The 57,671-nt window shown below is 68.4% G+C and carries 37 protein-coding genes (1 of these 37 running past the window's edge); 22 read left to right on the top strand and 15 right to left on the bottom strand.

What is annotated here, in order from left to right; translation table 11 throughout:
• Nucleotides 1-2,930, top strand: partial view of a DNA repair ATPase gene (locus tag ACTOWK_RS20385; protein ID WP_441331918.1) — the 3' portion only. It extends 2,443 nt beyond the left edge of the window; 2,930 of the gene's 5,373 nt are visible here — the last part of the coding sequence; the start codon falls outside the window, past its left edge; it ends in the stop codon at nucleotides 2,928-2,930.
• Between the two features lie 15 nt (nucleotides 2,931-2,945).
• Entirely contained in the window at nucleotides 2,946-3,650 is a 705-nt protein-coding gene (locus ACTOWK_RS20380) for a phospholipase D-like domain-containing protein (protein WP_441331917.1), read from the top strand.
• Between the two features lie 30 nt (nucleotides 3,651-3,680).
• Here the strand turns inward: ACTOWK_RS20380 and ACTOWK_RS20375 are convergent, their stop codons facing one another.
• From ACTOWK_RS20375 to ACTOWK_RS20335, 9 genes are all read right to left on the bottom strand, one after another.
• Complete coding sequence (locus ACTOWK_RS20375) at nucleotides 3,681-4,892, bottom strand: CaiB/BaiF CoA transferase family protein (protein WP_441331916.1); 1,212 nt, start codon at nucleotides 4,890-4,892, stop codon at nucleotides 3,681-3,683.
• 144 nt (nucleotides 4,893-5,036) lie between these two features.
• The gene (locus tag ACTOWK_RS20370; RefSeq protein WP_441331915.1) at nucleotides 5,037-6,932 is read right to left on the bottom strand and encodes a glycoside hydrolase family 127 protein; all 1,896 of its coding nucleotides are present in this window, start codon (nucleotides 6,930-6,932) and stop codon (nucleotides 5,037-5,039) included.
• Nucleotides 6,929-9,118, bottom strand: coding sequence for a formylglycine-generating enzyme family protein (locus ACTOWK_RS20365; RefSeq protein ID WP_441331914.1), 2,190 nt, complete (start codon nucleotides 9,116-9,118; stop codon nucleotides 6,929-6,931). Before ACTOWK_RS20365 ends, ACTOWK_RS20370 begins: the two co-directional genes overlap by 4 nt.
• A complete protein-coding gene (locus ACTOWK_RS20360; RefSeq protein ID WP_441331913.1) occupies nucleotides 9,115-10,086 on the bottom strand; it encodes a ribokinase in 972 nt (323 codons plus the stop codon). The genes ACTOWK_RS20365 and ACTOWK_RS20360 overlap by 4 nt, the downstream gene beginning before the upstream one ends.
• Complete coding sequence (locus ACTOWK_RS20355; protein WP_441331912.1) at nucleotides 10,083-11,480, bottom strand: serine hydrolase domain-containing protein; 1,398 nt, start codon at nucleotides 11,478-11,480, stop codon at nucleotides 10,083-10,085. The genes ACTOWK_RS20360 and ACTOWK_RS20355 overlap by 4 nt, the downstream gene beginning before the upstream one ends.
• A gap of 131 nt (nucleotides 11,481-11,611) precedes the next feature.
• Nucleotides 11,612-13,891 (bottom strand): TonB-dependent receptor, encoded by a 2,280-nt coding sequence (locus ACTOWK_RS20350; protein ID WP_441331911.1) that lies wholly within the window; start codon nucleotides 13,889-13,891, stop codon nucleotides 11,612-11,614.
• 309 nt (nucleotides 13,892-14,200) lie between these two features.
• Nucleotides 14,201-15,079, bottom strand: a complete 879-nt coding sequence (locus ACTOWK_RS20345; RefSeq protein ID WP_223621537.1) for a LysR family transcriptional regulator — start codon at nucleotides 15,077-15,079, stop codon at nucleotides 14,201-14,203.
• Nucleotides 15,080-15,164: 85 nt separating this feature from the next.
• On the bottom strand, nucleotides 15,165-17,696 hold the full coding sequence (locus ACTOWK_RS20340; RefSeq protein ID WP_441331910.1) for a sodium:solute symporter: 2,532 nt from the start codon (nucleotides 17,694-17,696) through the stop codon (nucleotides 15,165-15,167).
• The gene (locus ACTOWK_RS20335) at nucleotides 17,693-18,547 is read right to left on the bottom strand and encodes an HpcH/HpaI aldolase/citrate lyase family protein (protein ID WP_441331909.1); all 855 of its coding nucleotides are present in this window, start codon (nucleotides 18,545-18,547) and stop codon (nucleotides 17,693-17,695) included. The genes ACTOWK_RS20340 and ACTOWK_RS20335 overlap by 4 nt, the downstream gene beginning before the upstream one ends.
• Nucleotides 18,548-18,899: 352 nt before the next feature.
• Between ACTOWK_RS20335 and ACTOWK_RS20330 the strand changes: the two genes are divergently transcribed.
• The 5 genes from ACTOWK_RS20330 (at nucleotide 18,900) to ubiB (ending at nucleotide 25,267) form a co-directional block, all read left to right on the top strand.
• Complete coding sequence (locus tag ACTOWK_RS20330) at nucleotides 18,900-19,832, top strand: alpha/beta fold hydrolase (RefSeq protein ID WP_441331908.1); 933 nt, start codon at nucleotides 18,900-18,902, stop codon at nucleotides 19,830-19,832.
• A gap of 4 nt (nucleotides 19,833-19,836) precedes the next feature.
• Nucleotides 19,837-21,555 (top strand): olefin beta-lactone synthetase, encoded by a 1,719-nt coding sequence (gene oleC, locus ACTOWK_RS20325; protein ID WP_441331907.1) that lies wholly within the window; start codon nucleotides 19,837-19,839, stop codon nucleotides 21,553-21,555.
• 316 nt (nucleotides 21,556-21,871) lie between these two features.
• Entirely contained in the window at nucleotides 21,872-22,891 is a 1,020-nt protein-coding gene (gene oleD, locus ACTOWK_RS20320) for a 2-alkyl-3-oxoalkanoate reductase (RefSeq protein ID WP_441331906.1), read from the top strand.
• Nucleotides 22,892-22,925: 34 nt separating this feature from the next.
• Complete coding sequence (locus tag ACTOWK_RS20315) at nucleotides 22,926-23,585, top strand: ubiquinone biosynthesis accessory factor UbiJ (RefSeq protein ID WP_441331905.1); 660 nt, start codon at nucleotides 22,926-22,928, stop codon at nucleotides 23,583-23,585.
• Nucleotides 23,582-25,267 (top strand): ubiquinone biosynthesis regulatory protein kinase UbiB, encoded by a 1,686-nt coding sequence (ubiB, locus tag ACTOWK_RS20310; RefSeq protein WP_441331904.1) that lies wholly within the window; start codon nucleotides 23,582-23,584, stop codon nucleotides 25,265-25,267. Before ACTOWK_RS20315 ends, ubiB begins: the two co-directional genes overlap by 4 nt.
• 969 nt (nucleotides 25,268-26,236) lie before the next feature.
• Here the strand turns inward: ubiB and ACTOWK_RS20305 are convergent.
• Nucleotides 26,237-29,032: a M16 family metallopeptidase gene (locus tag ACTOWK_RS20305; RefSeq protein ID WP_441331903.1), complete on the bottom strand. Its 2,796-nt coding sequence runs from the start codon at nucleotides 29,030-29,032 to the stop codon at nucleotides 26,237-26,239.
• 147 nt (nucleotides 29,033-29,179) lie between these two features.
• On the opposite strand from ACTOWK_RS20305, the gene ACTOWK_RS20300 reads away from it, so the two are divergent.
• Nucleotides 29,180-29,941 carry a pseudouridine synthase gene (locus tag ACTOWK_RS20300; protein WP_441331902.1) on the top strand — a complete coding sequence of 254 codons (762 nt, stop codon included), beginning with the start codon at nucleotides 29,180-29,182 and terminating at the stop codon, nucleotides 29,939-29,941.
• Nucleotides 29,942-30,049: 108 nt separating this feature from the next.
• Here the strand turns inward: ACTOWK_RS20300 and ACTOWK_RS20295 are convergent, their stop codons facing one another.
• Nucleotides 30,050-30,610 carry a DUF2059 domain-containing protein gene (locus tag ACTOWK_RS20295; protein WP_441331901.1) on the bottom strand — a complete coding sequence of 187 codons (561 nt, stop codon included), beginning with the start codon at nucleotides 30,608-30,610 and terminating at the stop codon, nucleotides 30,050-30,052.
• Between the two features lie 104 nt (nucleotides 30,611-30,714).
• Nucleotides 30,715-31,290, bottom strand: a complete 576-nt coding sequence (locus ACTOWK_RS20290; protein ID WP_441331900.1) for a hypothetical protein — start codon at nucleotides 31,288-31,290, stop codon at nucleotides 30,715-30,717.
• A gap of 252 nt (nucleotides 31,291-31,542) precedes the next feature.
• On the opposite strand from ACTOWK_RS20290, the gene arfB reads away from it, so the two are divergent.
• The gene (arfB, locus tag ACTOWK_RS20285) at nucleotides 31,543-31,956 is read left to right on the top strand and encodes an alternative ribosome rescue aminoacyl-tRNA hydrolase ArfB (protein WP_057919402.1); all 414 of its coding nucleotides are present in this window, start codon (nucleotides 31,543-31,545) and stop codon (nucleotides 31,954-31,956) included.
• A 10-nt stretch (nucleotides 31,957-31,966) separates the two neighbouring features.
• Nucleotides 31,967-32,578: a 1-acyl-sn-glycerol-3-phosphate acyltransferase gene (locus ACTOWK_RS20280; protein WP_441331899.1), complete on the top strand. Its 612-nt coding sequence runs from the start codon at nucleotides 31,967-31,969 to the stop codon at nucleotides 32,576-32,578.
• 58 nt (nucleotides 32,579-32,636) lie between these two features.
• On the opposite strand, the gene ACTOWK_RS20275 is transcribed toward ACTOWK_RS20280, so the two are convergent.
• The gene (locus tag ACTOWK_RS20275; protein ID WP_441331898.1) at nucleotides 32,637-33,341 is read right to left on the bottom strand and encodes a GntR family transcriptional regulator; all 705 of its coding nucleotides are present in this window, start codon (nucleotides 33,339-33,341) and stop codon (nucleotides 32,637-32,639) included.
• Nucleotides 33,342-34,032: 691 nt separating this feature from the next.
• Between ACTOWK_RS20275 and ACTOWK_RS20270 the strand changes: the two genes are divergently transcribed.
• Complete coding sequence (locus ACTOWK_RS20270; protein WP_441331897.1) at nucleotides 34,033-36,975, top strand: collagenase; 2,943 nt, start codon at nucleotides 34,033-34,035, stop codon at nucleotides 36,973-36,975.
• Between the two features lie 96 nt (nucleotides 36,976-37,071).
• Here ACTOWK_RS20270 and ACTOWK_RS20265 read toward each other — a convergent pair whose 3' ends face one another.
• Nucleotides 37,072-38,040 carry a LysR family transcriptional regulator gene (locus ACTOWK_RS20265; RefSeq protein WP_031371358.1) on the bottom strand — a complete coding sequence of 323 codons (969 nt, stop codon included), beginning with the start codon at nucleotides 38,038-38,040 and terminating at the stop codon, nucleotides 37,072-37,074.
• Between the two features lie 149 nt (nucleotides 38,041-38,189).
• On the opposite strand from ACTOWK_RS20265, the gene aceB reads away from it, so the two are divergent.
• From aceB to ACTOWK_RS20245, 4 genes are all read left to right on the top strand, one after another.
• On the top strand, nucleotides 38,190-39,824 hold the full coding sequence (aceB, locus tag ACTOWK_RS20260; protein ID WP_441331896.1) for a malate synthase A: 1,635 nt from the start codon (nucleotides 38,190-38,192) through the stop codon (nucleotides 39,822-39,824).
• A gap of 143 nt (nucleotides 39,825-39,967) precedes the next feature.
• The gene (aceA, locus tag ACTOWK_RS20255; RefSeq protein ID WP_441331895.1) at nucleotides 39,968-41,269 is read left to right on the top strand and encodes an isocitrate lyase; all 1,302 of its coding nucleotides are present in this window, start codon (nucleotides 39,968-39,970) and stop codon (nucleotides 41,267-41,269) included.
• 687 nt (nucleotides 41,270-41,956) lie between these two features.
• Complete coding sequence (locus ACTOWK_RS20250) at nucleotides 41,957-42,994, top strand: GGDEF domain-containing protein (RefSeq protein ID WP_441331923.1); 1,038 nt, start codon at nucleotides 41,957-41,959, stop codon at nucleotides 42,992-42,994.
• Between the two features lie 23 nt (nucleotides 42,995-43,017).
• Nucleotides 43,018-45,555: a putative peptide modification system cyclase gene (locus ACTOWK_RS20245; protein WP_441331894.1), complete on the top strand. Its 2,538-nt coding sequence runs from the start codon at nucleotides 43,018-43,020 to the stop codon at nucleotides 45,553-45,555.
• Between the two features lie 131 nt (nucleotides 45,556-45,686).
• On the opposite strand, the gene ACTOWK_RS20240 is transcribed toward ACTOWK_RS20245, so the two are convergent.
• Nucleotides 45,687-46,043 (bottom strand): NHLP-related RiPP peptide, encoded by a 357-nt coding sequence (locus ACTOWK_RS20240; RefSeq protein WP_441331893.1) that lies wholly within the window; start codon nucleotides 46,041-46,043, stop codon nucleotides 45,687-45,689.
• 299 nt (nucleotides 46,044-46,342) lie between these two features.
• On the opposite strand from ACTOWK_RS20240, the gene ACTOWK_RS20235 reads away from it, so the two are divergent.
• The 7 genes from ACTOWK_RS20235 to ACTOWK_RS20205 all read left to right on the top strand — a co-directional run bounded on the left by ACTOWK_RS20235 (nucleotide 46,343) and on the right by ACTOWK_RS20205 (nucleotide 56,818).
• On the top strand, nucleotides 46,343-47,539 hold the full coding sequence (locus ACTOWK_RS20235; RefSeq protein ID WP_441331892.1) for a putative peptide maturation dehydrogenase: 1,197 nt from the start codon (nucleotides 46,343-46,345) through the stop codon (nucleotides 47,537-47,539).
• A gap of 96 nt (nucleotides 47,540-47,635) precedes the next feature.
• Nucleotides 47,636-48,709 (top strand): NAD(P)H-dependent flavin oxidoreductase, encoded by a 1,074-nt coding sequence (locus ACTOWK_RS20230; RefSeq protein ID WP_441331891.1) that lies wholly within the window; start codon nucleotides 47,636-47,638, stop codon nucleotides 48,707-48,709.
• A 351-nt stretch (nucleotides 48,710-49,060) separates the two neighbouring features.
• Nucleotides 49,061-51,451, top strand: coding sequence for a PAS domain-containing protein (locus ACTOWK_RS20225; protein ID WP_441331890.1), 2,391 nt, complete (start codon nucleotides 49,061-49,063; stop codon nucleotides 51,449-51,451).
• A gap of 625 nt (nucleotides 51,452-52,076) precedes the next feature.
• A complete protein-coding gene (locus tag ACTOWK_RS20220; RefSeq protein WP_441331889.1) occupies nucleotides 52,077-52,727 on the top strand; it encodes a hypothetical protein in 651 nt (216 codons plus the stop codon).
• A gap of 572 nt (nucleotides 52,728-53,299) precedes the next feature.
• Nucleotides 53,300-53,710 carry a VOC family protein gene (locus ACTOWK_RS20215; protein WP_441331888.1) on the top strand — a complete coding sequence of 137 codons (411 nt, stop codon included), beginning with the start codon at nucleotides 53,300-53,302 and terminating at the stop codon, nucleotides 53,708-53,710.
• 248 nt (nucleotides 53,711-53,958) lie between these two features.
• A complete protein-coding gene (locus ACTOWK_RS20210; RefSeq protein ID WP_441331887.1) occupies nucleotides 53,959-54,186 on the top strand; it encodes a hypothetical protein in 228 nt (75 codons plus the stop codon).
• A gap of 229 nt (nucleotides 54,187-54,415) precedes the next feature.
• Entirely contained in the window at nucleotides 54,416-56,818 is a 2,403-nt protein-coding gene (locus ACTOWK_RS20205) for an ATP-binding cassette domain-containing protein (protein WP_441331886.1), read from the top strand.
• The last annotated feature ends 853 nt before the right edge of the window (nucleotides 56,819-57,671 follow it).

The following is a 57,671-nucleotide window of genomic DNA, read 5'->3' as shown; positions in this document are numbered from 1 at the left end:
GCGACGAACTCAACGCCTTCTTCGCCAGCGACCCGCTGATCCTCAAGCTGCGCGAACTGGCCGAGCGCCTGCGCACGCTCAAGGACAGCGTCAAGGCCGACGACATCGAGGCGCGGCTCAAGGGCGCGCGCGACCAGGCGGTGCGCGCGCTGCGCGACCGCAGCGAGTTGTTCGAAGACGGCGGCAACGTCATCAAATTGGGGCCGCGCCACCGCTTCAGCGTCAACACCCAGGAACTCGACCTGACCCTGTTGCCGCGCGGCGACGTGCTCAACCTGCACCTGACCGGCACCGACTTCTTCGAGCCGCTGCGCAACCCCGAACTCGATGCCGCGCGCGATTACTGGGGCGTGTCGATGGATTCGGAATCGCCGCAGCTGTATCGCGGCGAGTACCTGGCCGGCCTGGTGATCGAGGCGGCCAGCGCGAATCGCGACGGCCTCAGCCTGGATCTGCTGCGCCAGCAACTGGCGCAGCCGGAGCTGCTGGCGCGCAGCGTGCGCGACTTCGCCGCGCCGCGCTATCGCGAAGGCTATGAGAAAGGCATCCACGACCACGACGCCAGCCTGATCCTGCAGGCGCTGCTGCCGCTGCGCGACAGCGCCGGCAGCCTCGGCTTCGAGCCGGCCGCGCGCGCCTGGGCGGCGTTGTTCTGGTCGCAGGTCGCCGAGCACGCCGACGCCCGCCAATGGCCGGAACGCGCGCGCACTGCGCGCGACATCCAGCAGTTGTTCGCCAGCGCCGCGGGCCTGGAATCGTTGCGGACCGAGATCGCCGCGGCGATGACCGCCTTCGCCCAGCAGCACACCCTGGCGATCGATCCGGCGCTGACCCCGCGCGCAGCCGAATACCTGGTGCTGGAGTTGTCCGCCGAGCACCCGCAGTTCGTGTTCAGCAAGTACGCGCAACAACTGTTGCAGGCGCTGCGCGAGAAACTCACTGCGGCGCGGATGTGGGACGGCTTCATCCAGGCCCTCGACGGCCTCGGCGACCGCGTCGCCGCGCGTTGGGCCTTGGCGATGAACTGGGTCGAGGCGCTGACGCGTTCGCCCGAACTCGCCCCGATTACGGCCTATGCCGCCGAAGCGGCGACCTTGTTGCTGCTCGACGAGCGCTTCCCGAAGAAGGTCACCGAGGTCGACCTGAGCGCGCCGGTGCAGGGCTTGCTCGGCGAGCATCCGCGCCTCGTCGAAGGCCGCATCACTTTGGCGATCGACGACTGGTCGGCGCGCCTGCGCCACCACCGCGAGACCTTCGTCCCCGGCTTCCAGCGCTATCAGGCCTTGCGCCAGGAGATCGTCGGCCGCGAGCGCCATGCCCTGCGCCTGGACGAGTTCAAGCCGCGTCCGCTGACCTCGTTCGTGCGCAACAAGCTCATCAACGACGTGTACCTGTCGGTGATCGGCGACAACCTCGCCAAGCAGATGGGTACGGTCGGCGAAAGCAAGCGCAGCGACCTGATGGGCCTGCTGATGATGATCTCGCCGCCGGGCTACGGCAAAACCACCTTGATGGAGTACGTGGCGCACCGGCTCGGCCTGATCTTCATGAAGATCAACGGCCCGGCCTTGGGCCACGAAGTGCGCTCGCTCGACCCGGAGCAGGCGCCCGACGCAACCTCGCGCCAGGAACTCGACAAGCTCAACCTGGCTCTGGAGATGGGCAACAACGTGATGCTGTATGTCGACGACATCCAGCACACCCATCCCGAGTTCCTGCAGAAATTCATTTCCCTGTGCGACGGCACCCGTCGCATCGAAGGTGTGTGGAAGGGCCGCACCCGCACTTACGACATGCGCGGCAAGAAGTTCTGCGTGGTCATGGCCGGCAACCCCTACACCGAGTCCGGCGAGGTCTTCAAGATCCCGGACATGCTCGCCAACCGCGCCGACATCTACAACCTCGGCGACGTGCTCGGCGGCATGGAAGCCTCGTTCGTGCTCAGCTACATCGAGAACAGCCTGACCTCGAACCCGGTGCTGGCGCCGCTGGCGACGCGCGAAATGGCCGACCTGTATCGTTTCGTCGACAAGGCCCAGGGCAAGGCATTCTCCGCCGATGAACTCAGTCATGCCTACAGCGGCGCGGAGATCAACGAGATCGTCGCGACCCTGGAACGGCTGGTGAAAGTGCGCGACGTGGTCTACCGGGTCAACCAGCAGTACATCGCCAGCGCCGCCCAGGCCGAGAGCTACCGCACCGAGCCGCCGTTCAAGCTGCAGGGCAGCTATCGCAACATGAACAAGCTCGCCGAGAAAATCTCGCCGGTGATGAACGAGGCCGAGCTGCAGCAGCTGATCGGCGATCACTACCTCGGTGAGGCGCAACTGCTGACCAGCGGCGCCGAAGAGAACCTGCTCAAGCTCGGCGAGATGCGCGGCACCCTCGACGAGGCGCAGACCGCGCGTTGGGCTCAGATCAAGCGCGATTTCCAGCGCAACAAGGCGATGGGCGCGGGCGATGCAGATGTCGGCACTCGGGTCGTGGCGCAGCTCAACGACCTGGTCGAGAGCGTGCGCGCGCTCGACCAGTCGGCCAGCCAGGCCGCCGGCCGTGCCGAGCCGGCGCCGTCGGCGCCGTGGCAGGAAATCCTGGCTGCCCTGGAAAAGGTGGCGCAGGCGCAACCGCCGGCGACTCCGACCGCGCCGGCGCCGGACCTGGGCAAGCTGCTCAACGGCCTCGGCTCGTCGCTGCACACCTCGCTGGTGCCGTCGCTGCAGTCCGCGTTCGACCCGTTGGTCAACCACCTGCAGGACAGCAGCGAACGCCAGACCCGCCTCAACGAGGCTCTGGTCGAAATCTTCAAGCGGCTCGGCCAGCGCGACGTCGACGACGCGCCGACGCGCGCGGAAATGACCGAGCAGCAGCGTGAGCTGCAGCGTGCGCTCAATGAATTCGCCGACCGCCTCAACGGTCGCATCCAACGCTAAGGAATGGACAGGGACATGGATTTCGGCCGGCTCGACCAGACCTTGCGCGACAGCATCGCCGACCGCGCGCTCGACAACGACGAGAAATTCGAGTTGCGCGAACTCGGCGCCGGTCTCGGCAGCGAGCGGGTGCGCTATCTGCGCAACCGCGCCTTCGACATGACCCGCGAGCTGATGCTCGGCGAGCCGGTGCATGCCCTCGACGGGCTGCGCTGGCTGGAGCAGGTGATCAAGACCCTCGACGTGGTCGCCGCGCCCGCGGTGGTGTCGAGCGCCTACTTCGCGCCCGGCGATGCCTGCCTGCGCAAACTGCGCGAGCTGTGCCGCGGCGCCAAGCGCAGCGTCGACATCTGCGTGTACACGATCTCCGACGACCGCCTCAGCGAAGAGATCCTCGCCTGCCACCGGCGCGGCATCGCCGTGCGCCTGATCAGCGACAACGACAAGAAGTTCGACGAAGGCAGCGACGTGCTGCGCCTGCGCGAGGCCGGGGTGCCGGTGCGGATCGACGACAGCCCCTTCCACATGCACCACAAATTCTCGCTGTTCGACGGCCGGGTGCTGGCCAACGGCAGCTTCAACTGGACCCGTAGCGCGACCACCAGCAACGAAGAGAACCTGGTGGTGACCGACGACGCCAACCTGGTGCGCTGCTTCGCCGGCCAGTTCGAGGAGCTGTGGCGGAAGTTCGCGCTGGATGCCCAGGCTGCGCCGTACTAGCGCGGGCGCCTGGGCCAAGGCGCACGGCGCTCAGCGTTCGACCGCGCCGCGCCGTTCCCAAGTCACCGTGCCGCGGTCGGCGAGTTCGTCCTTGATCGCCTGAGTGTCCTGGTCGAGCATCGGCGCGGCGAACGGCGCCGGGCCCGGGGTGCGGCCGAACTTGATCGATTGGGCGACGCCGCGGTAGTGGCCGACCTGCGGGTGTTGGATCGGGCCGACGATGCCCTCGGCGAGCACCTGCGGATGCTCGAACATGTCCTCGATGCGCCGCGCCGCGGCGCAGGGCACCTCGTCGCCGAACAGCGCTTCCCATGCCATCGCATCGCGGGCCGCCAGCGCCTGGTGCAGGCGCGGCACGATTTCGGCGACGGCCTGCGCGCGCTTGCGCACGCTGTCGTAGCGCGGGTCGTCGGCGAGTTCGACCAGCCCGGTCTTCTCGCACAGGGATTTCCAGAAGCGCGAGGTATTGGCCGAAATGTAGATGTGGCCGTCGCGGGTCGGGTGGATGCCGGTGACGCCGCCCGAGCGCATGTCGCGGCCGATGTCGAGGCCTTCGCCGTCGGCCCAGATCATCCGCGCCGATTGCATGGTCAGGGCGCTGCGCAACAACGAGACGCCGACGAACTGGCCCAGGCCGCTGCGCTCGCGTTCGTACAGGGCCGAGGCTACGCCGGCGGCGAGCAGGGCGGCGGCGTAGTAGTCGACCACCGAGCCGTAGATGATTTCCGGCGGCCCGCCGCGGCGCCCCTGCAGCGCGCACATGCCGGTCATGGTCTGCAGCACCTGGTCGTAGCCGGCCTTGTCCTTCATCGGACCGGTCTCGCCGTAGCCGCTGACTGCGCAATAGATCAGGCGCGGATTGATCAGCTGCAGGCGCTCGAAATCGATGCCCAGGCGCGGCGGCACGCTCGGGCGGAAGTTGTGCACCAGCACGTCGGCCTCGCGCACCAGACGCAACAGCACGGCGTGGTCGGCGGGACGTTTGAGGTCGAGCACGATGCCGCGCTTGCTGCGGTTGACCCCAAGGAAGGCACGGCTTTCGCTGGCCAGGGTCGAAGGGTACTGGCGCAGGTTGTCGCCATCGGGCGGCTCGATCTTGATCACGTCGGCGCCCTGGTCGGCGAGCAGCGTGCAGCCGTAAGGGCCGGCGATATAGGCGCTGAGATCGAGTACGCGGATGCCGGCGAGCGGCCCGGCCGGAGCCGTGCGGTCGGTCGTCGGGGCGGGGGAAATAGAGTCCATGCGGTGCGCGTCCGAAAGCCTGGAGCCTGATGCCGAGTCGTGATGGCGAGTCACTGTGCGCCAGTCGCGGTCGCGGAAACAGCCTCGCCGCATATGTTCTGGCAGCACAAATTCTTGCTTGGCGGGCGTGGACTGTGCGTGCAGTCACGCTGCGGGCGCGAGCGACATCCAGGTCAGGCGCCAGGCGCCGTCGTTGCGCCCGCCGGCGCAGTAATAAGGGCGGAACACCAGCGGCGCGCGATAGCCCGGGTCCAGTTCGATGCGCGGCACCGGCTCGATCGCGTCCGGCCCCGACCATCGCAGCCAGGCGCTGGGCGGCGTCGACGGCAGGCGCAGGGTTTCTTCGGTCTTGAAGCCGTCGATCAAGCCGCTGGCATACACCAGCGGCCCGCAGGTCACGGCCAGGTACTCGTAATGCAGCACTTCCCGCGCCACTGCGCTGCCGTCGGGCGCGCGCGACTCCTGCACGTTGCGATGGACCGCGGTGTGGGCCTGCGGCGTCATCGGGAACTGCGCATGGACCTCGTCGCCGGCGCTCCACACCCGGTCGATGACGAGGTAACCGCCGACCGCAGGTTCGGTGTCGAGGGCGGCGCCGTTGACCGCGACCCGCGCTTGCGTGGCCCATGAAGGAATGCGCAGCTTGAGTCGAAAGCGGGCAGCGCGCTCGGGATCGATGCGCAGGCGGATCGCGGCGTCGAAGGGGTAGGTGGTGTTCTGTTCGATCGTCACCGGTCCGCACGGCGGCAGTTCGATCCGCGCCGAACCCGGTCCGTACAGGTTGACCGCGATCGCGTCGTCGCCGACCCGCGCATAGGCGACGCCGGGAAGTTCTTCGAGCGCCATCGCGCCGCTGGACTTGCAGCAGCGCCAGTAAGTGGTGTGCACGCGACGGCCGTTGGCGAACACGTAGTAGCACCAGTTCTCGCCGTCGGGCGCTTGCGCGCCGAGCAGGTCGTTATAAGCCGAGCGTTCGATCTCCTCGGCGTAGCGCGCTTCGCCGGTGATCGCGAGCAGCTCGCGGTTCAACTGCATCCAGGCCAGGGTCGAGCACGTTTCGACGTAGGCCTGCGGGCTGAACACCCCGGCCGGGTTGAAGACTTCGCGTGAACGGTGACCGACGCCGCCGCAGGGGCCGCCGCCGAGGCTGAGATGGTGGGCATGGATGCTGCGCCAGACGTTCTCGACCGCGCGACGGTGGTCGCTGTTGCCGGTGGCGCGGTGCAGCTTGGCCAGGCCGACCAGGTTCCAGGCCAGCTGATAGGCCTTGCCGGTCGCGATCTGCGCCGCATCGGTGCCGTCCAGCGCGTGCGAGAGCAGGCGCAGCTCGGGGTGGCGCTCGGCCTGGGCCAGCACAGTCTGCGCGAGTTGCAGATACGCCGGCTCGCCGGTGGCGAAATACAGCTCGACCGCCGGGTCCATCAACACCGTCGCCGACAGGCCGTGGTGATTGCCGAGTTCGGTGATGTCGATGCCGCCGTCGGTGAGACTGTGCAGGCACAGGTCGCCGATGCGCCTGGCCGCATCGAGATAGCGCGGCGCAGGGAAGTGACGATGCACTTCGAGCAGACCGAGGATCAGATAGGCGTGGGTCCAGATGTCCCAGGTGCGCATGCTCGGCGCGCCGTCCCAGCTGAGCGGCTTGGGCGGCTGCTTGCGCATGAAGCGGCGCTCGGGCGCGTAGGTGCCGAGGTAGCCGTCGTCCTCCTGGGTCGAGACCAGGAAGTCGGCAACCCGCAGCAGGCGCGTGCGCAGTTCGGCATCGCCGCTGCGTGCGGCGGCCTTGGCCGCGGCGATCAGCCATTTGCCGGCATGTTCGCCGTACCAGTCGCCTTCGCGGTTGTGCCGGCGTTGCTGCGGGGCGAAGATCGCGATCGCCGGGCTGGTCTCGTCGACGATGAAATGCGAGAGCCGGCCGTGGCGATTGGCGTCGAGCGCCTCGCCGAGCAGGCCGCCGAGGCCGACTGTCGCTTCCTCAAACGGTCCACCGAGGCGGACCTTGTCGTGCGCAGGCCCGTCATGACGCGTGCCCGTACTCATGCGGCATCGGCCACGCAGCGGAAGCCGATGCAACCCGAACGGTCCTTGCTCGGCGCCATCAGCAGGTATTTGCCGTGCTGGTCGAGCCGGTAGGCCTGCGGGAAGTACCAGTGCGAGGTCTGCGGTCGGTAGGCGCTGCCGCCGCGCAGGATCGCCGCGCGGGTGTGCTCGTCGAGGTATTCGTCGCTCCATTGCCAGACGTTGCCGACCAGGTCGAGCACGCCGAACGGACTGGCGCCGGTCGGATGCGCGTCGACATCGTCGGGCGCGCGCAGGCGGCGGCTGCGGTTGGGCACGGGCACCGCATCGTCGCGCCAGTCCTCGCCCCAGGGATAACGGCGGCCGTCGTGGCCTTGCGCGGCGTACTGCCATTCCCACTCGCGCGGCAGGCGTTTGCCGGCCCATTGCGCATAGGCGCGCGCGTCTTCGAGCGCGACCCAGGTTACCGGCTTGCGTTCCCAGCCCGGGCGCGGCGCGCCGTCGACCCAGTCGCGCAGATAATTGTGGCGGTCGCGCGGGGCGTAGCCGCTATCGATGACGAAACGCTGGTACTCGGCGTTGGTCACCGGGGTACGATCGATGAAGAAGCGCGGCAGGCGCATGCGCTTGCGATGGTTGCGGCGCGCGCCGTCTTCCCAGGGGTATTGGACGTCGACGCCTTCCCAGGTCTGGCCTTCGATCTCGATGCCGCCGACGACGAAATCGAACTCGCCGGCCGGGATCTCGACCATGCCCGGCGGCGCCGATGCGACCGCCGCGCCGGCTTCGATCGGTACCAGCCGTTGCGGCAGCGCGCGCCACTGGTTCGAGTAGCGATGCAGCGGCGTCGCCGACAATTCGTTCATGCGGGCGAGGAAGACGTCGAGTCCGTCGATCTCGGCGCCCGGCGCCAGCGCGAGCACGGCGCCGAAGCCGCGGCCTTCGAGTACGAAGTCGAACACCGCGCGGCCGCCGTCGAGCCGCGGTTGCAGGGCGATGCCGTTCCAGACGTCGAAGTAGCGCGCGCCGTCGAGATGATCGACCGCGATCTGTTCGCCGGCGACCTCATACTCGTTGCGATTGACCAGGGTCCACAGCGTGCTGCCGGCCTGCGGGAAGCGGCTGGCGAACACGCCGGCCTGCAGGGTGCGCGCGTACGGGCGCCAGTCGGCGCTGACCAGGTGGGCGGGAAACTGCCTTGCGATCGTGGCGATGCGGCGCAGGGTCTCGGCATCGCGTTCGCCGAGTTGGTTCCACAGGCCCCAGACGTTTTCCCAGGCGTTGTAGCCGATGCCGTTGAAGAAGATGTATTGCAGGTCGTGGTTGCGCTCGCGGCCCCAACGGTTTTCGTAGTTGATCATGTGGCGCGGTTCCAGCCACTTGAACTTGGCTACCGGCGGAATCGTTTCGTTGGGCGCCTTCTTGCCCCAGCTCTGCACGTTCCAGATCAGCGCTTCCTCGGCGCTGATGGTCGACTCCGGCTGCAGCACCACCGGGTGGCCGAGCGTGTCGCAGGCGTCGAAGAACGCGCGCGGCACGCCGTTGTAGGTGTCGCCGTTGACGCCGTCGGCGCCGACCGCTTGCACCAACTGCGCCACCGCTTCCCAGTCCTTGCGGCCGCTGTCGCGGGTGCCCTGGTCCCAGGGCATGGTCGGCAGGAACACGCGCACGCCGCGGCGACGGAAATCGGCGATCGCGCCGCGCAGGCCATCGAGCCCGCCGGGCAGGTCGGCGGCGAGGTCGAACTGGTTGCGGTCGTCGACGCCGATGTTCGGGTACACGTGCCAGATCAGCACGCTGTCGATGCCGCCATAGCGGCGTTCGAGGTCGTCGAGATAACGGTCGACCGTGTAGCGGCCGGCGACCGGATCGTAGAAGTAGCGGTCCTCGGCCATCATCTGGGCATGGACGAAATTGCGCTGCGCCCATTGCAGTTCGGGGCGGCGGTAATGAGCGTCGTCGTAGCCGATGCGGATCAGGTGTTCGCGACGCCAATCGCGCAGCTCGGCGACCCAGTCGTCGAGGGTGGCGTCGACGTCGACCTTCCAATGGCCGATCTCGGCGAACGGCCAGCCCGGCGCCTTGCCCGGCAGCGGCAGATAACGTTGAGTGGTGACGTGCGAGAACTTGTACTCGGTGCGCACGCGCGGACGTTCGTCCTCGCTGGCGGCGTCGGAGTGCTCGGGGGAGTGGGGCGCTGTGGTCATGGGGACGTCGCTAAGCCTGGAGCGGGAGACGTGACGGGTGCCGGCATCGGGTCCGCGGCTTCGGCGAGCCAGCGCTCGACCTCGTCGCAGGCCGGCACGCTGCTCTGCGCGCCGGGGCGGGTGCAGGCCAGGGCCGAGGCGGCGCAGGCGCGGCGCAGCGCGGCGGCGAAGCTCAGGCCACGCGCGAGCGCCGCGACCAGTGTGCCGCAGAACGTGTCGCCGGCGGCGGTGGTATCGACCGCGGCGATCGCGAACGCAGGCTGCTGCAGGTGCGCGCCGCCGATGCGGGCGCGGCAGCCGCGTGCGCCGAGGGTCACCACCACGTCGCAGGCCGGCAGGCGCGCCAGCGCCGCATCGAGATCGTCGCCGGTCGCCGACGCGGACACGCCGCTGAGCACCGCCAGTTCGCCTTGGTTGACGATCAGCAGGTCGATTGCCGCGAGCAAGCCGGCCGGCAACGGCCGCGCCGGCGCCGCGTTCAGCACCACGCGCACACCGGCGGCGCGCGCACGCCGCGCCCAGGCTTCGACTGCGTCGAGCGGCGATTCGAGTTGCAGCAGCAGATGGCTGACGCCGTCCAGATCGGGCAGGTCTTCGTCGCGCAAGGCCTGGTTGGCACCGGGCGCGACGGTGATCGCATTCTCGCCATCGTCGGACACGCAGACGAAGGCGGTGCCGGTGGCGCGGTCGGCGACGCGCACGATCCGGGTGTCGACGCCGGCCTCGCGCAGCGAGCGCTCGATCGGCGCGGCGTGCGCGTCCGCGCCGAGCGCCAACAGCATGCGGGTCGGCGCGCCGCCGGCGCGCGCACAGGCGACGGCCTGGTTGGCGCCCTTGCCGCCCGGGAACAGGGCCAGTTCGCGTCCGAGCACGGTTTCGCCGGGCGCCGGCACATGGCTGGCTCGAACCACGAAATCGAGGTTGGCCGAGCCGGCCACGAGGACACAAGAGGACGGTGCGGTGCTCATCGCGTCGTCTCCGGTTCGGCGGATGCAGGGATCTCCAAGGCAGCAGGGATTTCCAAGGCGGCAGGGATTTTCAAGGCCAGATACACCTGGCGATAGAAATCGCTGCCGATCCGCGGCAGATCCCGGTGTGCCTCGCCGTGCGGCAGATGCTGCAACAAGGCGATGGCGATCAATCGCTGTTGCGGGTCGATGGCGTACGTAGTCGAAGCCGCGCCCGACCAGCCGAACTGCCCGCGCGAGCCGGGGCGTTCGCGTTTGGCCGGATCGATCACGACATAGCCGCCGAAACCGAAACCTTCGCCGTCGCTGTACTGGTTGACCGGCGGATCGAGCATGCCGAGTTGGTTGCGCAGGACCGCCGCGACGGTGTCGGCGCGCAGCAGGCGTGCGGGCGTGGGTTCGGTGGTGCAGTCGCTTGTCCGGAGCGGATCGGACGCAGCGCGCTCGCGAGCATTCGGCGTCGCCGGCACAGCGGCATCGGCGCAGCCGGCGGCGGGCACGGTGGCGATGCGCCCGCCATCGAGCAGCATCTGCGCGAAACGGGCGTAATCGCCGGCGGTCGAGTACAGCCCGCCGGCGCCGCTGGCGTAAGCGTTCAAGCGCACGCCGGGTTCGCGCGCGCTCGGGCCGTCGGCGATTCGCAGCCGACCGTCCTCGCCCATCGCGGTGAGGTCGACCACGCGCTCGCGCTGCGACGGTGGCACGTCGAAGCCGCTGTCGCGCATCGCCAGGGGCACGAAGATGCGTTCGTGCAGGAAGGCATCGAAGCGCTGTCCGGAGACGACCTCGACCACCCGCGCCAGCACCTCCAGTGCGGCGCCGTCGTAACCGAAGCGGGTGCCCGGATCGGCGGCGAGCGGTGCGCGGCTCAGGCGTTCGACGAAATCTTGCAGATCGGCGGCCGCATGCGGGTCGTGGCGCCGCACGATCGCCGTCGCCAGTTCGTCGCCCTCAAGCCCGGCCGCAAACCCGCCGGTGTGGGTGAGCAATTCACGGATGCTGATCTCGCCTGCGGCATCGCGCAGTCGCGGCGCATCGACGTTGCCGCCGACGACGACCTGGGGCCGCGCCAGCTCGGGCAGATGGCGCGACACCGGGTCGTCGAGCCCGATCCGGCCCTGTTCGACCAGCAACATCACCGCGACCGAGGTGACGGTCTTGCTCATCGAATAGATGCGGAAGATCGAATCGCGGCGCATCGGCACGCGGCGGGCCAGGTCGCGATGGCCATAGGCCCGCCAATCGACGATACGTCCGTCGCGCGCGACCAGGCTGACCGCGCCGAGATAGCCGTCGCGGCCGGTGACCGAATGCATGAAGCGGTGCAGTTGCGACAGATCTCCTGAAGGCAGGCCCGCGCGGGCGGCCGCAGCTTCGGTCTTCGGGGTGGCCATGCGCTCGCTCGCGCACGCCGGGCCGATGCACAGGCCGAGCGCAGCGACAAAAAACCACCGCCGCCGGTGCGACGCCGGGAGCGTCGCGCCGGCGGCGGTTCGAGGGTAACCCGGCGATGAGCGCGAACGGTTCAGAACTTGAAGGTGTGAGTGAGCGAGAAGGTGCGGCCGCGGCCGGCCCAGTAGTTCTGGAAGCCGCCGGGCGGCTGCGACCAGCTCAGGATGTATTGCTTGTCGAACAGGTTCTCGATGCCGAGCGAGAACTTGCCGTAGCGTTCGGTCTCGAAGTTCATGCCCAGGTCGAACAAGGTGTAGCCGCGGGTGTTTTCGCGGAAGTTGAAGCGCGCGCCGTCGAAGCCGCGTACGTCGCTGGCGGACAGATCGCGCGAGAACAGGGTGGTGGCGCCGAGGCTGACGTCGCCGTGCGGGTGGTATTTCCAGGTCAGGGTCCAGGCGAACTTGTCGGGGTTGATGTCGAGCACGCCCATCGGCTTGTTCATGCGGCCTGCGCCGTAGCGGCCGGCGGCGTCGGCGGCCCAGAACGAGGTCTTGCCGCGGGTGTGCGAATACACCGCGCTGAAGCGCCAGGCCTCGTTGAAGCGCCAGTCGCCGGACAGCTCGTAGCCCTTGATCCGCACCGGCGCGCGCAGCAGCACGAAATCGTTGGTGGCCGGATCGATCGCCAGCGACTGGCCGTAGTCGGACTTGGAGTCGTAATGCGAAGCGCTCAGCGCGCCGCGTTCGCCGCGCCAGTTGAAACCGAACTCGGTGTTCTCGACCACGATCGCATTGAGGTCGAGCAGGTCGGCGACGCCGATGCGCGGGTCGTTCGGGCAGCCGTCGGGCTGGGTGTCGCCGGGATCGTTGGAGCACTGGATGTTGCGCAGCGGAATGCCGACGTTGGCCAGGGTGAAGCCCTCGCCGTAGGAGCCGAACACCGACCAGCCGTCGCTGATGCGCCAGACCGCGCCGAAGTTGCTCAGGGTTTCCTGGTACTCGAGAGTGCCGCCGTCGACGTGGCGGCGGTCGCGGTACCAGGTGGTGGTGTAGCCGTCGACGTGCAGCTCGCCGTCCTCGCGGCGGAGGCCGCCGCTCAGGGTGACCGGGCCGATGTCCCAGGACAGCTGCGCCCACGGCGCGCGGCTCTTGTACTCCATCGGCGGCACCCACAGCCGGTCGGTCAGCGCCAGCCGTTGCTCGGCGGTGTCCTCGACCAGGTCGAGACCGACCCGCAGCTCCAGGCCGCTGACCGCGAACAGCGAAGGCCGCGCCCAGGAGGTGCGCAGGCCCTTCTTGTCGGTGGCGATTTCGGACTGGTCGTAGATCGAACCGGACGGTCCGATCAACGGGTCCTGTTTGTCGATGGTGTTCTCCGGCAGATAGCGCATCTGCTGGTCGGCCTTGTAGGCGTTGACGGTGAGGGTGCCGCCGAACAGGTCCGAATGGATGTAGGTGAGTTGGTACTGCTTGAAGTCGTTGATCGCGGCCTTCGAGCCGAAGATGTTGCCGCGCTCGGAGGTGTTGGTGCGGGTGGCGCCGCACAGCGCCGCCTCGTCGGGGCGGCAGCCCAGCACCTGCACGTAGTTGGCCTTGCCTTCGACGTTGAAGTGGCTGACCGAACCCTCGATCCGCTGCACGCCGTCCTCGCCGAAGGCGTAACCGGCCTTGAGGAACAGGTTGCGCGACTCGGTATCCGCCAGCGAGCCGCTGGTGTTCATGCCGATGCGGCGGCCGTTGCCGTCGTAGGTGATGCCGCGGTCGAGGAAGGAGGCGCTGGCGAGGAGGTCGAAATTGTCCGCCTTGCGGGCGAAGTTGAAGCCGAGCTTCCAGCCCTCGCTGTCGTCCTCGAACTGGGTGGTGTAGCGCGAGACGACGGTGAACTCGTTGCCTTCCTTGGTCGGGGCGGCCGAGAGGTAGTTGATGATGCCGCCGGCCGCGCCGATGCCTTCGGAGGCGGAAGGGCCGTTGATGACTTCGATGCGGCCGACGATGCCCATGTCGGTGAAGGTGCCGTTGCGGGTGCCCTCGCGCAGCGGCGAGCCCTGCGGCACGCCGTCGAACAAGCGCAGGGCGACGCGGCCGCGCAGGTTTTCGCCGGTGTTGCTCATCGCCTGCGAGGACTCGGCATAGCCCGGCACCGTGCGCGCCAGCACCGCGGTCGCGTCCTCGGTCAGCACCAGGTTGCGCTGCACTTCTTCCTTCGACACCAGGGTGATGGCGCCGGGAATGCGGTCGACCGCCTTCGGGCTGCGGGTGCCGGTCACCACGACGTTGTCGAGATCGACCGCGGTGCGGTCCGACGCGGCGTCGCTTTCGTCGCCGTCCGCCGGAGCCTCCTGCGCGCTGGCGGGGCCGGCGATGGCGGAAAGCAGCAGGATGCTGCTGATCGCGGCGGTGAGTGGCTTGAGCATGTCGTGTCCCGTCCAGGCTGCGGTTGGCGGCGCGCGCCGAAACGGCGCGCGCATGAACCCCGGCGTCGAGCGACGGCGGCGTGGCCGCGTCCTTGTGGCGACGTCCCCGACATCGCATGTCGCCGGAGTGAGTGCGAGCCTATGCGTTCGATTGCGCGCATAGAACCGCCGCGGACTATGTTCAGAGACTAGGATTTGTTGCTTGAGAATCAGGAGTTTCTTGCGGCACTGCAGCATGCGCGGCGAGGCGAGGCCGCATCGATGGCATGCATGCGCGCTTGTGCTGCTCCCGCCTGGAGCATGACGCGATCAGGCCTTGGCCTGCATCGCCTTGCGGCTTTCCTGCAGCAGCACCGTGACCAAGCGCACGCGCACGCTCGAACGCGACCAGACGATGCCGATGCAGCGCTTGGCGGAGGCATCGGGTAGGGCGATGCGCGCGATGTTCAGGCCTTCCGGCCAGGGCCTGGCCCAGTCCGGCACCAGCGATACGCCGAGGCCGCGGTCGACCATCACCGCGATCGCGTTGAGCGCATTGAGCTCGAAGCGTTCGCGCGGCACGATGTTGGCCGCGCGCAGGTACTCGTCGGCCTGGCGGCCGCCCCATTGGTGGCGGTCGTAGCGGATCAGCGGTTCGTTGGCGAGCAGGTCGTGCGGATCGCGCTCGGCCATCGATGCCGGCGCCAGCACGATCAGCGGCTCTTCGCGCAGCAACTGCCATTCGCAGGTCTTCGGCAAGGGGAACGGCGCCTGCAGCACGATCGCCGCATCCAGGTCGCCCTGTTCGACCGCGTGGTAGAGGTCGGCCGAGTAACCGGGCTTGATGAAGACATTGATCTGCGGAAAGGTTTCGACCATGCGCGCGAGCACGTCGGGCAGCATGCCGGCGAGTGCGGTCGGGCAGGCGCCCAGACGCAGCTCGCCGGAGATCTCGCTTTCGTTGGCCACGCTGCGCAGGTCGGCGACGCTGCGCAACAGCTCGCGGCTGCGCGGCAGGATCCGCGCGCCTTCTTCGGTCACGCTGACGGTGCGGCCGACGCGGGCGATCAGCGGTGCGCCGATCTCGCGCTCCAGGGTGCGGATCTGCTGCGCCACCGCGGCCGGGGTGATGCCGAGCACGCGCGCCGCCGCGGCCATGGAACCCTGATCGACGATGGTCACGAAGGTGTTGAGAAATTGGGTTTCCATGACCTCTCGCTGACGTCGTGATGGTCGGGCGAATCGCGCCAAGCCGAGGCAGGCTACACGAGGGCCGAGGAGCCCGCGTATGCCATCAGGGGGAGGCCGGCGCGGCGGCGATCGCGGCAGCCTTGTCGCGGTAGATCGTCAGCCCGTCGAGGGAGCGCGTCGGCGGCGGAAACAGCAGGCTGGCGAGGTAGCCGATGACGATGCACAGCAGGATCGAGATCGCCAGGTAGAAGTAGGGATGGACCAGGCGGAACGACCAGATCGCCAGGGTCAGCACGATGCTCGCGCCGATGCCGATCGCCACGCCGGGCGAATTGGCGCGGCGAGTGAACATGCCCAGGGTGTAGGCGCCGGCGAAACCGCCGCCGAGCAGGCCGGCGAGCTCGATCGACACGTCGAACAGCGAGTGGATGTCGAAGCGCGACAGCAACAGCGCCGCGCCGATGCCGACCAAGCCGACCGCGACGGTGGTGAGTTCGGCGACGAACACGCTCCGCTTGGCGGTGCCGCGCTTGGCCAGCTTCTCGTAGAAATCCACCGAGATCAGGGTCGCGACGCTGTTCATGATCCCCGACAGGGTCGCCATGGCCGCGGCGAAGATGCCGGCGATGATCAGCCCGGTCACGCCGACCGGCAGTTCGGCGGCGATGAACAAGGGGAAGGTGGCGTCGATCGGCAGCAGCGGGTTCATCCGCTCCGGGTGCGCCTTGTAATAGACGAACAGCGCGGTGCCGATCATGTAGAACACGAAACCGCCGGGGATCATGATCGCGGCGAAGGCCCAGATCGAGCGCCCGGCCTCGCGGTCGGACTTGGTCGACAGGGTGCGCTGCATCAGCACCTGGTCCTTCGGGAAGGTCAGCACCACGTCGAACAACACCAGGAACACGAAGCCCCACACCGTGGCCTTGGTCATGTCGAAACTGAAGTCGAACAGATGCATCTTGTCTTCGGCGCGGGCGATGGCGAGGAACTCGCCGAAACCGCCGTGCAATTGCCAGACGATGAAGCCGATGGCGAACACCGCGCCGCCCATCTTGACGATGACCTGGACGAAATCGGTCCAGATCACCGCCTTCATGCCGCCCATCGCGGTGTAGACGATGGTGAAGCCGCCCATCAGCAGCACGCTCCAGAACACGCTGATGCCGGTGATGGTGGCGATGGCGAGCGCCGGCAGGAACAGGATCACGCTCATGCGGCTGCCGATCTGGGTCAGGATGCACAGCGCGCTGGCGAGCATGCGGATCGCCGGATGGAAGCGCGTCTCCAGGTAGGAGAACACCGACATCAGGTCGAGCCGGCGCAGCAGCGGCACGATCCAGATTGCGACGAAGATCAGCCCGAGCACCGCGATCAGGTTATTGGTGAGGTACTGCCAGTTGCTCTCGAAGGCCTTGGCCGGAATGGCGATGAAGCTGATCGAGCTGGTGTTGGCGGCGTACAGGCTGACGCCGGCGGCCCAGAACGGAATGCTGCGGCCGCCGACGAAGAAGTTGGCGGTCGAGTTGCGCTTCTCGCGCAGATAGAAATACAGGCCGATGCCGATCATGCCGGCCAGGTAGACCACGATCACCAACCAGTCGAGCCAGTGCAGCAGCAGCTTGTTGGCCTGGACCTGCGCGGTCGTGAACAGGGTGCGGCGGCCGTCGGCGGAAGGTTGCGTCCACAGCAGGCCGTCGGGCCAGGCGGCGGTAAGCTGCGCGCCGGCCCGCTGTGGGTTGGCTTGCGGTGCGCCGGGCAGTTGCGCGCCCGGCAACGGCGCCCAGGCCTGGGTGATGGTCTGGTAGGTCATCGGCGTGGCGTTCGCCGCGCCCGCGGCGACCACCGGAAACAGCACGTGCGCCTGGCCGAGCGCGCGCCCGGAACCGGCGAGCACTTGCCCCGGCACCGCGCCGGCCTGGCGCCAACCGTGTTCGGCCGACCAGCGCAGCAGACGGTCGGCGCCGCCCTGCGGGTCGGCGACGACGACGAACAGCGAACGCGTCTGCACGGCCAGCGCGCGCGGCGCCGCGGCGCCGGGCCAGATCGCGAGCGCGCTCCAGGCCACGCTCGCATCGGCGAGGCCGTGCTGGAACAAACGCATCGCACCGCCGGCATCGCGTCCGGTCACGAACAAGCTGTCGGCCGACAAGGCGCCGCGCGCCTCCGACAAGGCGGCCGGCAACGGCGGCAACGGCTGCAAACGCAGGCCGTGCGGGTCGACGCGCAACTGCGCGACCGCGGTGGTGTCGGCGGCTGCGGCCGATATGGCGTAAGCGCGGGTACCGTCGCCGATCAGCGCGGCGATCGTGGCCGTGTCGCTGGCGGGGTCGCTCGCGGGCAAGGCGGCCCAGGCGGCGTCGCCGGGCGCGAGACTCCAGGCACCGTCGCGAGCGATGGCGACGGTGCGGCCGTCGAGCGTGGCGACGCCGATTAGCGGCGAGGGCGTGTCGAGCGCGGGCAGGCTGGCGCTGCGCAAGGGCGTCAGCGGTTCCGCGTGCAGCGGCGCGGCCACGATCGTCAGTACCGCGCAGACGGCGAGCAGACGCCGCGCGATGCGTCCGGCGAGCGTGGCGAAGCCGCGTGGCGGGGGCGTGGAGACAGCAGTCGGGCGGTCGATATGCGGCGGGCTCATGTGCGCTCCGCGGCCGCGACCAGGGCCTGGGCGCGCTTGAGGAAGGGCAGGTCGATCATGCGGCCATCGACGACGAATACGCCACGGTCGTCGGCCGGCATCGCCTCGGCCGCGGCCACCACCCGCCGCGCCGCCGCGAGTTCGCTGGGGCTGATCGCGAAGGCGGCATGGGCCAGGGCGATCTGGCGCGGGTGCACGCAGGTCTTGCCGAGGTAACCGAGCCGGTGAGCGGCCTGCGCTTCGGCGCTGAAGCCGGCGGCGTCGTGCAGATCGGCGTAGGCGCCGTCGAGCGCGAACACCCCGGCCTGGGCCGCGGCCATGCGCACGGCGAACATCGCCGCATGCACGTTGGCGCGGTCGCGGCGGTCGATGCCTTCGGCTTCGAACAAATCGCCCAGGCCGAGTTGCAGGCCGGCCACGCGCGGATGCGCGGCGGCGATCTCGGCGGCATGGGCGAGCGCGCGCGGGGTCTCGATATTGACCAGGACTCGTATCGGTTGGGCGGCGGCATCGCCGGCTTGAGCGCGTTCGATCGCCGCGACCGCGGCGCGCACTGCCTGCGCCGATTCGATCTTGGGCAGGTTGATCAGGGCCACCCCGGTGCGCGCCACCGCAGCGACGTCGGCGGCGAAGTGCGTGGAGGCCGGGTCGTTGACGCGCACGATGACGAGCTTGGGCGAGGCCGCCACCGCCGCCGAGGCGACGAAGGCGGCGACCGCGGCGCGCGCAGCGCCCTTGTCGTTCTCGGCGACCGCGTCTTCGAGATCGAACGACAGCGCATCGGCCGGCCCGGCCAGCGCCTTGTCGAACAATTCCGGCCGCGACCCGGGCACGAACAGCTTGCTACGCATGGATCACCGCGGCGGAGTGCGAGTCGTCATGGGGCCTGAGTGTGCGACAAGCGGACCGCGGCAATCGCACAGGGCCGGCATGTTCAAACGATAGCTTTTGTTTCGATCGGCCGGACGAGCGGGCCCGACCAGCGGACCCGACCAGAAGGCAAGAACAGCGGGCAAACGGAGCGGACGAGACGAGGGCGCGCGTCGCTGCCCGCGATGGCCGGCCCTATCGCCGGATCGGCATCGATCGGCGGCGAATGGCCGGCAAATCGGCAGGAACGTTCCCCATCCGGCCGATGCAGCCGATAATGGCGCCCTGTCCGCCCAGGTCCGCGCCCGTTCGCGTGCCGCCAACGAGCCGCCGATGACGTCCAGCCGCAGTTTCCCCGACTACCCGTTCCAGCCGCAGCGTTTCGAGGTCCGTCCCGGGATCGAGATGAGCTATCTCGACGAAGGCCCGCGCGATGGCGAGGTCGTGGTGATGCTGCACGGCAATCCGTCGTGGAGCTATTACTGGCGCAAGCTGGTGCTGGCGCTACGCGATCCGAGTTCGGGCAAGGCTTATCGCTGCATCGTCCCCGATCACGTCGGCATGGGCCTGTCGGACAAGCCCTCGGACGATCCCGCAGTGCAGCCGCATTACGCCTACACCCTGCAGTCGCGCGTCGACGACGTCGAGCGCCTGCTGCTGCATCTCGGCGTGACCGGGCCGATGACCCTGGCCGTACACGATTGGGGCGGCGGCATCGGTTTCGGCTGGGGGCTCAAGCATTCCGAGCAGATCAAACGCCTGGTCATCACCAACACCGGCGCCTTCCCGCTGCCGGCGGCCAAGCCCCTGCCCAAGCGCCTGCGCCTGGGCCGCGACTCGGCGATCGGCATCGGCCTGATCCGCGGTTTGAATGCCTTCGCCGGCGGCGCCGCGCGCATGGGCGTGGTCAAGCCGATGCCGGCCGACGTACGCCGCGCCTACCTGGCGCCGTACGACTCCTGGGCCAACCGCATCGCCACCTCGCGTTTCGTCCAGGACATTCCGCTCGCCGAAGGCGACCTGGCCTGGCCGCTGGTGCAGGCGATGGGGCGCAAGCTGCCTGAGTACGCCGACCGCCCGGCCTTCATCGGCTGGGGCCTGCGCGATTTCGTCTTCGACCATCACTTCCTCAAGGGCTTCACCGATGCGCTGCCGCAGGCGCAGGTGCAGGCTTTCGACGATGCCGGCCACTACGTGCTGGAAGACCAGGCCGAGGTGCTGGTGCCCGAGATCCGCGCTTTCCTCGACCGACACCCTTTGAGTTGAGCCGATGACGACCCCGACGTCAGCACCCGTCATCGCAGCAGGCGCCAGCGAAGCCGGCGCCGCCGCTGCGGCGAGCCGCAACGACACCTGCAACATCGCCGCCGCGTTGCCGGCCTGCGCGGCGCAATCGCCGCAGCGGGTGGCGATGCGTTGCCCGGGCACGCGCCGCGGCGACGGCCTGGCGAGCTACGACGTCGAGCTGACCTACGGCGAACTCGACCGTCGCAGCGATGCGATCGCCGCCGGCCTGGCCCAGCGCGGCATCGTGCGCGGCACCCGCACCGCGGTGATGGTGCGGCCATCGCCGGAGTTCTTCCTGTTGATGTTCGCCCTGTTCAAGGCCGGCGCGGTGCCGGTGCTGATCGACCCGGGCATCGACAAGCGCGCCTTGCGGCAGTGCCTGGACGAAGCCGAGCCGCAGGCCTTCATCGGCATTCCGCTGGCGCATGTCGCCCGGGTCGTGCTCGGCTGGGCGAAGTCGGCGAGCATCCGCATCACCACCGGCAAGCGCGCTTTCCTCGCCGACGACACCCTGGCGCGGGTCGAACGCGACGGCGCCGGTGCGCCCTCGCAGCTCGCCGACACCCGCCCCGACGAAGTCGCCGCGATCGTGTTCACCAGCGGCTCGACCGGCGTACCCAAGGGCGTCGTGTTCCGTCATCGTCATTTCGTCGCCCAGATCGAAATGATGGGCGAGGCCTTCGGCATCGCCCCCGGCGGCGTCGACCTGCCGACCTTTCCGCCGTTCGCCTTGTTCGACCCGGCGCTGGGCCTGACTTCGGTGATCCCCGACATGGACCCGACCCGGCCGGCGCAGGCCGATCCGGTCAAGCTGATCGACGCGATCCACCGTTTCGGCGTCGACCAGCTGTTCGGCTCGCCGGCGCTGATGGCGGTGTTGGCCAAACACGGTCAGGCCCTGCCGGGTGTGAAGCGGGTGACCTCGGCCGGCGCGCCGGTGCCGCCGGAAACGGTGGCGGCATTGCGCGAACTGCTGCCGCGCGACGCCCAGTTCTGGACCCCGTACGGCGCCACCGAATGCCTGCCGGTGGCGGTGATCGAAGGCCGCGAACTGCAGTCCACGCGCGCGGCGACCGAACAGGGCGCCGGTACCTGCGTGGGCCGCGCGGTAGAGCGCAACGAGGTGCGGATCATCCGCATCGACGATGCCGCGATCGAACACTGGTCCGACGACCTGGTGCTGCCGGACGGCGTGGTCGGCGAGATCGCCGTCGCCGGCCCGACCGCGACCGACAGCTATTTCCGTCGCGATGCGGCGACGCATCTGGCCAAGATCCGCGAAGTGCGCGGCGACCTCGACCGCATCGTCCACCGCATGGGCGACCTGGGGTATCTCGACGGCGAAGGCCGGCTGTGGTTCTGCGGTCGCAAGACCCATCGCGTCGAAACCGCGAATGGCCCGCTGTACACCGAGCAGGTCGAGCCGGTGTTCAACACCCACCCGAAGGTGCGTCGCACCGCCCTGGTCGGCACCGGCGCCGCCGGTGCGCAGACGCCGCTGCTGTGGGTGGAGTTGCACGAACCGCGCACGGCGCGCGCCGAGTGCGAGCGCATCGCCGAAGAACTGCGTGCGATCGGCGCGCAGCATGCGCACACCGCCGGCATCGAGCGCATTCGTTTCCATCCGGGTTTTCCGGTCGACATCCGCCACAACGCCAAGATCGGGCGCGAGAAGCTGGCGGCGCAGGCGCGCAAGGGTTGAAGCGGCTGCGTCGGATCGACGCAGGCTTGGCGTGGCAGGCAGAGCCGATCTTCCTGCCTTGCGGGAACAGCAAATCCCCCCAGCCCCCCCTTTTCCAAAGGGGGGAGAGGGGTAGGTGTCTTTGTCGCTACCCAACGGCATCGAAGCGGCCCGTGCTGTTGCCCCCTTTGACAAAGGGGGCAAACGGCCGCGCAGCGGACGTGGGGGATTTGCTCTTCCTCGCCGGCATACGGTGAAGCCCCTTGCCTACGGCCTATGATGCGCAAGGTTTCCGCAGCCGCGCGCTGCATTCACGACTTTCACGGGCGTAACGACGATGAAGATTCTGGTCACCGGCGGCGGCGGTTTTCTCGGGCAGGCGCTGTGCCGCGGCCTGGTCGCGCGCGGGCATGAAGTGGTCAGCTTCAATCGCGGCCTGTATCCGGCGCTGGAACCCCTGGGCGTGATCCAGCTGCGCGGCGATCTCGCCGATCGCCAGGCGGTGATCGACGCCGCCCAAGGCTGCGAGGCGGTCTTCCACAACGCCGCCAAGGCCGGCGCCTGGGGCAGTTATCACAGCTATCACCAGGCCAACGTGGTCGGCACCGAGAACGTGCTCGCGGCGTGCCGCGCGCACCGCATCGGCAAACTCGTCTACACCTCGACGCCCAGCGTGACCCACCGCGCCACCCATCCGGTCGAAGGCGGCACCGCCGAGACCGTGCCCTACGGCGAGGGTTTCAAGGCCGCCTATGCGACCACCAAGACCATCGCCGAGAAAGCCGTGCTCGCCGCCAACGGGCCGGAGCTGGCCACGGTCGCGCTGCGCCCGCGGCTGATCTGGGGCGTCGGCGACAACCAGTTGCTGCCGCGCCTGGTCGAACGCGCCAACAGCGGCCGCCTGCGTTTCGTCGGCGACGGCCACAACCGCATCGACACGACCTATATCGACAACGCCGCGCAGGCGCATTTCGACGCCTTCGAGCATCTCGCCCCGGGCGCGCCCTGCGCCGGCCGCGCCTATTTCATCAGCAACGGCGAGCCGCGCACGGTGCGCGAGACGGTCAACGGCCTGCTCGCCGCGGTCGGCGCGCCGACCGCCGACAAGACCCTGCCGTTCCGCGCCGCCTATGCGATCGGCGCGGTCTGCGAGGCGTTATGGACGGTGTTGCCGCTCAAGGGCGAGCCGCCGATGACGCGTTTCCTCGCCGAGCAACTGTCGACCACGCACTGGTACGACATGGCGCCGGCCCGGCGCGACTTCGGTTACGTGCCCCAGGTCGGCTTCGACGAAGGCCTGGCGCGGGTGCGCGCCCAGCACGCCCGGGGCGGCGGCGCGGCCTCGACATCCTCCTAACAGCCGGCCGGCGTGCGCCGGCTAGAATGGCGGCATGACCGATACCGCCTCGCCCCTGGACGCACTCAAGCCGATGGCCGGCCGCGCGCTCGAAGCCGCGTTGAACCGCGCGCTCGCGCTCGATCCCGACACCCGCGAAGCCCTGCGCCCGCTCGACGGCCGCAGCGTCGCCCTGCACTTGGCGTCGCCGCCGCTGGCTTTGCGCATCGTGGTGGCCGGCGAACGCCTCGAAGTCGGGCCGGTACGCGACAGCGACGAGCCCGACCTGTCGGTGCGCAGCACCCTCGGCGCGATCCTGTCGCAGTTGCCGAACCTGCTCGGCGGTGGGCGCAACGATCATGCCGCCCCGGTCGGCAAGTTGCGCATCGAAGGCGACGCCGATCTGGCGCGGCGCCTGCAGCGCCTGGCCGAACGCTTCGATCCGGACTGGCAGCAACCTTTCACCGCGGTGTTCGGCGAGGTGATCGGGGTGCAGGTCGCCAACACTCTCGCCGGCGCCTTGCGCCATGCCCGCGACGCCGTCGGCGCGCTGGCCGGCAATGCCGCCGAATACGTCACCGAGGAGTCGCGCGACGTGGTGCCGCGCGATGAGCTCAACGCCTTCCACGACGACGTCGACACTTTGCGCGACGACGTCGAGCGCGCCGCCGCACGCGTGGCGCGCCTGCGCGACCGCGCGAGACGCAGCGCATGAGGTCGGCGGTGCGTGCCTGGCGTATCGGCCGCGTGCTGCTGCGCTATCGCCTCGACGACCTGCTCGACGGCACCCCGGTCGAACGCTGGCTCAAGCTCGCGCGCCCGTTCGTGCCGCGCGCCTCCGACGAGATCGCGGCGATGTCGCGCGGCGCGCGCCTGCGCCTGGTGCTGCAGGAACTCGGGCCGATCTTCGTCAAGTTCGGGCAGATCCTCTCGACCCGCCGCGACCTGGTGCCGCCGGACATCGCGATCGAGCTGGCCCTGCTGCAGGACCGGGTCGCGCCGTTCGACGGCGAGACCGCGCGCAAGATCGTCGAGGACGCGCTGGAGCGCCGCATCGGCGAGGCCTTCGAATCCTTCGACATCGAACCGCTGGCCTCGGCCTCGATCGCCCAGGTGCATGCGGCGCGGTTGCCGGCGCAGGACGGCAAGCCGCCGCGCGAAGTCGTGGTCAAGGTGTTGCGTCCCGACATCGAGGGCAAGATCGCCGGCGACATCGCCCTGCTCAAGGCGCTCGCCGCCCTCGTCGACCGCGCCCATCCCAGCGCCGACAAGATCCGCCCGCGCGCCATCGTCGCCGAGATCGAGAGCACCCTCGCCGCCGAGCTGGACCTGCAGCGCGAAGGCGCCAACGCCAGCGTGCTGCGCCGGTTCTGGGCCGACAGCGACGACATGTACGTGCCGGAAGTGATCTGGCCGCACACCGGCGAACGCGCGCTGACCCTGGAACGCGTGTACGGCATTCCGTCCGACGATATCGCCGCGCTCGACGCCGCCGGCATCGACCGGCGCGCGCTCGCCTCCAAGGGCGTGCGGGTGTTCTACACCCAGGTGTTCCGCGACAATTTCTTCCACGCCGATGCCCACGCCGGCAACATCTGGGTCGACAGCGACCCGGCGCGGCGCAGCAACCCGCGTTTCATCGCCCTGGACTTCGGCATCATGGGCCAGCTTTCGGACGAGGATCAGTACTACCTCGCCGAAAACTTCATGGCGATCTTCAACCGCGACTACCGCCGTATCGCCGAGCTGCACGTGCAGGCCGGCTGGATTCCGCCGCACATCCGCATCGACGAACTCGAAGCGGCGACGCGCGCGGTCTGCGAGCCGTACTTCACCCGCCCGCTCAGCGAGATCTCGCTGGCCGAGGTGTTGGTGAAATTGTTCCGCACCGCGCAGCGTTACGAGTTGACCCTGCAGCCGCAGTTGATCCTGCTGCAGAAGACCTTGCTCAACATCGAAGGCGTCGGGCGCTTGCTCGACCCCAAGCTCGACATCTGGGCGGTGGCGCGGCCGGTGCTACAGCGCATCCTGCTGGACCGCTACAGCCCGCAGCGGCTCGCGAGCGAGTTCCGCAAGCGCCTACCCGAGCTGGTGACGCGCGCGCCGGAAATGCCGCGCCTGCTGCACAGCTGGCTCAACCAGCAGGTGTCGGGCCAGCACGAATTGAAGATGCGTTCGCAGGACATCACCGAGCTCAATCGCACCATCAAGGACGCGGTGCGGCGCACGGTCGCGGCGATCCTCGGCACCGGCCTGCTGGTGGTCGCGGCGGTGCTGTACGGCATGGAATCGGGCGGCCCGAGGCTCTGGTCGATCCCGGCTTCGTCGTGGATCGCCGGTCTCGGCGGTCTGTGGGCGCTGCTGGCGGCGTGGCCGCGGAGCAAGAGCTCGGGTTGATCGGCGGTACCTTGCTCGGTTGGTGCACGAGCCCGAAGCTCTTCGCGGTGGCGCCGGCGCGTCTGGTCACGCGGTCGCGGCTTGCGCCGTTCCTACCCAAGAGCAGCGACGATCATTGTCGTAAGGTTTTTTGCTGGTGCCATGTCGAGGTTTCTGATCAGCTTTTCTGCTTTCTGCTTTCTGCTTTCTGCTTTCTGCTTTCTGCTTTCTGCTTTCTGCTTTCTGCTTTCTGCTTTGCAGGTTAAAAGCTGACCCGTAGGGCGGCCCGCAAGGATGCGGGCCGTGCGCAAGCAGGCCATGGATGGCCTGTCTGGAGCATCCCTGCGTCGGCATCGCTCGTGCGGGCTTGTGCCCTTGCAAGGAGAGCCCTTTTCTTTGGTTAGCTTTCTTTTGGGCTTAGCAAAAGAAAGTAACCCGGCCGCGTCAGCGGACGGAAGCTTTGCTCTTGCCTGAAGGCTGCGCCGAAGGCCGACGGGACGTGGTCGCGACTTACGTTGCTCCTACAGGAGCGCCAGCTTTGCACTTGCTTGTGGCTTCTTGAGAAGCAAGATCAGATCAAACGCCAAAAGCTTCCGCCACTAAAGCGGCGGGTTACTTTCTTTTGTCTAAAGCAACAAAAGAAAGGTAACCAAAGAAAAATGCTTCTCTTTGAGTCAAGGGCCCGCACGAGCGGTGCCTCCGCAGGGATCTACATACGGGACATCCCTGTCCCGATGAAAAACGGCCCGCATCCATGTGGGCCGCCCTCCGGGGCTGCGATTGCCTTCGCGAGCGCGGGGCGGCGCAGCCCCTGCAGCGGCAAGCACTGGCGGCTCCGCCGCGGCTCTGCCGCTTGCCGATCTAGCCCCGCTCGCGGTTCAAGGCGGCGTTACCGAGTACAGCAGCACCGGCCTTGCCCCCTTTGTAGAGGGGGCCGCGCCTGCGCAGCAGGCGCGGGGGATTTGCTCTTGCTGTTGCCGCAGCTCGGCTCTATTTGCCCGCCGGCGCCTTCTTCGCGGCGGAAAAATCACCCGCGGTGTAGACGCTCAACCGTTCCGGTTTGAGGTGCTTGCGGATCGCGGCATTGACCGCATCGACGGTCAGCGCTTTGAACTTCGCGTCGAGGTCGGCCGAGAACTGCATGCTGCGGCCATAGAACAGGTTGCTGGCGAGGCCGGCGGCGATCGCCGGGTCGGAGGCGCGGGCCTGCTCGCGCTGGGTCAGCAGGCCGGACACCGCATCGCGCAGTTCGTCGGCGCCGACGCCGTCCTTGATCAGGCGTGCGAGTTCTTCGCGCATCGCGCGTTCGACCTTGTCCAGGTTCTGCGGCGCGGCGATCGCTTCGATCGACCAGTTGCCGGCGTCGTCGCGGCCGCTGCGGCTGCTGTCGGCGTCGAGGTCGCTGCCGACGCCGTAACTCAAACCGTCCTGCTGGCGGATGCGGTCGCCCAGGCGCGATTTGATGGTGCCGCCGCCGAGGATGTAGTTGGCCGCGACCAGCGCCGGGAAGTCGGGGTCGGTGTCCTTCAGCGACAGGTTGGCGCGCGCCAGCAACACGCCGTTGGGCTTGTCCGGGGTATCGAAGCGGCGCTGCTCGGCGGCGACCGCGGTGTAGCGGGTGTCGATCGACGCGAACGCGTGCTGGGGGCGCCAATCGGCGAACAGGCTGCGCAGTTGCTGCTTCAGCGCGGCCGGGTCGAAATCGCCGACCACGCTGATCTGGCCTTCGGCGCTGCCGTACAGGTCGCGGTGATAGGCGCGCACGTCGTCGACCTTGAGCGCCTTGATCGCCGCCAGCGACTCGTCCAGGTTCATCGCATGCAGCGGATGCCCGGCCGGCCAGGGGTCGAAATGCAGGGCCATGGCGATGCCGGCGATGCTGCCGGGCTCCTGGCGCGAGGCTTCCAGGCCGGTGATCGCCTGCAGGCGGTATTGCTCGAATTCCTGCTCCGGATAACTCGGTGTGCGCAGCACTTTCGCGGCCAGCGCGAGCGCTTCGCCGAGTTGTTCGCGCCGCGTGGTCAGGTCGATGCGCGCCGACTGCAGGCTGCCGCTGATGCGCGCGCTGGTCTTGAGCGCTTCGAAACGCTCGTCGATCTGCTGGCGGGTCAGGCCTTCGCTGCCGCGCATCAGCAGGGCGCCGGCGATGCTGCCGGCGACTTCGCGCTTGTCGAGCGCGGCGAGGTCGGCGAAGTTGAACGAGGCCGAGACGGTGACGGTGGCGCCGCGGGTCTTCTTCGGCAGCAGGGCGAGCTTGAGGCCGCTGCCGACGCCGGTGTCGATGGTGACGGTCTCGGTGCGCGCCTGGATGTTGGCCGGGGTCGGGTCGAAATGTTCGCCGGCCTCGATCGCGGTCTTGCCGGTATAGCCCTGCAACACCGTGGCGGCGCTCGGCGCGGTGGGGATCTCGACCCGCTGCGGCGCGTCGGTCGGGACGAAGCGGCCGAAGGTGCGGTTGCTCGAAGTCAGATAGCGGCGGGCGACGCGGTTGACGTCGTCGGCACTGACGTTCTCGAGCGCGTCGCGGTAGTGGAAGTACAGCCGCCAGTCGCCGGCGACTACCGCGTCCGACAGGCCCATCGCGACGCCGGAAACATTGGTGTAGGCCAGCTCGAAGCCGTTGCGCAGGCGCTGCCTGGCGGCTTCGACTTCGGCGGCGGTGACCGGCTGGCGTTCAATCTGTTCGAGCTGGGCGATCAACACCTTCTCGGCCTTGGCCGCATCGCCGTCCTTCGGCACCGCGGCGAGCGCGCTCATCAGGCCGGGGTCCTGGCGTTGCTCGCTGCTGCCGCCGACGCTCGCGGCGAGGCCGCTTTCGACCAGTGCCTTGTGCAGGCGGCCGCCGGGCACGTGGCCAAGCACCTCGTCGAGCACGCCGAGCGCGGCGGCGTCGGCATGAGTGCCGGCGGGGACGTGGTAGGCGGCCATCAGCAGGCGGATGTCGCCGACCCGGCGCACGGTGACGTCGCGCTCGCCGTCCTGGGCCGGGTCGAGGGTGTAGAACTTGCGCATCGGCTCGGATGGCTTGGCCAGCGGGCCGAAATGGCGCGCGACCGCATTCAAGGTGGCGGCGGGGTCGAGCCGCCCGGCCAACACCAGGGTGGCGTTGTCGGGCCGATACCAGGCGCGGTAATAAGCCTGCAGGCGCTCGATCGGCACGTTCTCGACGTCGCTGCGCGCGCCGATCGTGCTGTTGCCGTAGTGGTGCCACAGGTAGGCGGTCGAGCGCACGCGCTGCATCAGCGCCGCGACCGGGCTGTTCTCGCCGCTCTCCATTTCGTTGCGGACCACGGTCATTTCGCTGTCGAGGTCTTTGCGGGCGATGTCGGAATGCAGCATGCGATCGGCTTCCAGGCCGAGCAGCCAGTCCAGGGTGGCGTCGTTGGCCGGGAACGAAGCGAAGTAGTTGGTGCGGTCGAGCGAGGTCTCGGCGTTGAAGCCGATGCCGCGCTTCTTCATCTCACCGGGAATGTCGCGATGGCGCGGCGTGCCCTTGAACAGCAGGTGTTCGAGCAGATGGGCCATGCCGGTCTCGCCGTAGTTCTCCTGCAGCGAACCGACGGCGTAGATCAGGTTGACCGTCACCGTGGGCTGGCTGGCATCGGGAAACAGCAGCACGCGCAGGCCGTTGCTCAAGCGGTACTCGCAAATGCCCTCGACGCAGGGGCCGGCGCCGACCCCGGCCGGCGGCTTCGGCGATTCGGCCTGGGCCGACGACAGGGCCACAGCGAGGGCGAGGCCGAGCGAGGCGGCGAGCGGGGCGAGGCGAGTGCGGTGTTGGGGCATGTGAGTCCTGAAGTGTTCGATGGCGCTGGGAGCGTTGAAGGTTCGACGGGCGCTGCGCGAGCGCTAAATATTGGATGGCGCTCTGGGAGGCCCTGCTGCAATAGACGAAGATAGCGGTCGACCACCCTAGCGCCCGTGTACGGCCTCATGAACCCGACGTTCAGTTCGACCCCAGATTCAGACGCCAACCCGCGCGCGGAGGTGGCCGCCGCCGGCCTGCCGGTGCTGTACGCCGACGAGACGATCGCAGTCATCGACAAGCCGGCGGGGCTGATGGTTCACGACAGCGCCCTCGCGCGCGGCGAGACCGACTTCGCCGCCGACCGCCTGCGCGAGCAATTCGGCCGGCCGATCTTCCTGGTCCACCGCCTCGACCGCGCCACCAGCGGTTGCCTGTTGCTGGCTTTCGATCGCGAAGCGGCCTCGACCCTGGGCAAGGTGCTGATGTCGCGCGAGGTCGAGAAGGACTATCTGGCGGTGTGCCGCGGCTGGCCGGCCGAGGATGCGTTCGAAGTCGATCACGACCTCGACGGCGGGCCGGGCAAGCCGGTCAAGAAACCGGCGCAGACCCGTTTCCGTTGCCTCGGGCGTGCCGAGCTGGCCTTGCCGTCGGCGGGCTTCGAGACCTCGCGCTACGCTCTGTTGCTGGCGCAGCCGCAGACTGGGCGTTTCCGCCAGATCCGCCGCCATCTCAAGCATCTGTCGCATCACCTGATCGGCGATACCAGCCACGGCGACGGCCGCCACAACCGCAGCTTCCGCATGCTCGGCATCCATCGCATGTTGCTGCACGCGCAGCGGCTGGCCTTCCTGCACCCGGTCAGCGGCGAGCGCATCGTCGCGGTGGCGCCGCCGGACGCGGAGTTCGCCAAGGCCCTGGCCCTGTTCGAGGCGCCGCCGGCCGTTTGAGGGCGTTGGCGCAACGGCTTTCGTCCCCTTGGAACCAGCGCGCAGTTCCCCCCTTTGACAAAGGGGGGCAGGGGGGATTTGCTCCTGCGCCTTAGCGACGAAGCCGGCTCAGCCGCCGGTCGCAGGCTGGGGCGGGCTCGGCGGCGCCGGTGCGGCCTTATCGTCGCCGTCGACGATGTCCTTGACCTCGTTGCGCAGCTCGCGCTGCATGCGCTCGAACATGGTCTTCATCAACGGCTGCAGTTCCTGCATGGTCCGGCCCATCGCCAGCGGCATCTTTTCCATGATGCTGCGCCCGGCCGGGCTGCCGTAGAAATCGATGAGGGCCTGCACTTCGGCGGCATCGAAGGTTTCGCCGTAGACCTTGCGATAGATCGGCGCGACCGCCTTCCAGTCCAGCATCTCCTCGACCATGCTCATCTGCCGGGCCAGGCTGCGTGCGAGCGCTTCGCGTTGCTTGTCGTCGAGCCCGTCGCCGGCTTCGGCCATGGCCATCATTTCGGCCGGTTCGCGCATTTGCTTGAGCATCTCGCCCTTCATGCGCTCGTAGTTCATCGACTGCATGAGCTGGTCGATCTGGGCGTCGCTCGGGCGCGCGGCGAAGGCGGGCGCCGCGCACAGCGCGGTGCTCAGCAACGCGACGGAAAGACCGCGGGACAGCTGGATCATGGGTGTTCTTCCTTGAAGGGGGACGGCATCGTCCGTGGCCGTACGCCGGCCGTCAATGCGGCCGTCGTCGTGGATTTTTGCGGGATCAGTCGAGCACCGCCAGATCAGGGACGGCGCTGGTACTCGCGATAGACCGGACGCGCGGCGGCATTGGAGGCCGCGTTGAGCAGGTCCTGCAGGAAGGCGTCGCGCAGCACTTGTTTCGGTGTGCCCGAGCCGTTGCCGCCGACGCCGTAGCCCTGCTGCCCCATCTGTTCCAGCACGCGGCGGCCTTCCGGGGTGCGCGACAACTGGGTCAAGGCCTGCAGCTCGGAAGCGCTGAAGCCGCCGTTGCTCTGCTCGAAGCCGTTGCGGTCGTAGACGTTGCCGTAGGCGTCGCGGCCGTAGTTGCTGTCGTCGTAGCGGTTGTCCTGGCGGCTGTCGTCGTACTGGCTCGCCGTGGCGGCGCCGGCGGCGTTCTGCAACTGCTGCATGAAGCCGCTCTGCACGCCGGAGTACTTGCGCAGGACTTCTTGGTCGGTGGCATTCGCCGGTCGCCCGACCACGGCCTCGGCGATGGCCTGGGCCGATTGCAGGGTTTGCCGTTGCGCGCGTTGCGAGGCGATGGCGTCGACGTTGGCCGGGTCGAGGTAGCCGCTCTGCGCCAGCGCCGGTGCGGCGGCGAACAGTGCGGCGGACATGACCGCCGCGAGCCGGACCGCGGCGAGCCGGACTGCGACGAGCGGGACGGCGGCGAGCGGGCGGGGCAGGCGCTGGCGCATACGGACTTCCTCCTTGGACCGGTCCCGGCATGGTCCGCCTCGCCCGCGGCCGCGTCAACGACGGCCGGCACAATCGCCCGCCGCGGTCAAGCCCGGCTTCGCCCGGCCTGCGTCAATACCGCGTAATGGACGCGACCGCGCGCCGGTCTACAATCGCCGGCGGAGGAGAGCATGGTGGATCTGTCGATCACGATTCCCGAACAGGAATTGGTCGAGCGCTTCGTGCGTTCGACCGGTCCGGGCGGGCAAAACGTAAACAAGGTCGCGACTGCGGTGGAATTGCGCTTCGATATCGCGCAATCGCCGTCGTTGCCCGAGGCCGTGCGCGAGCGTTTGCTGAGCAAGCGCGACCGGCGCGTGACCACCGAGGGCGTGCTGGTGATCAGCGCGCAGCGTTTCCGCACCCAGGAACGCAACCGCGAGGACGCCCGCGTGCGTCTGGCCGCCTTCGTCGACAGCGGCCTGCGCGCGCCCAAGCCGCGCATCGCCACCAAACCCAGCCGTGCTTCCAAGGAACGCCGCCTCGGCGCCAAGCGCGAACGCAGCACGACCAAGCGCGGTCGTTCGCAAAGTAATTGGGACTGACGGAGCACGCATGCAGCAGCCAGCCCGCGACGACATCGTCCTGACCTTGCCGCCGAACGTGCCGCAAGTGCGTTTCAACCGTTTCACCCGCTGGGTCGGCCGCACCATCCTGCGGCTCGGCGGCTGGCGCATGGTCGGCGCTTTTCCCGACATTCCGCGCGCGGTGCTGATCGGCGCGCCGCATTCCTCGAACTGGGACGGTGTCTGGGGTTTCGCGGCGAAGGCGGCGATGGGCCTGGACGTGAAGATCCTCGGCAAGGATTCGCTGTTCCGCGTGCCCCTGCTCGGCGGGCTGCTGCGTTCGCTCGGAGTCATTCCGGTCAACCGCAGCGCCGCGCACGGTGTGATCGAGCAGGCCGCGGCGATGATCCGCGCCCAGGAGCATTTCTGGTTCGGCCTCGCCCCCGAGGGCACGCGCAAGGCGGTGGAGCGCTGGAAGGCCGGTTTCTGGAAGATCGCCAAGGCCGCCGACGTGCCGGTGGTGCCGGCGTATTTCCACTATCCCGACAAGATCATCGGCATCGGCGAGGCGTTCCAGCTCGGCGAGGACATGGACGCCGACATCCGCCGCATCCGCGACTGGTACAGGCCCTGGCAGGGCAAGCACCACGGCACGAATTGACCAGAGTGATCCGAGCCGGTCGGCCGCGCGCCGACTGATCGCGCGTTGATCCGCGCGTTTACTTGCGCGGACGCCGGCTGCGTTTGACTCTGGCTTGGCCGGCCTCGCCACTGTGGTCGATCTGTTCCAGTTGCAGGCGCAGATCGTTCAAGGTCGAAACGATGTGGGCGCACAGCAGGTCGGCCACGCGCGCGGAGTCGCGCGCCAGCCAGGCATCGAGGATCTCGTGGTGCTCGCTGCTCGCCCGGGCCTCGCGGCCTTCGGGCTCCAGGTGCTTGCGCACATAGCGTTCGGCCAGCACCTGCAGGCGTTCGACCAGTTGGGTGGTGACGTGGCGGCCGCCCGGCCGCACCAGCGACAGGTGGAACGTGCGGTTGAAGCGCACCGCGTTGTGGATGTCGGTCTTCGAAGCCGTTTCCAGCGCGGCCAGCGCGGCCGTGGCAGCCTTGCGTTCGTCCTCGCCCGCTTCCAGGCAGGCATGGGCGGCGGCGTCGGGCTCGATTTTCAGGCGCAGCGCGAACACTTCCTCGGCCTCGCCGGCGGTCATCGCCGGCACGAAGAAGCCGCGGTTGGGGTGCGAACTCAACAAGCCCTGCTGTTCCAGCCGGCCCAGCGCCTCGCGCAGCGGAATCTTGCTGATGCCGAGTTCCTCGGCGAGCAACTCCTGGCGGATCGGCGCGAGCGGCGGAATTTGGGTCGACAGAATGCGTTCGCGGACCACTTCGAAGGCTTGGTCGGACAGCGAACGGGGGACGATGCTCATGCGTTCAGTCTACCCAACCGCCAGCGCCTGCGGCCTGCCCGCGAGCGAGGCGGGCGCCTGGGTACGCGTGAGTGGGGAAATGGCGGGGACACCGCCGGAAGGGGCGAGGCGTTCGAGCGTCGGGCGATTCGAATCCGGGCTCGCGAACGCGCGGCCGTCGCTGCCGTCGCGTGGATGTGCTTGCCGCCGGTAGCGCGGTGACGCGGACCGCCGTCCGTCGGCGTACGAACGTCTGTTTGGCACGGTGATCGACTGCGCAGACTGACGTCACGGAATCGGGCCAAATTACCAGATACGGTATACGGTATACAAAATAGCCTGGCGACATGTCAGGCGTGTGACCGGCCTGGCAGGGGGCCCGCCGGTGAACAGACTCGGGACCGATCGAGGGGCAGGCCAGGCCTGCACCGCGAACCCGGCTGCCCGGCGGATAAGGCCGCGCGAACGCGCGCCGACCGATCCGCGACGTCTGCCGCGCCCGTCCTGGATCCGCCGGCCGTCCCGTCCCCCACGAACGTGCGCGATGCGCGCGTCCCGGCCACCGAGCCAGCCACTCACCGAGCAAGGAGAGCAGCCCTCATCCACTCGTCCGACCGTCGATGACTTTCCGCAATCCGGAGCCACGGACCCGATCGCCAGGCCGCACGCATGCCGCCGCATCGGGCCCGACGTCCAATCAAAGGAGAATGCGATGTCTTTTGCACCCAAACCGGGGCCGACCCAAGCCCTCATGCTTGGCGCCGTCGTTACCGCCGTCAGCTTTCTGAGTTATGCCTTGCCCTGGGCCGCGCCGAACGGCGCATCCGCCGAATCGAGCCCGGTATCGAGTTCGATATCGAGTGCGGTCGCGGCCATGCCGCCGCACACCGCCAACCTCGGCGCCAATCTCGTAGCCGGCAATAGCGCGGCCGCGCAGACCGCCGCCGCACGCGTCGCCGCGGTACGCAAGGCGCCGGCAACCGAACGGCAGATCTTCGGTGCCCACCAGCAAGACCGCGCCGCCGAACCTTCGCTGCGCATTCCCTATCAGCCCCTGCTGCGCGAGCGCGCCGACAGCGAGTACGACCGCGCCGATGCGCGCCGCGACATCCTGCAGCGGCCGTCGTTGGCGAAGTTCAGCGCGCGCAGCCTGCAGGCGGCCGCGGCGGCCTGCGACCCCAACCAGTTCGCCAGCCTCAGCGGCGACGCCCTGGTCGCCGCGGTCAAAAGCGCCGACACCGATTGCATCAACCAGTTGTTCGGCCTGAGCGGCACTACCGCCTACGGCACTTTCCGCGAAGCGCAGATGGTGACCGTCGCCAACGCCCTGGCCACGTCCGCGCGCAACTACAACGGCACCAACGCCGGCAGCACCCTGCAACTGGTGCTGTTCCTGCGCGCCGGTTACTACGTGCAGTTCTACGACACCAGCGTCGGCAGCTACGGCGCGCCGTTGAAGAATGCGATCCGCCCGGCCCTCGACGCCTTCGCCGGAAACGCGAACTTCGGCCTGGTCAACGATGTGCACGGCGAAACCCTGGCCGAGTTCGTCACCCTGATCGACAGCTCGATCGAGAACGCGCGCTACCTGTACGTGGTCAAGCGCCTGCTCGACAGCTACAACAGCAGCTACAACGCGTATTACTGGATGAAGGTGGCGGTCAACAACGCCTACAACGTAACCTTCCGCGGCCACCAGGACGAGGCGTTCCGCACCGCGGTGCAGGCCGATCCCTCGATCGTCGACACGCTGTACAACTTCGCCAATACGCATTTCTCGATGCTGGGCCAGGCCGACGACTACCTGGTGGCCAACGCCGGCCGCGAAATCGGCCGCTTCCTGCAGTACACCGGCAACGTCAAGAGCATCGCCCAGTCGCGGGCGAAGACGTTGCTCGACCGATCCTCGGTGTCGGGACCGACCGCGCGTCTGTGGGTCGGCATCGGCGAGATGGTCGATTACTTCGACAAGGCCAACTGCGGCTACTACGGCCTGTGCGACTTCAAGGCCCGGGTCGACGCGGCGGCCTTGCCGGTCCGCCACACCTGCAGTCCGACCCTGCGCCTGCGCGCGCAGTCGATGACCACGGCCCAGTTGGCCGATACCTGCGCGATCGTCGCCGGCGAAGAGACCTATTTCCACCGGACCCTGGCCACCGGCGGCGTGCCGGTCGCGAACGACCAGAACGCCGCGCTGGAAATGGTGGTGTTCGACAGCAGCACCGACTACGGCATTTATGCCGGCGCGCTCTACGGCATCAACACCAATAACGGCGGCATGTACTTGGAGGGCAACCCGGCCGCGACCGGCAACCAGGCGCGCTTCATCGCCTACGAGGCCGAATGGATGCGGCCGCAGACCTTCGAGATCTGGAACCTCACCCACGAGTACATCCATTACCTTGACGGCCGCTTCAACATGTTCGGCGACTTCAACGCGGCGATGAAGCAAAAGACCGTGTGGTGGGTCGAAGGCTTCGCCGAGTACATGTCGTTTTCGTATCGCAACCTGGCCAACACCGCGGCGCAAAGCGAGGCCGCACGCGCCACTTACGCACTCAGCCGGGTCTACCAGAACGACTACAACAGCGGCCAGAACCTGGTCTACCGTTGGGGCTATCTGGCGGTGCGTTTCATGTTCGAGCAGCGCCGCAGCGAAGTGAACAGCATCCTGGGCTACTTCCGTCCCGGCAACTACACCGGCTATGCCACCTTCATGGGCGGCATCGGCGGCAACAACGACGCTGCCTTCCGTGCCTGGCTGCCCTGCGTCGCCACGCCGGACGGTCCCGGCTGCGGCGGCACGCCCAATAAGCCGCCGGTGGCGGGCTTCGGTCATGCCGCCAACGGTCTGACGGTGAACTTCAGCGATTCGTCTTCCGACCCCGACGGCAGCATCGCCTCGCGCGCATGGAAGTTCGGCGACGGCACCAGCTCGACCGCCACCCACCCGAGCAAGACTTATACCGCCGCGGGCACCTACACCGTGCAGCTCACGGTCACCGACAACCGTGGCGCGACGGCGACCACCAGCAAGTCGGTCACGGTCAGCGGCGGCACCGGGAACACCCCGCCGGTGGCGGCGTTCACCACCCGCATCGAAGGCCTGAAGGTGAGCTTCACCGACGGCTCTTCCGATGCCGACGGCAGCATCGCTTCGCGCGCGTGGAGCTTCGGCGACGGCACCAGTTCGACCGCGACGAATCCGGTCAAGACCTATGCCGCGGCCGGGACTTATGCGGTGCAGCTGACCGTGACCGACAACCGCGGCGCCCGCACCACGGTCGCCAAGAGCGTGACGGTGAGCAGAGGCGGCGGTCTGCCGGAATGCAGCGGGGCCGACACTCGCGAGCTCGGCAGGAACTGTTCGCGCAGCAACCTGGCCGCCTCGGCCGACGGCTATGTCTATATGTTCGTGAACGTGCCGCAGGGCACCACGCAGTTGCGCATCACCACCTCGGGCGGCACCGGCAATGCCGACCTCTACGTCAACACGATGGGTGCCTGGGCCACGCGCTCGGCGCACAACTATCGTTCGACGGCGAGCGGCAACACCGAGACGTTGACCGTCAACAACCCGCCGGCCGGCTACGTGTTCGTCAGCCTGCACGGCGCGACCGCCTTCAGCGGCGTGCGGCTGAGCGTGCAGTACTGAGTTCGGTTGAGGTTGCGGTAGCAACGGCGGGGCGGGGGCGCGAGCTCCCGCCCCGTCGTATTCGCCCGATCGGCAACGAGCGATCAGCTGCCGCGATCAGCGATCGGACTGACCGGTCGCGTAGTAATCGCCGCGCACGAACAGGTCCGGCTGGATCAGCTCGGTGAAGGCGCGCGCCTGCGGCGACAGATACTTGCCTTTGCGCACCACCACGCCGTAGCTGCGCGACGGGAAATACTCGGCCAGCGAGCGCGCCGACAGCCGCGCGCGGTCGGCGTCGGTCAGGCAGATCGCGGTGACGATGCTGATGCCGAGCCCCATCGCCACGTATTGCTTGATCACCTCCCAGCCGCCGACTTCGAGCGCGACCGTGTACGGCACCCGGTTCTGCTGGAACACCACGTCGACCATGCGGTAGGTGGTCAGCCGCTGCGGCGGCAGGATCAGGCCGTAGGGGCCGAGGTCCTGCAGGGTCAGGGTGTCGAGCTTGGCCAGCGGGTGATCGCGCGGGGTGATCAGCATCGGCTCGAAGCGATAGACCGGGGCGTAGCTGAGGTCGCCGGGCACGTCGAGCATCGAGCCGACGGCCAGGTCGACCGCGTCCGAGCGCAGCAGGTCCAGGCCGCCGGCGCCGGTGACGTTGTGCAGGGTGAGGCGGACCTCGGGATGGGCCGCGCGGAAGGCTTCGACGATCTTCGGCAGCAGATACAGGATGGTCGAACTGCCGGCGGCGACGTTGAGCTCGCCCGCGTCCAGGCCGCGGATGCGTTCGCGGAAGGTGCCGTCGAGGGCGTCCAGGCCTTCGACCAGGGGCCGGGCCAGTTCGTACAGTTCCTGGCCTTCGCGGGTCAGGGCCAGGCGGCGGCCGCTGCGCTCGAGCAGGCGCACGCCCATCTCGCGTTCCAGCGCCTGAAGCTGAAGGGTGACTGCCGGCTGGCTCAGATAGAGCGCCTCAGCAGCTCGTGAGACTGAGCCCAGGCGCGCGGTCTGGCAGAAGGCGCGCAGCGGCTTGAGCCGGTCGCCTTTGTAAGCAAATCGCGGACTTAGGCTGCGTGTCGTGGCCACTTGAGAACTACATATAAGTTACTCAAATGATATGCATTGAAAAAACTTGATTGTCAAATACAAGACGCCAGCGCATGGTCTGGGGCAAGAGGCCGGCTCGTCGGGAGCCGCCAGATCCCCACCAAGGATGATCCCCAGGAGTCGCACCGATGTCGGCAGTGATCGCGCAATGGCAGCAACCGCAACAGGAGCAACGTCAGCCGGGTGACGGCATCGAGCTCACGGCCACCCTGGCCGGACAGGAGCAATTGCTGACCCCGGCCGCCCTCGAGTTCCTCGCCGGGCTGCACCGTCGTTTCGAGCCCGTGCGCCAGGCCCGCCTCGCCGCCCGCCGCGAGCGCCAGGCCTACTTCGACGCCGGCGGCCTGCCGGACTTCCGCGACGACACCGCCGCGATCCGCGCTGGCCACTGGCGCGTCGCGCCGCTGCCGACCGCCTTGCTCGACCGCCGCGTCGAGATCACCGGCCCCTGCGATCCGAAGATGGTCATCAACGCCCTCAACTCGGGCGCCAAGGTCTACATGGCCGACTTCGAGGACAGCACCGCACCGACCTGGGCGAATCTGCTGACCGGCCAGCGCGCGCTCAAGAAGGCGGTCGCCGGCACCCTCGACTGGATGGCTCCTGACGGCTCCAGGCACTACACCCTCAAGCCGTTCGAGGAACAGGCGGTGTTGATGGTGCGCCCGCGCGGCTGGCACCTCGACGAAAAGCATGTGCGCGTCGACGGTGCGCCGATCTCCGGCGGCCTGTTCGACCTGGGGCTGTTCGCCTTCCACAACGCCGCTGCGCTGGTCGCCAAGGACCGCGGCCCGTATTTCTACCTGCCCAAGCTGCAGTCGATGGAAGAGGCGCAGCTGTGGAACGAGGTGCTCGACCACGTCGAGCGCGCGCTGGGCCTGGCCGCCGGCCAGATCAAGGTCACGGTGCTGATCGAGACCCTGCCGGCGGTGTTCGAGATGGACGAGATCCTGCACGCGCTGCGCAGCCGCATCGCCGGCCTCAACTGCGGCCGCTGGGACTACGTGTTCTCCTACCTCAAGACCTTCCGCGCGCACCGCGACAAGGTGCTGCCGGAACGCGGCCAGGTCACCATGACCCAGCCGTTCCTGCGTGCATATTCGGAACTGTTGATCCAGACCTGCCACAAGCGCGGCGCGCATGCGATGGGCGGCATGGCCGCGCAAATCCCGATCAGCGGCGACGAAGCCGCCAACGAGGCCGCACTGGCCAAGGTGCGTGCCGACAAGCTGCGCGAAGTCACCGCCGGCCACGACGGTACCTGGGTCGCGCACCCGGCGCTGATCCCGCTGGCCATGCGCATTTTCGACGAGCGCATGCCGACCCCGCACCAGCAGCACGTGCTGCGCGACGACGTGCTGATCATCCGCGACGACCTGGTCAAGCCCTCGTTCGGCACCATCACCCGCAGCGGTTTCGAGGGCAACGTCGAAGTCTGCGTGCGCTACCTCGCCGCCTGGCTCGAAGGCAACGGTTGCGTGCCGATCCATTGGCTGATGGAAGACGCCGCCACCGCCGAGATCGCCCGCACCCAGCTGTGGCAGTGGCTGCACGCCGACGGCTTGTTCCTCGACGACGGCACGCCGCTCGACTTCGCCTTGCTCGAACGCGCCCTGATCGGCCTGCCGAGCAAGCTCGCCGACCGCATGAAGCTGCCGGGCGGCAGCAAGCTCGACGAAGCCATCGCGATGCTCGACGCGCTGACCCATGCCGACACGCTCGCGGAGTTCCTGACCCTGCCGGCCTACGAACGTATCGACTGACCCGTTTTTGGGGTAGGAGCGGCGCCAGCCGCGACCGTGGCACCGCAACTACGTCGCCAACCCGAGGACGCGGCTAGCGCCGCTCCTACCCACAACCACACCACACCCCACGTCACACGACCCATACGTAAGGAATCGAAGTCATGAGCCACACCCTGCCGACCGCCGATCAACTCCGTAACGACTGGGCCTGCAACCCGCGTTGGGCCGGCATCACCCGTCCGTACTCGGCCGAAGACGTGGTGCGCCTGCGCGGCACGGTGCCGGTCGAGCATTCGATCGCCAAGCTCGGCGCCAACAAGCTGTGGAAGTCCCTGCACACCGAAGACTTCGTCAACGCGCTCGGCGCGCTGACCGGCAACCAGGCCATGCAGCAGGTCAAGGCCGGCCTCAAGGCGATCTATCTGTCGGGCTGGCAGGTCGCCGCCGACGCCAACATCGCCGGCGAGATGTACCCCGACCAGTCGTTGTACCCGGCCAACTCGGTGCCGCAGGTCGTGCGCCGCATCAACAACACCCTGCTGCGCGCCGACCAGATCCAGTGCTCGGAAGGCGGCGGCGACGTCGACTTCCTGCAGCCGATCGTGGCCGACGCCGAAGCCGGCTTCGGCGGCGTGCTCAACGCCTTCGAACTGATGAAGGGCATGATCGAGGCCGGCGCCTCGGGCGTGCATTTCGAAGACCAGCTCGCCTCGGTCAAGAAGTGCGGCCACATGGGCGGCAAGGTGCTGGTGCCGACCCGCGAAGCGGTCGAGAAGCTGGTCGCCGCGCGCCTGGCGGCCGACGTCATGGGCGTGCCGACCCTGATCGTCGCGCGCACCGATGCCGAAGCCGCCGACCTGCTGACCGCCGACATCGACCCGAACGACCAGCCCTTCGCCACCGGCGAGCGCACCGTGGAAGGTTTCTACAAGACCCGCAACGGTCTCGACCAGGCGATCAGCCGCGGCCTGGCTTATGCGCCTTACGCCGACCTGGTGTGGTGCGAGACCGGCAAGCCGGACCTGGAGTTCGCGCGCAAGTTCGCCGAGGCCATCCATGCCAAGTTCCCGGGCAAGCTGCTGGCCTATAACTGCTCGCCGAGCTTCAACTGGAAGAAGAACCTCGACGACGCGACCATCGCCAAGTTCCAGAAGGAAATCGCCGGCTACGGCTACAAGTTCCAGTTCATCACCCTGGCCGGTTTCCACAGCCTCAACTACGGCATGTTCAACCTCGCCCACGGTTATGCGCGCCGCCAGATGAGCGCGTTCGTGGAACTGCAGGAAGCCGAGTTCGCCGCCGCCGAGAAGGGCTTTACCGCGGTCAAGCATCAGCGCGAGGTCGGCACCGGTTATTTCGACGCGGTGACTCAGACGATCCAGGGCAACCAGTCCTCGACCGTGGCGCTGAAGGGTTCGACCGAGGAAGAACAGTTCCACGACGACAGCAAGGCCGCCGCCTGAGCCGTCGTCCGCACGTCGCAAGGGGATAGGGACGAGGAAGGGCTCCGCAAGGGGCCCTTCTTCGTTGTGGGGGCGTCGCGGCGGCGTCGGTGACGCGCGCATTTCGACGCGCACTTCGATCCGTGCGGCAGGCGACAGTGGCCTGGCGCCCCAAGCCCGCACGTCGTCCAGGTCGATGCTCCGCCGAGCTACCCCGACAGCCGGCGTGCACCGTCCCGTCCTTCTCTTGTGCGTCGCTTGGAGGGGCCGGCGATCGCGAGAACAGACCAGGCACCGGAAACGAGTGGCGGATCGCGCAGGCCGAGGCTCGAGCCGAGCCGGACCCAGGCCGGACGGTCGCGCGGCGACCGCCGCTGGGGTCCGGTGGTCGCATATAACCAATTGGTCTATGTCGGTGTGCGGCCGGGCGAGGGCAGGGGCCGGAGCCGCGCATGAACAGGCCGCCGCGACTTTGCCGCGGCCGGCGCTTTTAGCGAAAACCCCTAGTTGCGCGGTGTTTCCTTTGCGTAACGCTTGGTCGCCGCTGCCACGCTATTGCAACGTATCGACCGCGCAATGGGCCGCGGAGATCGGCGCGGGGCTGGCCGTTTCGGCCCCAAACCCGCGTTAGCAGTTCAGACCAGATGCTATCCTGCTGGTGGAACCCCACAGGATGAGGGGTGTGGGGAGATCGGGATGAATCGCGACATGGCGGTGCCCTCGATGGGCCGCGAAACCGACAACTCGACAGCGACCGCGGCGCCAACGGACGTGGCTATGGCCGTGCTGACGCCCGGCGAATTCGAGCTGTTCGCCGAGATCGGGCGGCCGCGCCGGGTCGAGGCCGGGCAGGTGCTGTTCCGCCGCGGCGAACTCGGCACCACCATGTTCGTGATCGCGCGCGGCGCGATCGTCCTGGACTTCGGCGACGACCTGGTCACCAAGCGCCTGAGCGTGCGCGAGTTCTTCGGCGAGCTCGGCCTGCTGATCGGCGACCACGCCCGCAGCGCCGACGCGATCGCCGCCACCGACGGCCTGCTGGTCGAGTTGCGTCACGAGGAGTTCCAGCGTCTGGTCGATCGCGACCCGTCCCTGGTTTCGTATTTCCTGCGCCGCGCGATCATGCGGGTGGTGCTCAACGAACAAAGCCTGATCCGGCGCCTGCGCCGCCGCAACCAGGACCTGGAAGCGGCGCTCGACAGCCTGTACGCGACCACCCACCAGCTCAACCAGACCGAAGAGCTGATCCGCACCGACGACCTGACCGGCCTGTACAACCGTCGCGGCCTGACCCTGCACCTGCAGGAAAGCCGCAGCGTCGGCATGCCCGACACGATGGGCCTGATCCTGATCGACTGCGATCGCTTCAAGCAGGTCAACGACGACCACGGCCATCTGGTCGGCGACCGCGTGCTGCAGAGCGTCGCCAACATCCTGCGCTCGGTGGCCGGCCCCGAGGACATCGCCTGCCGGCTCGGCGGCGACGAGTTCTGCCTGCTGGTCGCGGCCTCGACGCGCCAGGACGTGATGCGCTTCGCCGACTTCATCGTCTCGACCGTGCACGGCCTGCTGCTGATCCCGCAATCGCCGCCGACCATCTGTCCGGTCAGCGTCGGCGCCTGCCTGGTCAGCGCGAAACACGAATGGAATGACTGGTATGCGCACGCCGACGGCGCGCTGTACCAGGCCAAGCGATTGGGCGGCAATCGCGTGCATTGGCAGGACGCGGAACTGACGTCGGCATGAGCCGCGTCGACAAGGATGCCGTCATGAACGACGCCCACCGACCCAACGCCGACGGGCCGCAATTGCGGACGTTGTTGCTGACCGACCTGTGCGATTCGACCACCCTGGTCGAACGGCTCGGCGACGGTCCGGCTGCGTCGTTGTTCCGCGAGCACGACCGCCTGGTGCTGCAGTTGCAGCAGCGTTGGCGCGGCCGCCTGATCGACCGCTCCGACGGTTTGCTGCTGCTGTTCGAGCGGCCCATCGACGGGCTCGGTTTCGCCCTCGACTATGCCCGCGGCCTGCGCGAACTCGGCGCGCCGCGCAAACTGATCCTGCAGGCCCGCGCCGGCCTGCACGTCGGCGAAGTGCTGACCTGGCGCAACAGCGACGAGGCGGTGCGGGTCGGCGCCAAGCCGGTCGAGGTCGAAGGCCTGGCCAAGCCGATGGCGGGCCGCTTGATGGCGACCGCGCGTCCCGGCCAGATCCTGCTGTCGGCGATCGCCGAGCCGCTGGCGCACCGCGCCGCGCGCGAGCTCGGCGAACGCGGCCAGCAACTGTTGTGGAAATCGCACGGCCGCTGGCGCTTCAAGGGCGTGCCGGAGCCGCAGGAAATCTACGAAGTCGGCGAGCCCGGCATCGCGCCGTTGCGGGCGCCGCCGAACGGGCCCAAGGCCTGGCGCGACATTCCCTTGTGGCGGCGTCCAGCCGCGCTGGCCGCCGAAGTCGCCTTGCTCGCGATGATCGGCACCGGCGTGTGGTTCGCGACCCGGCCGCAGCCGGCGATCGCCTTCAACCAGCGCGACTGGGTGGTGGTCGGCGACCTGCGCAATCTGACCGGGCAGAGCGTGCTCGACGATTCGCTGGAACAGGCCTTCCGCATCAGCCTGGAGCAATCGCGTTACGTCAACGTGCTGTCCGACCTCAAGGCGCGCGACACCCTCGACCGCATGCAGCGCAAGGTCGACACCGTGCTCGACCGCGCGGTCGCTTCGGAGATCGCGCTGCGCGACGGCGCGCGCGCGGTGATCCTGCCGACGGTGGCCGAAGTCGGCGGCCGGGTGCGGGTCAGCGCAGAGGTGATCGACCCGCACACCCAGACCACGGTGTATGCCGAGTCGGCCGACGGCGTCGGTGCGGCCTCGGCGCTGACCTCGATCGACGAGGTCACCACCGCGCTGCGCGGCAAGCTCGGCGAAGCGCTCAAGAGCATCGACAAGGATTCCGAACCGCTGCCCAAGGTGGCGACCGGCAACCTCGATGCGCTGCGCGCCTATGCGCTCGGCAGCAAGGCCTACGCCCATCGCCAGTTCGACGAGGCCCAGCAGTACTTCCAGCGCGCGGTCCAGATCGACCAGAACTTCGCCCTGGCGCACATGGGCATCATGCGTGTCTACGTCAGCAACGCCGACACCGACAGCGCGCGGCCCTACCTGGAGCGCGCGCAGGAACTGCGCGACCACCTGACCCCGCGCGAAGCCCTGTATCTCGACGCCTGGGCGGCCGAGTTCGGTCCGCAGCCCTCCTTGCATGCGCCGGGCAAGTGGAAGTTGCTGGCCGGGGTGTATCCGGATTACTTCGCCGGGCGCTATCAATACGCCTGGTCGGAGTTCCTCGCCAACCGCTTCGACAGTGCGCTGGCCGCGACCACCGCCGCGACCGCGCCGCAGGAGCCCTTGCGCAACGTCGCCTTCGAGCTGGCCGGGCGCATCCACCTGTCGCAAGAGCGTTATGCCAAGGCACTGGATTCGTTCAAGCAGGCCGAGCTCAGCGGCCACTACGCGCCCAACCGCCGCCATGCCTCGGCGTTGGCGGCGATGCGCCGGTTCGACGAGGCCAACCGCATCCTCGATTCGCTGACCGAGCAGGGGCATGTCGTCAGCGGGAACTTGGTCGACCAGTTCGAGCGCATCGCCGTGCCGCTGGACCAGGGCCAGTACGCCAAGGCCGCCGAAATCGCGCGCGAAGCGGCGCGGGCCTCGCGCAGCGCCAGCATCCTGGTCCGGCATCCGCTGCGCTTCACCGACTTGGTCGTGCGCAGCGTGTCCGGCAAGGACCCGCCGGCCTCGGCCGAGATCGAGCTGTTCGCCGACTCGGTGCTGGCCGATGCCGGCAAGCCCAACAGCGCCGATCAGGACGACCTGGCCTTGAATGCGTTGGCCGCGCTGCGCCTGGCCCAGCGTCAGGGCGACCGGGCCCTGGCCGAACGCCTGTTGCCGCGCGTGGTCAAAGCGGTGAACGGCAGCGGCAGCGGCCTGTCGCGCAAGCTGTTGCAGGTCGCGCGCGCCGAGCAGTTGCGCCTGGCCGGCAAGCCCGACGAGGCGATCCGCGAATTGCGCGGCCTCAGCGACGGCAGCGAACCCTTCCAGGCCCACGTTGCCTTGCGCGACGCCTTGCTCGCGGCCGGCCGCAAGGACGAGGCCACGACCGAAACCCGTTGGATCGCCGCCCATCGCGGCCGCGCTTACGCCGATCCGGCCGGCGGCCAGGTGTATCTGGCGATGAACGTCGCCGATGCTTCGGCGGCGCAGCGCGATATGGCGAAAGCCGCCGCCGTCGCTGCGATCAAGCCGGGCGGCTGACCCGCACGGCGGCGCTGGTCTGCGCGGATGCGCAGGCCGGTCGATTCGAACTGGTGCTCCGAACTGGTGTTTGCCGACCGATACGATCGGTCAGCGCGACGGCAGGCCCCCGCCTCCCGTCGCGCCTGCACTCAAGCCAGAGTGCTGCCGCCCGAGCCGCCGCCGAGGCTGGCCTGGACCTGGCCGACTTCGAGCATGAACACCACCGTATGCGTGCCGGTCGCGGTCAGGTTGCCGCGCAGTTCGTCGCGCGCAGCCTGCACTTCTTCCTTGCTGGCCAGCGAGTTGACCCGCAGGCAGCTGGCGCCGGCCAGCGCGGCCTGGGTCTGCTGCGGCGCGAGGCCGAGGCTGTTCTGCAATGCGGCGCCGGGATCCTTGGCGAATTCAGTGCGGAACTTGTCGTCCGAGCTGAGCAGATCGAGCAATCGGTCGGCGATTTCGGGTGCCAGCGGCGGGTGCCCGTTCTGTTGATTCTTATCGATAGACATCTGTTTCCCCTTGTGAAGACCCGTTGCGGGCCTGTCTGCGGCCGAATTTATCGCTGTTGGGGAGCGGCGAACAGCATCCGCTCACCCGCGTAGCACGCAAAAACGCAGAATCGCCGGCCATTCGAGTGCTCGCATGGCCGGTCGGCGCTGAGTATGCGGCGCGCGCGCCGTACCTGTTCAGCTGCGACGCGCACGCTGGAAGGGCGTCGCCGCGATGGGCATGATACGGAGCCCGCGTGACCGGCCGGCGGCGATCCGCCCGCCGCGCCGCGATCATCGCCGCCGCCCAGGGACTCTCGATGCGCATCCGCCGCTGCTCCGTGCTTTTCCTCGAGCCGCGCGAGCGGGTGGCTTTCGATCTGTCGTCGCTGCTGTCCGGCGGCGCCGGCCTGTCGCGCCATCTGCGTTGGCTTGCGCTCGCCGCCCATCTCGACGGCGAGGTCGAGATCGACGCCGGACAACGCGAACTGCTCGGACGCCTGAGCCCGAGCGACTGGGTCGAAGCCAGTGGGTTGAGCGCGGCCGAGGACGCGGCGCTGGCGCGATTGCTCGACGCCGGCCTGGTGCTGTGCGAGGCGGCCGATGCGAGTGCGCAGCGCATCGCCTGCCGCGAGCGCGACGAACGCCTGCGCAGCGGCCATTGGTTTGCGCCGGCGGCGATGCTGCATCGTCTGGCGCGTTGGCAGGGCCTGGACGCCGTCGCCGCGATGGACGCCAACGAGCTGCATACCGTGGCCGACCTGCGCCGCAAGCTCGGCGCGCCGCCAGCGCCGGTGCTCGAACATTGCCCGCCCGAGCAACGCATCGGCTTGCCGCGGACCGACGGCAACGAGTTCGATGCGCTGCTCGCGCGCCGCTCCACCTGCCGCAACTTCGATGCCGCGCGCCCGCTGTCGCAGGCCTTGTTCGCGCACATGCTGCAACGGGTGTTCGCCGCGCAGGCCCTGGTCAAGGTCGACGACGACACCGTCTTCCTCAAGAAGCACACGCCGTCCGGGGGCGGCCTGCACGCCACCGAGGCTTATCTGATCGTGCAACGCGTCGACGGCGTCGAGCCCGGGCTGTATCACTACCACGCGATCGATCACGCGCTCGAACCCTTGCCCGCACCGCAGGCGCCGCTGCACGAATTCGCCCTGCGCGCGCTGGCCGGGCAGCACTGGTTCGCCGATGCGCCGGCGATGGCGGTGCTGACGCCGCGTTATGCACGCAGCTTCTGGAAATACCGCCAGCACGCCAAGGCCTATCGCGCGCTGGTGCTCGACAGCGGCCATCTGTCGCAGACCCTGTACCTCAGTGCGACCGAGCTCGGGCTCGGTGCGTTCGTGACCTCGGCGATCAACGAGGTCGACATCGAGCAAGCCTTCGGCCTGGACCCACTCGCCGAAGGGCCGCTGGCGATCTGCGGCTTCGGTTGGCGCGGCGAGCGCATGGCCAATGCCGAATTCGACCCGGCCGGCGCGGTCTGGGGCGAGCGTGCAGCGCCGGATCGGTGAGGCGCTGCAACGCAGCGTGCCAACCGGCGTCGCGACGCTCGTCGTCGGCCAGTGTCATCCTGGCGGCCTCGCATCTACCGTTTGAGGCACGACGCCATGTGGCCCGACCGTCGTATCCAGGACTTGTTCGGCATCGAGCTGCCGATCGTGCAGGCGCCGATGGCCGGCCCGACCCTCGCCGACATGGTGATCGGCGCCGCGCAGGCCGGTGCGCTGGGTTCGCTGCCTTGCGCCCTGCTCGGCATCGAACAAGCCCATGCGCAATGCCGGCTGATCCGCGCCGCGACCGATCGGCCGCTCAATCTCAATTTCTTCTGTCATCGCCCGGCGCCGCCCGATCCCGCGCGCGAGTCGGCCTGGCGCGAGCGTCTGGCGGTCTACTACCGCGAGTTCGGCCTGGACCCGGCGATGCCGGTGCCGACCTCGAACCGCACCCCGTTCGACGACGCTTACTGCGAACTGGTCGAAGAGGTGCGGCCCGAAGTGGTCAGCTTCCACTTCGGCCTGCCCGAGCCGCGGCTGCTCGACCGCGTGCGCGCGGCCGGCGCGCGCATCGTGTCCTCGGCGACCACCGTCAGCGAAGCGCGTTGGCTGCAAGCGCGCGGCTGCGACGCGATCATCGCCCAGGGCGCCGAAGCCGGCGGCCATCGCGGGCTGTTCCTCGGCGAAGACACCGAGGTCTCGACCCAGGTCGGTTTGTTCGCGCTGCTGCCGCAGGTGGTCGATGCGGTGCGGGTGCCGGTGATCGCCGCCGGCGCCATCGGCGATGCGCGCGGCATCGTCGCCGCGTTCGCGCTCGGCGCCGCGGCGGTGCAGATCGGCACCGCCTATCTGTTCTGCCCGGAGGCGAAGCTGTCGCCGCTGCACCGCCAGGCCTTGGCTGAAGCACGCGACGACCAGACCGCGCTGACCAATCTGTTCACCGGGCGTCCGGCGCGCAGCATCGTCAACCGCCTAATGCGCGAGCTCGGGCCGATGTCGACGGTCGCGCCGGCGTTCCCGCGTGCCGGCGGCGCGCTCGCGCCGCTGCGCGTGCAGGCCGAGGCGGCCGGCGCCGCCGACTTCATGTCCCTATGGTCGGGGCAGGCGGCGCGGTTGGGCCGCGCAATGTCGACCTATCAACTGACCCGCACCCTCGCCGAGGAAACCCTGACGCTGCTGCGGCGTTGAGCGTCGCAGGCGTCGCGCTGCGCGGTTCCGGTCACGAAAACTGAGAACCTGAACCGGTTGCCGCGCCTGTTGGGCGATGCGCCGCGACTGCTAAGCTCGGCCGAACCGCCGGACGGCGTAGCGAGGCTCGGCGCAAGCGGGCAGGCTTCGCCGTCTCCCGGGCAGCGATGCCGGCGGCCGAATTCCGCAGGTCGTTCCGTCGTCGGCCACCGATCGCTGCGGACCGGCATGGGGCTGAGTTTTTCCCGGGGCTGATCGAAGCTGCAGGGGAACGCGACGGGCATGCGCCCGCTACCGGCGCATGCGAACGCTGGCGTTCGCCTCGTGCCGGGATCGGATAAGGATGGTCTGATGCGTTTGTCGTGTTCTGCCTCGCGCCCGAACCGCGAAGCCGAAGTGAGCACCGGATCGAAGCGCCGCCGCGCTTGGGCGATGCTGGCCCTGCTGCTGGTGTGCGAGTGGTCGTGGGCGCAGGGCGTGTTGGTCGGTTGCCCGGGCGCCACGCCGGCGCGTGCGTTGCCGGAACCGGCGCTGTGCCTGCAGCGGGCCAAGCTGGCGCCGGCGCAGGCCGCCGGCGAGAGCGGGGTCAAAGCCTTGTTCGCGCAGGCCAAGGCGCAACTCGATGCCGGCCATATCGAGGACGCCGAGCGCTCGCTCGATTGCGCCGAGGCGGTGATCGGCGGCGAAGGCGATGCCGGCTTGCGCTACGAACTGGAGCGGCGGCGCGGCATCCTCGATTTCCGCCGCGAATGGATCCCGCAGGCGCTGGCCCGGTTCGAATGCGCGGCGAGCCTGTCGAGCGCGCTCGACGATTCCGCCGCGACCGCGCGCGACCTCAGCAACGTCGGCGCCGCGCTGCGTCGCCTCGGCGACTTCCGCGGCGCCTTGCGCAGCCTGACCGCCAGCCTCGATCTGCAGCGCACGCGCGGCGAGGTGTCTGGCGCGGTTTCGAACAACATCGCCGACGTCTACCGCGAACTGCGCGAAACCGACACGGCGATGCGCTATTACCGCGAGGCCCTGGCCTCGTACCGGGGCAAGGACGAGCCGGTCGAAGCCGCGCACGTGCTGGAGACGATGGCCGAGGTCGCGCTCGACAGCGGCGACGCGCAGCAGGCCTCGGCCTGGCTGCAGGAAGCGCTGGGCGTGTACCGCGCAGGCGGCAACCGGGTTTACGAATTGCGCGTGCACGACGGCCTGACCCGGGTCGCACTGGCGCAGGGCGACCTGGCCCAGGCGCAGCGCTGGAGCGCTGCCGCGCTGGCCCTGTCCGACACCTGGAAACTGCCGTTGCCGCCGGCGCTGCAGCTGCAGCTCGCCCGTACCGAGCAGTTGTCGGGCGCCACCGCGGCCGCGGCGACGCGCTTGCGCGAAACCCTGGCGACGACGCCCGAAGGCGACCCGATGCGGGTGCCGCTGCTGCAGGAATTGGCCACCGCTCAGGAACGCGCCGGCGATGCGCCGGCCGCCAACGCCACCTTGCGCGATGCCTACAGCAAGGCGATCGCGCTGGCGCACGCGCAGCACGACCGTCAGTTGGACTGGCTGCGGATCCGCTTCGAATCGGCCGAGCAGCAACGCACCATCGCCGCGCTCGAAAGCGAAAACCGCCTGCGCAGCGCGCAGTTTCGCCAGCGCACCCTGCTGTTGGGCTTCGCCGCGGCGCTGGCGGTCGCGGTGTTGCTCGGTTTCCTGCTGTTGCAGCAGCGTCGGCATCAGCGCGCGCGTTTGCGTGAAGAGGCGCAGCGCGTCCGTCATGAAGAAGAGCTCGCCCGTTATCGGCGCGAAGCGGATGCTTTGGCCGAAGACCGCAGCCTGCTGCAAGGCTTGCTGGACAGCCGCGACGAGCCGCTGTGCCTGCTCGATGCCGAAGGCCAGGTGCTGGCGGTGAACCGCGCCGGCCGGCTCTGGCTCGGGGCGGGCGAGGACGAGGCCCTGGTCGGGCAGCCGGTGTCGGCGTTCGTCGGCGAAGCCGGCCGCGCCGCCCTGGCCTCGGCGCTGGAGCGGATGGAGGACAGCGCTGCGCAGCGGCTGCGGATCGCCGCACGCGACGGCGCGCCCTTGGTCGCCACGCTCGAACCCTGGTCGGGCGGCGACGGCCTGGTCCTGCTCGCACCGCAGGATCGCGAAATCGCTGCGCCGCCGTCGCCGTCGGCGGATGAGGTCGTTGCCGAGCCGGCCGACGACAGCGTCGAGCCCTCGGTGCGCGACGGTTTTCGTCGCAGCCTGGTCGAGCTGATGCTGGCCTCCATCGAGGCCTGGGAACGCACGACCGGCACCAGCCGCCTGGAGTTCGCCGAGAAAAGCCGGATCTGGCGGGTCAACATCGACGACGGCCGGTTGCGCGCGCGCGCCCTGGAGCGCTATCTCACCGTCGCCAAGCTGCCGCGCAACCCACGCTGGCGCGACGTGCTGCGTTCGGCTTATTTCGTGCTCGGCCGTTGCGACGGGCTGGCGCCGAAGCCCGCATCTCGCTGCAGCACTGCGTCGATGCGGTGCTGGCCTATACCCGGCGCGACGCCCTGGTCTGACCGGCGCGACGTTCCCTGTCGCGTCGGTCAGTGGAACGCTGGTAGCGCCACTCAAGGGGCACTCAGGGTTTGGGCGGACAGACCGCGCAGGCGCCGCTCAGGCCCTGCTCGAGCCGATAGCGCTCGTGGTGGCTGCCGTCCAGGTACTCCTTGGGTCCGATCACGAACGGCACGGCGTCCTTCAACGGCGCGACGATCTTGCAATAGCTGAGGATGGTCGCGGTGGCGGTGTCCCAGTCGTCCTCTTTCTCGACGATGCCGCACTTGTTCATCAGCTCGTGCAACTGCGGGCCGTCGAATTCGAACTTGGCGACGATCTTCGGCGTTTCTCTTTCCTTGACGCACCAATCGGCCGGCACGACTTCGTGCGCACGGCCGGCGAGGGGCGATACGAGCAGAACGCCGAACGCGAAGGAGACGACTGCGCGGGACAGGGACATGGGCGATCCGTAGAAAGGGGTACGACCCAGAGTAGGGGCAGCGATGAGGCGGATGCCAGTTCGGTCGCGGGTATAAAACGGGAATCAATTCGGCTAAGGCCTTGTTTCTTATAGCATCGCGCCTTCGCTGCGCGCGGCGAGGGCCGGTGCTCTGCCCTGCGAAACCGCTGACGCCTGCGCCGCAACTGGTCCCGCGCCGCTTTCGACCCGCCTCGCTCCCGCCATGGCCCGGTTTCGTCCTTGGCGGCGGCGGCGGCGCTGCCTAGCTTGGATTCGGCGCCACACCAGCGCCAAGACGCCGGGGAACGGGTGCCGCTTCCCCAGGCGTCGAGTCCAGGCACGGCATGCCAGTCCGTGCCAAGCCCTCCGAATCCATCACCTCGCAAGGAATCGCCAATGAAGTCGAAGTCTCTCGCCGCTGCAGTCGTCCTGCTGTTGGGCAGCACCTACGGTGCATCGGCATTCGCCGCCGGCAACCCGGTCGACACGGCCGGCATCCAGCACAACATGTACCTCGGCTGCCTGCTCGACACCGGAGCGACCCAGGCCACCTCCCTGGCCTATGTGGTCGACAAGTGCGGTTTCGACGCCGGCATGTCGACCGAGCAGTTCGTCAAGACCAACCAGCCGATCCTCGAGATCGAACCGACCACGCCGCTGGCGCAGAAGATGGCGTCGCAGCGCGCTCGTTACAGCGCCTACGAGTTCTCCTTCTTCGAGCGTATCGACCAGGTCGTCGCCAAGGCCGCCGACCTGGACCAGGCCGATGCCATGTTCGCCGAACTGGAAGCCGAAGCCATCGCCCAGCTCGACGCCAAGTCGCGCAATGGCAAGGCCATCCTCGGCGGACTCAGCGTCGCCCGTCATTCGAGCCAGTTCTGGGCCAAGCACGTGGCCGAGACCGGCGGTGTGTCCAGCACCGGCAAGCGCCGTTGGTGGCACTGGGTGATCATCGTGGCGGTGGACGTCGGCGGTTACCTGCTGTCGGAGAACGTCGGCACCGCGGCCAGCGCCTCCAACACGGCTAACGAGATTCTGACCCCGTAAGCGAGGTTCGGCCTCGACCGGGTGCGGGCGATCCATCGCCTCGCAGATTCGCCGCGCCCGACCTCGAAGGACGAAACCAGCCCGGCTGCAGGAATGCGGCCGGGCTGTTTCGTTTGCGGAGACAACGCGTCCGCATGCGTCGCGAGCGGCCCGGGGCGCCGAGTCGGGTCGCCGCGAATGCCGATGCGGCAGCGAATCCGAGGGCCAACCGGTCATCGCCGGCGGCTTGAGCCCCTCGCTGCAGCGTGGCAGGATCGCGCGGGTGACGACGGCGCGCGGCCTGATCGCGAACTCGCGCAGCCCCACATGCCACGCAGAGGGCGTCGCTGTACCGGTGCCGCGTAGGCATCGTCCGATCCGTTTCTACGCCGGCGACCCAGCGCCGGACGCTTTCCGCCCTGGCCGTGGCGAACCGGCCGATGCAGCGCTCGGCCTCCGACGGCATCAGGGCGGCGGCGACCGCGCAACCCGGCCGCGGCGAAGCAGAAATCGAATCGATCAGGAATCGAGAAGCGCCGAACCCGAACCGCACCTAGCATGACGGCTCCTAACCAACCCACAGGACGACTGCCATGAACATCAATATTCACGCATGTTTCCTCCCGCACAACGATGCGGACGCGGCAATGACGTTCTACCGCGACACGCTCGGCTTCGAAGTGCGCAAGGACGTCGCCTACGGCGGCATGCGCTGGATCACCGTCGGCCCGGTCGGCCAGCCCGCGACCTCCATCGTCCTGCATCCGCCGGCTGCCACCCCCGGCATCACCGACGAAGAGCGCCGCACCATCGCCGAAATGATGGCCAAGGGCACCTACGCCATCATCACCCTGGCCACCCCCGATCTCGACGGCACCTTCGCACGCCTGGAAGCGGCCGGCACCGAGATCGTCCAGGAGCCGATCGACCAGCCCTACGGCGTTCGCGACTGCGCGGTGCGCGACCCCTCCGGCAATTTGATCCGCATCAACCAGCTGGGCTGAGCCGCCGGGCGAATGCCGCCATGATCCGCAGCGAAGTCGCCAACACGGCCACGAACCTCGGTATGGACGCCGCGCCGGCCTCGACACGGCCGGCGTTCGCGTCAACGCGACACCGTAACCGCGACCACGCATCGATCTCGACCGCTCGACGTTGCCGTCGATTGCCGCCACACGCTTCCATCACCGACTGAGCGCGTCCGCCCGGCAATCCGCCGGGGCCGGATGGCCAGTCTTCGCAGGAGGTCCTCGTGAACTGGAACAAATGGATTCGGCAGATCCACCGTTGGCTCTCGATGATCTTTACGGTGACCGTGATCGCGACTTTCATCGCCCTGGCGCAGGAAAAGCCCATCGTCTGGGTATCCTACGTGCCGCTGGCGCCGCTCGCCTTGCTGCTGCTTTCCGGGCTGTACCTGTTCGCGCTGCCGTATGCGAACAAGTGGTTCGGCAAACGCGGCGGCGCAAGCGGGTCGTAAACCGCGCGTGCTCGCCGCGCATCGGATGGCTTGAACGGTGGCCGGCTCTGCCGGCCGCTGTGTCGATTCGACGCAGCATCGCCGCAACCGCGGCGATGCTGCGGGCCATGAGTCCAGTAAGGCCCCAACCAGTTGGAACCGTGCCGCCGAGCGCGGCCCGCCAGACCGTCCCAGCCAGACCGCGCCGCCGCAGACCGCGCAGGCGCTCCGCCCCACCGATGGAGACACGATGAGCAAGTCCACGAGGAAGACCACGCCGTCGTCGGCGCCGCACGCGGCCGACCGCCACGACCTGATCCGCGTGCAGGGTGCGCGGGTGAACAACCTCAAGGACCTGAGCGTCGAGTTGCCGAAGCGCCGCTTGACCGTGTTCACCGGCGTGTCCGGTTCCGGCAAGAGTTCGCTGGTGTTCGGCACCATCGCCGCCGAATCGCAGCGCTTGATCAACGAGACCTACAGCGCCTTCGTGCAGGGCTTCATGCCGTCGATGGCGCGGCCCGAAGTCGACGTGCTCGACGGCCTGACCACGGCGATCATCGTCGACCAGGAGCGCATGGGCGCCAACGCCCGCTCCACCGTCGGCACCGCCACCGACGCCAATGCGATGCTGCGCATCCTGTTCAGCCGCCTCGGCAAGCCGCACATCGGTTCGCCCAACGCGTACTCCTTCAACGTCGCCTCGGTGCAGGCGGTCGGCGCGATCACGGTCAAGGGCGAAACCAAGCGCCAGACCTTCAACCGCACCGGCGGCATGTGCCCGCGTTGCGAGGGCATGGGCCGGATCTCCGACATCGACCTGACTCGGTTGTACGACGACAGCAAGTCGATCAACGACGGCGCGATCACCATCCCCGGCTACAGCATGGACGGTTGGTACGGCCGCATCTACAACGGCTGCGGGTTCTTCGACCCCGACAAGCCGATCCGAAAATTCACCAAAAAAGAGCTGCATGATCTTCTGCACAAGGAGCCGACCAAGATCAAGGTCGACGGCATCAACCTGACCTATGCCGGGTTGATCCCGCAGATCCAGAAGTCGTTCCTGTCCAAGGATGTCGACGCGCTGCAACCGCATATCCGCGCCTTCGTCGAGCGGGCGACGACCTTCAGCGCCTGTCCCGACTGCGGCGGCACCCGCCTCAGCGAAGCGGCGCGTTCCTCGAAGATCGGCAAGATCAATATCGCCGACGCTTGCGCGATGCAGATCAGCGACCTCGCCGGCTGGGTGCGCGGCCTGAAGGAACCGTCGGTCGCGCCGCTGCTCGCCAAGTTGCTGCATACCCTGGATTCGTTCGTCGAGATCGGGCTGGGCTACCTGTCCCTGGAACGGCCGTCGGGCACCTTGTCGGGCGGCGAAGCGCAACGCACCAAGATGATCCGCCACCTCGGCTCGTCGCTGACCGACGTCACCTATGTCTTCGACGAACCCACCATCGGCCTGCACCCGCACGACATCCAGCGCATGAACGAGTTGCTGCTGCAACTGCGCGACAAGGGCAATACGGTGTTGGTGGTCGAGCACAAGCCGGAAGCGATCGCCATTGCCGACCACGTTGTCGACCTCGGCCCCGGCGCCGGCTCGGCCGGCGGCACGGTCTGCTACGAAGGCACGGTCGAGGGCCTGCGTGCCAGCGACACCCTGACCGGCCGCCATCTCGACGACCGCGCCTCGCTCAAGCCGAACGTGCGCAAGGCGCGCGGCCAGTTGAAGATCCGCGGCGCCAGCAAGCACAACCTGCGCAAGGTCGACGTCGATATTCCGCTCGGCGTGCTGTGCGTGATCACCGGCGTGGCGGGTTCGGGCAAGAGCTCGCTGGTACACGGCTCGCTGCCGGCCGACGAGACGGTGGTGTCGGTCGACCAGGGCGCGATCCGCGGCTCGCGCCGCAGCAACCCGGCGACCTACACCGATCTGCTCGAACCGATCCGCAAGGCCTTCGCCAAGGCCAACGGGGTCAAGCCGGCCTTGTTCAGCGCGAACTCCGAAGGCGCCTGCCCGACCTGCAACGGCGCCGGCGTGATCTACACCGACCTGGCGACCATGGCCGGCGTGGCGACCACCTGCGAGGACTGCGAAGGCAAGCGCTTCGAAGCCTCGGTGCTGAAGTACAAATTCGGCGGCCGCGACATCAGCGAAGTGCTGGCGATGCCGGTCAGCGAGGCCGAAGCCTTCTTCGGCGCCGGCAAGGCGCACACGCCGGCCGCGCACGCCATCCTGCAGCGGCTGGCTGACGTCGGCCTGGGCTACCTCAGCCTGGGGCAACCGCTGACCACGCTGTCCGGCGGCGAGCGCCAGCGCCTCAAACTCGCCACCCACATGGCCGAGAAGGGCGGCATCTACATCCTCGACGAACCGACCACCGGCCTGCACCTCGCCGACGTCGAACAACTGCTCGGCCTGCTCGACCGCCTGGTCGACTCCGGCAAATCCGTCATCGTCATCGAACACCACCAGGCAGTGATGGCGCACGCCGACTGGATCATCGACCTGGGCCCCGGCGCCGGCCACGACGGCGGCCGCATCGTCTTCGAAGGGCCCCCGGCCGAGCTGGTCAAGGCCAAGTCGACCCTGACCGGCAAGCATCTGGCGGAGTACGTCGGCGCTCGCGCAAAGGCGTCGAAGAAGTCCTAGGACGTGTGGCTTGAGTCGTCATCGCGGCATGAAGCGGCTCAGACAACGGTGGTTGCTCTAAGGATAGGAGCGGCGCAAGCCGCGACCGCGCTGCCCGAACCTCGCGGCGTTCCTGGCCGTAGCCTCCTGTAGGAGCGACGCAAGTCGCGACATCGTCCTGCCGGCCTCCGGCGCAGCCTTCAAGCAAGAGCAAAGCTTCCGTCCGCTGACGCGGCCGGGTTACTTTCTTTTGCTGGCCCAAAAGAAAGCTAACCAAAGGGAGGCCTTCCTTGACGAAGCTCCCCTGCGAGTTCGCAGCTATCGCCGGGATTTTTCGATAGGACATCCTTGTCCTATCGAAAAACGGCGCACGTCCTGTGCGCCGCCCTCCGGGTCTACGATTGCATTGCGAGTTTGGAACTGCGCCAAGCTTTAACGGCAACGGCAACGGCAACGGCAACGGCAACGGTGACCTTCCACTGTAGGAGCGGCGTGAGCCGCGACCGCGAATCCCGGGTGGGGCGTGTCTTCCGTTGACGACGTAAAATTCCATCCTTGGCACGGTTTTGGCCTTTGCTGTTGCTGCGCGTCGCTTGGCACTAGCGAAGGCAATAGAAAACCCGGAGGGCGGCGCGCAGGGATGCGCGCCGTTTTTCATCGGGACAAGGATGTCCCGTATGAAAAATCCCTGCGGAAGCACCGAGCGCGCGGGCCTGTGATTCAAAACAAAGCATTTTTCTTTGGTTAGCACTGTCAACGTCTAAGTGCAGCAAACGAATCGAAGACACTCTGACGAACTTTCGCTGCTAACTCCGGCATGCCCAGTTCGCGCAAGAACACCACGGCGGGGAACTGATAGCCCAGCGACGCTCGC

This window comes from Lysobacter sp. CA196 (genome assembly GCF_052078695.1).
Lineage (GTDB): Bacteria > Pseudomonadota > Gammaproteobacteria > Xanthomonadales > Xanthomonadaceae > Lysobacter.
The sequence above is the reverse complement of the archived record's forward strand: the minus strand, read 5'-3'. Positions and strand labels throughout refer to the sequence as shown.

Bases quoted from the DNA above. Each gene is read 5' to 3' on its own strand.
- ACTOWK_RS20380 (WP_441331917.1), top strand. From the start codon at position 2,946: ATGGATTTCGGCCGGCTCGACCAGACCTTGCGCGACAGCATCGCCGAC.
- ACTOWK_RS20375 (WP_441331916.1), bottom strand. From the start codon at position 4,892: ATGGACTCTATTTCCCCCGCCCCGACGACCGACCGCACGGCTCCGGCC.
- ACTOWK_RS20370 (WP_441331915.1), bottom strand. From the start codon at position 6,932: ATGAGTACGGGCACGCGTCATGACGGGCCTGCGCACGACAAGGTCCGC.
- ACTOWK_RS20365 (WP_441331914.1), bottom strand. From the start codon at position 9,118: ATGACCACAGCGCCCCACTCCCCCGAGCACTCCGACGCCGCCAGCGAG.
- ACTOWK_RS20360 (WP_441331913.1), bottom strand. From the start codon at position 10,086: ATGAGCACCGCACCGTCCTCTTGTGTCCTCGTGGCCGGCTCGGCCAAC.
- ACTOWK_RS20355 (WP_441331912.1), bottom strand. From the start codon at position 11,480: ATGGCCACCCCGAAGACCGAAGCTGCGGCCGCCCGCGCGGGCCTGCCT.
- ACTOWK_RS20350 (WP_441331911.1), bottom strand. From the start codon at position 13,891: ATGCTCAAGCCACTCACCGCCGCGATCAGCAGCATCCTGCTGCTTTCC.
- ACTOWK_RS20345 (WP_223621537.1), bottom strand. From the start codon at position 15,079: ATGGAAACCCAATTTCTCAACACCTTCGTGACCATCGTCGATCAGGGT.
- ACTOWK_RS20340 (WP_441331910.1), bottom strand. From the start codon at position 17,696: ATGAGCCCGCCGCATATCGACCGCCCGACTGCTGTCTCCACGCCCCCG.
- ACTOWK_RS20335 (WP_441331909.1), bottom strand. From the start codon at position 18,547: ATGCGTAGCAAGCTGTTCGTGCCCGGGTCGCGGCCGGAATTGTTCGAC.
- ACTOWK_RS20330 (WP_441331908.1), top strand. From the start codon at position 18,900: ATGACGTCCAGCCGCAGTTTCCCCGACTACCCGTTCCAGCCGCAGCGT.
- oleC (WP_441331907.1), top strand. From the start codon at position 19,837: ATGACGACCCCGACGTCAGCACCCGTCATCGCAGCAGGCGCCAGCGAA.
- oleD (WP_441331906.1), top strand. From the start codon at position 21,872: ATGAAGATTCTGGTCACCGGCGGCGGCGGTTTTCTCGGGCAGGCGCTG.
- ACTOWK_RS20315 (WP_441331905.1), top strand. From the start codon at position 22,926: ATGACCGATACCGCCTCGCCCCTGGACGCACTCAAGCCGATGGCCGGC.
- ubiB (WP_441331904.1), top strand. From the start codon at position 23,582: ATGAGGTCGGCGGTGCGTGCCTGGCGTATCGGCCGCGTGCTGCTGCGC.
- ACTOWK_RS20305 (WP_441331903.1), bottom strand. From the start codon at position 29,032: ATGCCCCAACACCGCACTCGCCTCGCCCCGCTCGCCGCCTCGCTCGGC.
- ACTOWK_RS20300 (WP_441331902.1), top strand. From the start codon at position 29,180: ATGAACCCGACGTTCAGTTCGACCCCAGATTCAGACGCCAACCCGCGC.
- ACTOWK_RS20295 (WP_441331901.1), bottom strand. From the start codon at position 30,610: ATGATCCAGCTGTCCCGCGGTCTTTCCGTCGCGTTGCTGAGCACCGCG.
- ACTOWK_RS20290 (WP_441331900.1), bottom strand. From the start codon at position 31,290: ATGTCCGCCGCACTGTTCGCCGCCGCACCGGCGCTGGCGCAGAGCGGC.
- arfB (WP_057919402.1), top strand. From the start codon at position 31,543: ATGGTGGATCTGTCGATCACGATTCCCGAACAGGAATTGGTCGAGCGC.
- ACTOWK_RS20280 (WP_441331899.1), top strand. From the start codon at position 31,967: ATGCAGCAGCCAGCCCGCGACGACATCGTCCTGACCTTGCCGCCGAAC.
- ACTOWK_RS20275 (WP_441331898.1), bottom strand. From the start codon at position 33,341: ATGAGCATCGTCCCCCGTTCGCTGTCCGACCAAGCCTTCGAAGTGGTC.
- ACTOWK_RS20270 (WP_441331897.1), top strand. From the start codon at position 34,033: ATGTCTTTTGCACCCAAACCGGGGCCGACCCAAGCCCTCATGCTTGGC.
- aceB (WP_441331896.1), top strand. From the start codon at position 38,190: ATGTCGGCAGTGATCGCGCAATGGCAGCAACCGCAACAGGAGCAACGT.
- aceA (WP_441331895.1), top strand. From the start codon at position 39,968: ATGAGCCACACCCTGCCGACCGCCGATCAACTCCGTAACGACTGGGCC.
- ACTOWK_RS20250 (WP_441331923.1), top strand. From the start codon at position 41,957: ATGGCGGTGCCCTCGATGGGCCGCGAAACCGACAACTCGACAGCGACC.
- ACTOWK_RS20245 (WP_441331894.1), top strand. From the start codon at position 43,018: ATGAACGACGCCCACCGACCCAACGCCGACGGGCCGCAATTGCGGACG.
- ACTOWK_RS20240 (WP_441331893.1), bottom strand. From the start codon at position 46,043: ATGTCTATCGATAAGAATCAACAGAACGGGCACCCGCCGCTGGCACCC.
- ACTOWK_RS20235 (WP_441331892.1), top strand. From the start codon at position 46,343: ATGCGCATCCGCCGCTGCTCCGTGCTTTTCCTCGAGCCGCGCGAGCGG.
- ACTOWK_RS20230 (WP_441331891.1), top strand. From the start codon at position 47,636: ATGTGGCCCGACCGTCGTATCCAGGACTTGTTCGGCATCGAGCTGCCG.
- ACTOWK_RS20225 (WP_441331890.1), top strand. From the start codon at position 49,061: ATGCGTTTGTCGTGTTCTGCCTCGCGCCCGAACCGCGAAGCCGAAGTG.
- ACTOWK_RS20220 (WP_441331889.1), top strand. From the start codon at position 52,077: ATGAAGTCGAAGTCTCTCGCCGCTGCAGTCGTCCTGCTGTTGGGCAGC.
- ACTOWK_RS20215 (WP_441331888.1), top strand. From the start codon at position 53,300: ATGAACATCAATATTCACGCATGTTTCCTCCCGCACAACGATGCGGAC.
- ACTOWK_RS20205 (WP_441331886.1), top strand. From the start codon at position 54,416: ATGAGCAAGTCCACGAGGAAGACCACGCCGTCGTCGGCGCCGCACGCG.